Genomic DNA, 57,319 nt, shown 5'->3' with positions numbered 1-57,319 from the left:
CGTCACGCCCAATGATGATACTGGCTTTTTGCCCGCCATGATATCGTCGGCATTTTTCACACCCGAAGTCAGGTAGGCGTATTGGGAACCGGTCTTTGGGTCGGCTAACCGTTGCCAGGAGTAGACGAAGTCCTTGGCTGCTAGTTCAGAGCCGTCTGACCATTTCAGCCCAGACCGTAACTGGACGGTGTAGGTGAGACCGTCGCTTGAAACGCTGTAGGACTTGGCCAAATCAGGAACTGGTTCGCCCTTGGCATTCAGCCGCAGCAAGTTCGATTCGGTGTTACCCAAGATGGTGGTGGAGTACTGGTCCGAACTTTTGGAGATATCAAGCGTTTGGATATCGCTATCTAAAGAGTAATTCAGAACGGAGTCTTCCTTAGAGGCATTCGTCTTAAAATGATTAAAGGTTGCCAGTCCTCCACCGGCAACCACTACTAGGGCGGCTGCTACCGTCCATTTTTGCCATTGTTTCATGAATTAGTGTCCACCTATCCCCAAATTTTTTCGGCCGTGTCGACAACTAATTTAATCTTGGCCCATTGTTCATCTTCTGTTAGGTGGTTGCCTTCTTCAGTCGAAGCGAAACCGCATTGTGTACTCAAAGCCAAGTTTTCCAAAGGAACGTATTGGCTAGCTTCCTTGACCCGGTCAATCAAAACTTGAGGGTCTTCTAGCTCAGGCTTCTTTGAAGTTACCAAGCCCAAAACAACTTCCTTGCCGGCAGGAACCTTTGCCAATGGTGCAAAGTCGCCAGAACGGTCGTCATCGAATTCCAAGTAGAAGGATTCGACGTTTTCTTGAGCTAAGAGGGTATCGGCAACAGTATCATAGCCACCAGTTGCTGCCCAAGTTGAGGCATAGTTTCCGCGGCAAACGTGTGTGCTAACACGGAGGTCTTCTGGCAAGTTTTCCAATGACAGGTTATTGATCTTTAGGTATTCTGCCTGAAGTTCATCAACACCCTTTTGGTCGATGTTTTGTTCTGCCCAGAAATCAGTGTCGGAGAGCATACCCCAAGTACAGTCATCCAACTTAATATCGCGACAACCAGCTTCATAGAGGGCCAAGTAGAGGTCGTGATAGGCGGTGGTCAAATCAGTGATAAGGTCTTCGTGATTTGGGTAAAACTCATTCAAAACAGCAATGTTTTCCTCGCCGCGAACCAATTCAGCGTAGGCCTGGGCTGGAGAGGGGATGCTTTGACGGGGGATAACATCCAAATCCTTGGTGATTTCCTGCAAGTATAAGAAGGCCTTCAAATCAGGATGGTCTTTTGTAAAGCGAATCTTACCGTCGACTTGGGCTGATTCGGCGCGCGTTTCAACATCGTGGAAAAGGTAGCCGTGGGCGACATTTGTCTTTTTAATACCTTCAAAGCCCCAGAAGGTATCCAAGTGCCACCAGTGACGACGGAATTCACCATCTGACACGTAGTGGAGACCGGCCTTGACTTCCTTTTCGACGAGGTCCTTGATTTCTTCATCTTGAATTTTAGTCAAGTCAGCTTGGCTGATTTTGCCGTCGGCGAAGTCTTGTTGGGCTTGCTTTAAGCGGGCTGGTCGTAAGAACGAACCCACGATATCAAAATGAACGGGGGTCTTGGTCAATGTTGCTACTGCTGTTTCTGTCATGTCTCTTCTCCTTTTTCTATACACTAAAAAGCGCCCCCAGGTTTAGATTTTTCAATCTGAACCTAGAGGCGCATGTAAACGCTGTACCACTCTACTTCACTGGTCTTGTGACCAGCCTTAGTCGATACACCAATGGGGGCTATATCGCAACATGATAACGGTTGTTAACCGTAGCCGGCTTATCACAAAGTACTCGCCGCACTATGAACCGCTCCTGGACCATTTTCATCCGTAGCCAATCCACCGTGTCTCATCAAATCACGGTTTTCTGTAGAATCGCTTGCGGATTACTCATCCAATCACTGCAGTTGTTATCTTGGTTATGAGTATAGCATTAAAAAAATATGAGTCAACAGTGAATTTAAAATTTATTTTTTGTATAAGCCGAAAAGTTTATAATAGGCACCAAGACAAAAAGCCGCGAGAGCTCTTTTGTAATGGACTTTGTTGATCTCGTAAATGGGACTTTTTATTTTTAAGAAGGCTCTCAAATTACTGGAGAAAAAATGAAAAAAATTGCTGTAATTGTCGGAAGTAATCGAACAAAGAGTGTTAGTCGGCGCTTAGCTTATTGGTTAGCCCCACAGTTGAGCAACCAAGAGATGAAAGCTGAAGTAGTTGATCTAGCCACCGTTGCCTTGCCGTTTTTGGATGAACCTGAGCTGCCATCTGAGGGTCATTATCAAAATCAGTCCACGATTGATTGGTCGAACCAAATCAAAAGCTATGATGGGGTGGTATTTGTCGCGCCTCAATACAATTGGGGTTATCCTGCTGTTTTGAAGAACGCGATTGATACACTCTATGCTGAGTGGCGGGGGCTACCGGTTGCGACCGTCTTCTTTGGCGGCCATGGTGGCTTTCAGGGTGATTTGGCCTTTTCGCTGGTTTTGCAGGGCGTAAAGGTTAACCGCTTGCCCGTCAACCTCCGCTTGAACCTGGCAGTTGGCCAGGTCACAGAAGAAATGTCGGCAGCAGAAGTAGCAGAACTCTTGTCGCCATACCAGGACCAGGTTGCATTGCTGCAGTCGGCCTTTCAAAATGAGTTGCGTAACCATGAATAAACGCTTTTTTGGTGCCAAACAAGTGGCAATGGTAGGCCTAGACATCGGTATCACTGGGACCTGTGCCCATTACCATTCGGATGTTGATATTGCAGGCCTGCGCTGTAGCCGATGCGAGGAGTATTTTGCCTGCTACCAATGCCATGATGCATTAGAAGACCACCACTTTGTGCCGATGGCAAAAAATTCGGCTGAGCCAGCAGTCCTCTGCGGGCGTTGCGGTCAAGAATTAACTTATCAAGAATATAAGACGGGCGCTTGTCTGAACTGTTTGGCACCCTTTAACCCACGTTGCGAAATCCACGAAGACCGGTATTTCTGCTGAGTGGTTTTTTATTTTGCCTGCTCTTTTGCGGCCTGGACAGTCATGGCAGTCGTCCCTATAATAACTTTATAGAGAAAAAGATTAAAAAGAGATGAAAAGAGGAAGTGGGATGGACGATACCTTAACCGCTCGGGCCGGCTGGCGGGATGCCTTGCCGACCGTTTTTGGTTATATTGGGATTAGTATGGCCTTTGGCATCGTGGCTAAAGCGGCGGGGTTGAGTACCTGGTTGATCGTGCTGATTTCAGCAATTGATTATGGTGGTTCGGCCCAGTTTGTCTTGGTCACGATGGTCGGCTCTCATAGTTCGATAGTGGCGATTGCCTTTGCGGTTTTTCTGGTCAATGCTCGGATGATTTTGATGAGCATGACGCTAGCCCCCTATTTCAACCGGTATTCGCTTTGGCGGAATATTTGGCTGGGCACCTTTGTCACGGATGAAAGCTTTGCTTTAGGGATGAGTAAGGTCAATGTTAGTCAAAATCGGCTTAGTTTTCCTTGGTTTAACACGGTTAACTTGGTCTCGTATGCCAGTTGGTTGTTGGGTACTTTTTTGGGTGCAGTTGTGGGCGGGCTGGTAACGGATCCTAGCAAGTTTGGTTTAGACTTTGCCATTACGGCCATGTTTATTGGTCTATTAATAGCGCAAATTAGTTCGGATAAGACGATTAAATTGGCTTTACAAGTAGCCGTGGTTATCTTCGTATTGGTGTTGATTTACCTATTTTTGATTTTTGTACCAAAGAACTTTGTCGTCTTACTGGTAACGATTTGTGGCAGCTTATTTGGGATGGTGATGAAACGTGTCTTTGACTAATTATATTCTATTAACAATTATTGCTTGTGGGTTCGTGACCTGGGTATCGCGGATATTTCCCTTTGTCATGCTGAAAAAGTTTAATTTACCAGAAGGGGTTCTCGAATTTTTAAGCTTTGTTCCAATCACCATCATGGCTGGTCTTTGGTTTGAAAGCTTATTTGTGCAACATTTGGGGCACCTCCCTAGCATCAATTGGCCGAATCTATGGGCTTCCTTACCGACAGTAGCGACGGCTGTGGTCACGAAAAATCTCTTGCTCACGGTGGTGGTTGGTGTGGTTTCGTTTGCAGTCTTAAACTTAATCGGATTTTAAATTAAAATTTTCTCATAAAGCCCTTGACGGCCTTGTTTTGAATGATTATCATTGGCACAACAACAGAAAAGGGGAATTGTCGATGCGAAAAATTGGAATTATTGGAATGGGCCATGTTGGTTCAACGGTGGCGCATGGTTTGATTGCCGAAGGCGTAGCGGATGAGTATGTCTTCATTGATAAAAATGAGAAGAAAGTCCAAGCTGATGCTCTGGATTTTGAAGATGCCAAGACGAATTTGAACAACAGTTTTTCTGTGACTGTCAATGACTACCAAGCGTTGGGGGATGCGGACGTCATTATCTCAGCCATCGGTAAGATTGAATTGCAATACGATAACGTCGAACATGACCGCTTTATTGAATTGCCACACAACGTTGAGCAGGTAAAAGAAGTTTCGGCCAAGTTGAAGGCTACTGATTTTTCCGGGGTTTTGGTGGTGATTACTAATCCTTGTGATGCCATTGCCGCTGTCTATCATGCAGAAACTGGTTATCCGAAGGAAAAAGTGCTTGGAACGGGAACGCTTTTGGATACAGCGCGAATGCACCGGGCAGTTGGCTCAGCCTTCAATGTTGATCCACGTTCAGTTGCGGGTTATAACCTGGGTGAACACGGAAACTCACAGTTTACGGCTTGGTCAACGGTATCCTTGCAGGGACAACCAATTACCAAATTAGCGGCTGAACAAGGAATCGATTTGGCTGCTATCGAAAAGGATTCTGTGGTTGGTGGCTATACGGTGTTTGATGGTAAGGGCTACACTTCTTATGGGATTGCGACGGCTGCCATTCGTTTGGCCAAGACAGTGGTTCAGGATGCGAAGACGGAAATGCCAGTTTCTCATAAGCGTCCGGAATTTGCCTCTTATCTTTCTTATCCTGCCATTGTCGGTCGCGAGGGGGTTGTTGCCTACTCACAATTGGATTTGACGGAAGAAGAATTGGCTAAGTTGCAGAAATCAGCTGACTCGATTCAGACTCAATTTGAAAAGGTTGTTGCGCATTAGAACGGCGTTTACACTGATAATGGTTCTAAAAATTAAATAATTTTAATAAAATGCTTGACTAATTATTAGACGTTATGTATTATAAACGTATGGTAATTAATTGCTCCGTAGTTCAGTTGGTAGAACGCCGCACTGTTAATGCGAGGGTCGCTGGTTCGAGTCCAGCTGGGGCAGTCCTAGCCAAATCAGTGTTGGTTGTCACTTGACAACCAACGCTTTTTTATTTTATAAATTAGAATAAAAAAGATTGGTGAATTTATTTGTTCGGAATGGCTATCGTCAATTGATGAACAATAAATTAAAAATATCTCATAAAATCCTTGACTAATTGTTGGACGTTATGTATTATAAACGTATGGTAATTAATTGCTCCGTAGTTCAGTTGGTAGAACGCCGCACTGTTAATGCGAGGGTCGCTGGTTCGAGTCCAGCTGGGGCAGTAGTGGGTAAAGTAAAAAGACGGTGGTTGCATGAAAGCAACCGCCGTCTTTTTGCGTGCTGTTGAAACTGATTTTATAAAGAAGGTTGACCGGGCTGGGCCTTCTTGTACCAATACCAAGTTCCATAGAGGGCATTCAATAAGATAATGACCTGAAGGACAAACATGGAACTGGCATAGGCGTCGTGAATCAAAAAGATATTGCGGTACCAGACAATGACTTGTATCACGTCGGAAGCCAACCAGGCAATCCATTGAGAACGGAAACCGTATGTCATTAAGATTTGGCCGACGATATTCAATGGAAGGACGGCCGAATCCAGGTAAATTTGAAGGCCGTTAAAGTGCTTGGAAAAAGCGACGACCGTTATATAAGAAAGAATGGTGATTAAAGTTGTGATGAGAGCGGTATGCAGCGTTAATTTACGGGAAGGAAGCTCCTTCTCGGCACCGCCGCGATAGCGGGCCCAGGCCGCAATACCGATAAACTGCATGATAAATGCGAATCCCTGGGAGGTGAAGTCACCATAAGTTCTTGAAAACAGGGCAACAATCATCCATGTTGCCGCACCAATTAATCCCCAGAAGTAATTACTTTGCTTACCCTGGTCGACTAAGGCGAGGTTGATCAGTGAACTAACCCCCGTTGAGACGGTCAACCAGGCCATCCCATTAAAGCTGCCACCGATTAAAAAAGTGGCGACTTGGGCGACAATCATTAATAATAGGAGCGCCTTCGTCATTTTACTGAGGCTGACCAGATCTTGTATGATCCGTCTAGGCGACATTGTCTCCTTAAAAATCAGCCAGAAGCTCGTCTTGTTCTTTACATTCTCCATCATTGTTTTCTCCTTGTTGTTTTTTAGGTGCCGTGACGGAAGCAACGCACCGGTTTGTAATCGCTCTAGTATACTCCCGAAAAAAGCGAACGTATCAATTGATTTTGTGGAAACGTTCGCTTTAAATGAAAATTAAATCGCTTGAGGATGGGATGGAGAAGCCCTTTGCGTGCTATAATTGATATGTTTGAAGAAACCGTGATTTTTAAATTTAAGGGAGTATCACATCATGTATTTGTTCATTAACATCATCGGTCTTTTGGTGTTTATCGCCTTGGCCGTCTTGTTTTCAAAAAACCGTTCAGCCATTAATTGGAAGTCGGTTTCAATCATGGTTGTCACCAACTTGGTCTTAGCTTGGCTTTTGACAGGCTTTCCGTTGGGTCGGAGCCTTGTTAAGGGAGCCGCTTCTGGCTTTGACAGCTTGATTTCTGCTGCCAGTGCTGGAATTGACTTCGCTTTGAAGCCAACTGGAATGGCTTTGCCATCAAACTTCGTTGTTTCAGCGTTGTTGCCAATCCTCTTGGTTGTGCCATTGTTTGACATTTTGACTTATATCGGGGTCTTGCCATTTATTATTAAGTGGGTTGGTCGCGGTTTGTCAAAGCTTTCCGGTCAACCTAAGTTCGAATCATTTTTCTCAGTTGAAATGATGTTCTTGGGAAACACGGAAGCACTCGCGGTTTCTGGTATCCAATTGAACCAGATGAAGGCTTCACGTAACTTGACGTTGGCGATGATGTCAATGTCTTGTGTGACGGCATCAATCCTTGGTTCTTATATGCAAATGATGCCTGCAATGTATATCTTGACTGCTGTGCCAATCAACGTGATTAACGCTTTGATTGTGACATCAATCTTGAACCCAGTTGAAGTAACTGAGGAAGAAGATACCATTGCGACAATCGGTACTGCTGCTCCTGCAGCAGAAAACGCTGAATCTGGCTCACAAGAATTAGCACAAGAAGAAATCGAAAAGGCTGAAAAGCCAGCACGCGAACCATTCTTCTCATTCTTGGGCGACTCAATCTTGGGCGCCGGTAAGTTGATCTTGATTATCGCTGCCAACGTGATTGCCTTCGTTGCCTTGGCTGCACTTGTCGACAAGATTTTGGCTTGGGTCAACCCTTGGTTGTCATTGGAGCACATCTTGGGAATTGTGATGTTCCCATTTGCTTGGTTGATGGGCTTCGGCAACCAGACTGCCTTCGATTTGGCACAATTCATGGGAACGAAGTTGGTGACCAATGAATTCGTTGTCATGGGTAAGGTAACTGGTGAAATTGCTCATTACGCACCACACTATAAGGCAGTTTTGACGGTCTTCTTAACGTCATTTGCCAACTTGTCAACAATCGGTATGATTATCGGAGCCTTCAAGGGCTTGGTTAACAAGGAAAAGAACGAAGTGATCGCTAAGAACGTTGTTTACTTGTTGTTGTCTGGAATTTTGGTTTCATTATTCTCAGCAGCAATGGTTGGTCTCTTTGTTTGGTAAAAGTTTGTTTAGAAAGCACCCGAAAGGGTGCTTTTTCTTTTGCTGAAAATTGGCTCTTTTCACAAAAGCCTGCTAAAATAAAAGAGTGAAGCTAGTTTAGCTAGCCAGAAATTTTCAGACAAACAGTAGCTATTTGTTTGATGATTAGTAGCAATATCAAGTACAGAATAGCCAAGGACGGCCGAATCATTTCAGCTGTTATATTTCGATTTAATCCCAAAATGTTTAGATAAAAAGAGCGGATTTTACGGAAAATGGTTACTGGCAAAGGAAGGTTCTATTTATGTTATCTCGTTCTCAACGGCGGAAGACGGATGGCCGTAAGCGTCGATTTTATAAGCAATGGTGGTTTTGGTTAATTCTTGTTTTGATTGTCGGTGGGGTGGCCTTTTACATGATTGGGTCAGCTTCATCTAAGAAATCAAGTGATACACCAACACCGGATATTTCATACTCATCGTCTAAGAAGCATACTTACGACTTTGGTGATTCGTCATCATCTGATTCTGACGATACAGACGATACAACAACGTCTTCAAGTTCAACTAATAACACGGCGGCATCTAATTCAGCTGCATTAGCAGCAGCACAATCTTCTGCAGCTGCTGCACAGTCTGCTGCCGCTGCGTCGTCTTCAAAAGCTGCAAAAGATGCAGCTGATGCGAAAGCGCAATCTGATGCTATTGCTTATCTCCAACCGTTTCAAAATGCTGTAACGAGTGCTCAAGCGGCAGTTACTGCTGCACAAAATAAGGTTAATAGTGCAACGAATGATAATGATAAGCAAAGTGCACAGAGTGCGTTGAATCAGGCAAATGGTCAGCTACAGGCGGCTCAAGCGGCCCTCCAAGCAGCACAGAAGAAGGTTGCTTAATACGCAAGTTCTTGTATATAAAAGGTTATGAAGGATTAGTCATGGCATAAAATTAGCTTGACTATTTTCATGGTCCTTTGTACACTTAGGGAAGCTAATGAGGAGTACACAAGCGCAGCTGTGAGAGACCTAGTGGGTGGTGAAAACTAGGACTGTTAATGTGGAAGGTTGCTTTGGCGTTAAAAATGTTAATGAATGAGTGGCTATCAAAATTGTCGATAGCAATTTAGGTGGTACCACGTGTAAGCGTCCTAATCGAAAGATTAGGGCGCTTTTTATTTTGGACCACAGGCCACATTACTATTAAAGGAGATTTGCTATGCGTGAAGTTGAAATGTCAACCAAGTACGATCCAACAGCCGTTGAGGCTGGCCGTTACCAAGACTGGTTGGATAATGATTTGTTTGCACCAGAAGCAAATCAGGCCATTCAGGGTCAAGAACCAGAACCTTACTCAGTGGTGATTCCACCACCAAACGTTACCGGTAAGTTGCACCTTGGTCATGCCTGGGATACAACTTTGCAGGATATGTTAATCCGGCAAAAGCGGATGCAAGGCTTTGATACATTGTGGTTGCCAGGAATGGATCATGCTGGTATCGCTACTCAAGCTAAGGTTGAACAACGTCTGCGCGAACAAGGTGTTTCCCGCTATGATTTGGGTCGCGAAAAATTTGTCGAACAAGTGTGGGACTGGAAAAACGAATATGCTTCAACCATCAAGCAACAATGGGGCAAGATGGGCTTGTCGTTGGACTATAGCCGTGAACGCTTTACATTGGATGAAGGGCTAAACCAGGCGGTTAACAAGGTCTTTATCGATTTGTATAATAAGGGTCTGATTTACCGTGGTGAATATATTATTAACTGGGACCCACAGGCTCGAACGGCTTTGTCAGATATTGAAGTCATTTATCAAGATGATGAAGGTGCCTTCTACCACGTCAAGTATCCATTTACGGATGGTACAACGTTGAATGGTAAGGACTATATCGAAATTGCTACAACGCGTCCAGAAACGATGTTCGGAGACGTTGCCGTTGCTGTTCATCCATCAGACGAACGCTACAAGGACTTGATTGGCAAGACGGTTAAGGTACCGCTTGTTAACCGTGAGATTCCAATTATCGCTGATGAATATGTTGAAAAAGACTTTGGAACTGGAATGGTCAAGATTACGCCAGCCCACGATCCAAACGATTTCCAAGTCGGAAATCGTCATGATTTGGAACGCATCAACACGATGACGGAGGATGCTCATTTGAACGAAAACGCCGGCAAGTATGTTGGCCTTGATCGTTTCGAAGGCCGTAAAGCCATGGTCGCTGATTTGCAAGAACAAGGGTTCATGCTTGAAGTAGAACCACTGGTTCACTCAGTTGGCCACTCTGAACGGACAGGTGTTCAAATCGAATCACGTCTTTCAACACAGTGGTTCGTTAAAATGGAGCCATTGGCTAAGCAAATTTTGGCCATGCAGCAAAATGCTGACGAAAAGGTAAACTTTGTTCCTGGTCGATTTGAAGATACCTTTACCCGCTGGATGGAAAACATCCGCGACTGGGTAATTTCACGTCAACTCTGGTGGGGCCACCAAATTCCAGCCTGGTACAAGAACAAGGGAACGGACCGAGAAGAAATGTACGTTGGGACAGAGGCGCCTGGCGCTGATTGGGAACGTGACCCAGATGTTTTGGATACTTGGTTCTCTTCAGCCCTTTGGCCATTTTCAACGATGGGCTGGCCAAACGACTTGGACGGCGACTATGCCAAGTACTATCCAACGAATACCTTGGTAACTGGTTATGATATTATCTTCTTCTGGGTTGCCCGAATGATGTTCCAAGGAAAAGAGTTTACTGGTCAACGACCATTTAAGAACGTCTTGATTCACGGCTTGATTCGTGATGGTGAAGGTCGCAAGATGTCAAAGTCATTGGGTAACGGTGTTGACCCAATGGACGTGATTGAAAAGTATGGTGCCGATGCCTTACGTTGGTTCCTGGCAACGGGTTCAACACCTGGTCAAGACGTCCGCTTTACTTATGAAAAGATGGATGCGGCCTGGAACTTCATTAACAAGATTTGGAACGTTGCCCGCTATGTCATCATGAACCTCGATGATGACACGAAGGCTGAAGTGCCAGCTAAGGACCAACAAACGCTGGCCGATCAATGGATTTTGGACCGCTTGAATGCAACGGTTAAGGAAGTTTCTGAAAACTTCGAGAAGTTTGAATTCGGTGAAGCTGGTCGGGATTTGTACAACTTTATCTGGTCTGATTTGGCCGATTGGTACGTTGAAATGACTAAGGAATCATTGAATGGCGATGGGGATAAAACAGCTGTTCAGCAAACTTTGGCCTATGTTTTGGATCAAACGTTGCGCTTGCTCCAACCAATCATGCCGTTTGTTTCTGAAGCTATTTGGCAAGAAATGCCACAGCAAAAGGGCAAGGATGAACACCTCGGTATCCAAGCTTATCCTGTTTACCAAGAATCTTTGGCGAATGCTGAAGCAGCCGCTTCCTTCAAGTCTTTGCAAGATTTGATTGTTGCTGTTCGTAACATCCGCGCCGAAGCAAAGGCACCAATGTCAAAGCCAATCAACGTGATTATCAAGGTCACGGATCCAGCATTGAAGTCAATCTTTAATGAAAATGCGGACTATATTGATCGCTTTGTCAAGCCAGAATCTTTGACGATTGATACGGACGTGACTGTGCCGCAATTGGCCATGTCACAGGTCATCACTGGTGCGGAAGTTTATGTCCCGTTGGCTGGTTTGATTGATATTGAAGCGGAAATCAGTCGCCTCCAAGGTGAAGCTGACAAGTTCCAAAAGGAAGTTGCTCGTGCCAATGGTAAGCTTTCAAACGAAAAGTTTGTCAATTCGGCGCCTGAAAAGGTTGTTGCTGCCGAACGTGAGAAGCTTGCTGACTGGGAAGAAAAGCTTGCTTCAACTCAAAAGCGCATTGCTGATTTACAAGCGCAAGGGTAAAATAACTGAATAGTAATAAAAATCCTCACCTTTGGTGGGGTTTTTATGTTAGGTTAATATGAGCCGTGTAAATTAGTAAGACGATTTACACATATTGACGAAGTTCCAAGATGGATTGGTTTTATTTATATAGGTAATAATATGTTTGGAAGTAAAATAATCGCCAGTGGTCATTATGTGCCAGAAGATGTTGTCACGAACGATGACTTGGCGAAAGTGATTGATACTTCGGACGAATGGATTGTCAGTCACACCGGAATACAGGAACGGCATGTCTCTTTACAAGGGGAAAATACGTCTGATTTGGCAACGAAGGCGGCCCAGCAAGCGCTAAACGAAGCAGGTGTTTCGGCCGAAGAAGTTGATTTTATCATTGTAACCACTTTTACCCCGGATGGCCTGGCACCTTCAACGGCAGCTTTGGTGCAACGTAATTTAGGAGCCAAAAAGGCCTTTGGCTTTGATCTATCAACTGCTTGTGCCGGCTTTGTTTTTGGTTTGACGACAGCCGATAACTTTATGAAGACTGGGCAATACCGGTATGGCTTGGTGATTGCTGCTGAAGTGAACTCGAAGATGATGGATTTCCGTGATCGAACGAGTACCGTTTTCTTTGGTGATGGTGCTGGCGCTGTTTTGTTAGCCCCTAGCGAACAAGGCGAAGTCTTGGCCACTGATTTGCATACGATAGGTGATGCAGATGTTGTCCATTCCGGTCGAATCGAGCCATTAACATCTTTGAGCGCCGACAACTATCCAAAGATTGATGCCTTTTTTCAGGAAGGACGGATGGTTTATCAAGAAGTGACCACTTTGATTCCAAATCATATCCAACAATTCTTGGCAGGGCAAGACTTAACAATTGATGATGTGGACTATGTGATTTTGCACCAAGCCAACCTGAGGATGATTGAGAAGGTGGCTGATGCCTTGAATCAACCAATGGCAAAGTTCATCACGAACGTCGAAAAGTATGGTAATTCGTCCTCTGCGGGGATTGCGATGGCCTTTGACCAGTTGCGAGAAAGTACGGATTTAGCAGAGAAAAAGGTCTTGTTGACTGGTTTTGGAGCAGGTTTTACCTATGGCTCTTTGCTCTATAAGGGCTCTTTGTAATTCAAAAGAGTCAAATGTAATGTCTGTGTAACATTACAGAAAGGGGCCAGCAATAACCAGTGTCTAAAATGAATATATAGATTAAGCGTAAGTTAAGCACTTACTAATCAAACATAAGCAGAAAAAATGGAGATGTCTCTCATGAAGAATAATATTACCAAAACTATTTTAGCGACGGTGGCTGGTGCAGCTGCATTTGCAGGTGCCGGAGCAGTTGCTTCAGCCAACGATATTACTGTTAAGGCAGGGGATACCTTGTCACAAATCGCTGCCAACAACAACACGACTGTTGATGACTTGGCTTCAAAGAACAACATTCAAAACGTTAACTTGATTTTTGTTGGTGACATCATCAAGACTGATGGAACCGCTGCTGGGACAGCCGCAGCCGCAGCTGCTAACACAACTACGGCAACTGCTCAGACAGAAGCTGCAGGTACTGCCGCTGCCGCAGCTGCTACTGCTTCTTCAGCAACTACTCAAACACAAGCTACTACAAACACAAACACTCAAGCACAAGCTGCTACTACTTCATCTTCAGCTAACTACAGCACTTACTCAGCCGGTGCTAGCGGTTCAGTTCAAACAATCATCAACGCTATGAACGCTAAGCGTGCAGCTGCTGGTTTGGCACCTGTATCATACGATGCTTCATTGGCTGCTCGTGCACAATCACGTGCTGAAAACGCCGTTGCAAACGGTGGTTTGCCAACTGGTCACATGCAACAAGTTGCTGGACCTGAAGTTGTGGCAATCGACTGGGCTCCAAGCCAAGTTGTTGATGCATGGTACAACGAAACTGGTATGATTGCTGCACCAGCTCACCGTAACTGGTTGATGAACGCCAGCTTCACAAAGGTTGGATTTGGAATCGTTGACGGTACTATCGTTGGTATCGCTGGCTAATCTTAACCGATTAATCTTAATTTAAACTAAAACACTTACATTAGTATGTAGGTGTTTTTTTGTTTAAGAAAAAGTTAAATGTGGATAGTAAGTAGACAGATAGCTCCATATTTTATTGATTCAACTACATTTGTGGTAAGATAAGGAAACATGAGAGCGCAGCCAGGAAGCGCGCAAATACGGCGAAAAAAATGGAGTGTCGAAGTTCTTATGGCAGATCAAAATAATAATGAATTTTCACGGCAACGGCGGTTTGATGAAGTCCGTCAAACAAAGAAAAAGAAGAGTCGTGTGAAACGTTGGATTTTATATATCCTACTTGCCATCGTGGTTGGTGTAATCGGATGGGGTGCTTACCTCTATAGCGAATATAAAGGTTCCATTGATTCAATTCAAAAATCGGCTAAAATTTCAAAGACCCGAGATGTCTCAAGTTTGATTGCCCAGGGCAAGTCATTCTCAATTTTGATTTTGGGAACTGATACTGGAGAACTTGATCGTGATCGAACAGGTTTGAGTGATTCAATGATGGTAGCCACCGTCAACCCAACGGAAAATAAGGTCACGATGGTTTCAATTCCACGTGATATTATGACAGCAATTCCAGGTGATGAGGATACCTTCCCACAGAAGTTAAATGCTGCTTATAGTTTGGATGGCGTTGGTGCTTCCATGAAGGCTGTTCAAAACTACTTAAACGTGCCAATTGATACTTATGCGCTAGTTAATATGAAGGGCTTGGAAACCTTGGTTAAGAAGGTTGGCGGTGTTTCAGTTAAATCCCCACTTTCCTTCCAATATAGTCAAGCAACAGCTCATGATTATGGCCCTGATTTGTATCGTTTCCACAAGGGTTCTACTTCTTACGAGAAGTCAACCGATAACGGTGTGACTTGGTCAGCAAGTAAGACAGTGATGGACGGTGATGCCGCCTTGGCCTTTTCACGGATGCGCTATGATGATCCGCAGGGTGATTATGGTCGTCAACAGCGCCAACGCTTGGTATTGGAAGCAATGCTAAAGAAGGCAGTGAACGTCAAGACGTTGATTGATCCAAGTTTCGTTAAGGCAATTTCAAAGAATGCCCAGACTGATTTGTCCTTTAACGACATTGTTAAAATCGCCCAGAAGTACCGTGGCGCTGTGAAGAACCAAGTTTCTGACCATTTGCAAGGTCAGGGCGTGATGTACGAGGGTGTTTCTTACCAAATGGTGCCAACCTCTGAAAAGCAACGGGTAACCAATCTCTTAAGGTCTCAGCTTGGTTTGAAACATAAGGAAACTGGTTCCCAGTTTGCTAGTGATGTGCCATCCGATCAGTTACGTTCAGCAGCTTATGCTCTAGCACAAATTGGTGAAAAATTAGTTCAATAAATCTTTGAATCAAGAAGTCAGCTCGCGGTGATAAAAACGCCTCGGCTGGCTTTTTTCTTTCCGATTATTCGTGTTATACTGAGTAATAATCAAACGATTGGGGTCTGATATGCAAGATAGAAAAATTGCCATTATCGACTTGGGTAGCAATTCGACGCGGTTAGTCATTGAAAAATTACATTCAAATGAAACGTATACGGAGATTTTGCGTGTAAAAGAAGATACAAGACTTTCGCAAAACATGGGGCGAAATCTGATTTTACAAGAGGAACCGATGGCTCGGACCATTAAAGTCTTGCAAAAGTATCGACAAAAAATTGAAGACTACGAAGTTAGTGAGGTTTATGCCATCACAACGGCAGCCGTGCGTTCTGCCAAAAATCAAGCAGAATTCCTGGAGCGGGTCAAAGACGAAACAAAAATCAGCTTCCGAGTCTTGACCGGCCAAGAAGAGGCCCACTACGATTTTCTCGGCGTCAGAGAAGCATTGCCAGATGTGCTGAATGGTGTCATTCTAGACACTGGTGGTGCATCCGTCGAATTAATTCCTTTCAAAAATGGCCAGGCGTTAGCCGAGGTTTCGGTTCCTTTTGGTGCTGTTAACCTTTCGGAGCGCTATCACTTGGCTGACACGATTGATGCAGCCAACATTGAGCAGGCGAATGTGGATATTCAGGCTGCTTATCGCCAGTTGCACTTTATTGATGACTGCCAAAACCTACCGGTTATTCTTTTAGGGGGGGCAAATCGGTCGTTAGCAAAAATGGCCGAAGAAAAAGAATTGGTTTACCATCCGAAAGCCCTTCATGGCTTTATGATGCCAGCTAACCAGGTTGGCGAAATTTTTCATCAAATTGCTCAGATGTCACGAACTGAGCGGGAACACCTCGCCGGCTTAGAAAAAAACCGGGCCGATATTATCATATCGGGCCTGTTGCCGGTATTAAACCTGATTAGTGTTTTAAACGCCCCCCAGGTAATTTTTTCAGAATCTGGTGTCCGTGAAGGCCTAATCGAAAGCCTGTTTGAGGAAAAAGAGCAAATTAATGACTAAAAAATTTTACGAATTAACGCCAGAAGAACGACTCGACTTATTGAACTTGCCAGAAGAATTGATGGCGCGGTTCGTAAAAGACCAAGAGGTCGCACACCAGGATTTGGTGGAAAATTACTTGACTGATTTTGCCCTCCCAGAGGGAATGGTTCGGCATTTAGTCTTGGATAACCAGCCCTATCAAGTGCCAATGGTTACTGAGGAACCATCCGTCATCGCAGCGGCTAATAACGGTGCCCGTTTGTTTAAGATGGGTAGTGGCTTTAAGAGTGCTGGGACCAGCCAGGCAATTCTGGGTGGTCAAATTCTCTTTGAACACATTGATTTTGAGCAGCTACAGTCCTTTGTAACTGCCAACGAATATGAAATTTTCCAGGCAGCCGAAGAGGCCAAAACAAGCCTTTACCGTCGTGGTGGTGGTTTACGGAGCATTAACCTCCGCCATGTTAGTGGACATCGAGCAAGCCTTGATATTTTAGTGGATACGAGCCAGTCGATGGGGGCCAATGCCGTTAACACTATTTTGGAGAGTATTCGATTGATCTTTGAACCCTTTGATGACCAAATTTTAGGGGCGATTTTGACCAATGCAGGTCACCAAAGTGTTGTGAGCGTCACTGGTCGTGTGCCAGTGACAGCGTTAGGTGGCTTTGACGCTGCACAGCGGATCGTTGACCTAGCTGATTTTGCCAAAGTTGACCCTGACCGGGCAGTTACTGAAAATAAGGGCATCTTTAACGGCCTATCCGCCGTTGTTTTGGCCTTGGGAAACGATTGGCGCGCGGTTGAAGCTGCAGGCCATGCCTATGCCAGTCGGAATGGTCAATATCAGGCCTTAACCAACTGGCGGGTGAGCGATGACCATGAATTCCTGGAAGGGGAGTTTTCTCTACCACTGAACCTTGGTCGTGTTGGTGGCGCCATTGCCGGTCTTACTAAAGCACAAGATAATTTAGCCTTATTGGGCAATCCAACATTGGATGAAATGAAGAAAATTGTTTTGTCTGTCGGCCTTAGCTCCAACCTGGCTGCCTTAAAGGCGATTGCTGGCGAAGGTATTCAAGCCGGGCACATGCGGATGCAAGCTCGGTTACTGGCCATTTCAGTCGGTGCAAAGACAGATGAAATCATGCCGTTGGCTAAAAAATTAACCAAGGCACCAGCAATTAACGAAGAAAATGCAAAAAAGTTATTAGGAGAACTGCGTCACCATGAATCCGAAGTTAAATGAGCTCTTAGAGCAGGCAAATCAGGTCTATCCTGGTACCGTGATGACCCGCGTGGGGCAGAAGCAAGATGGGCTGCTCCGCATGGACCGTGCCGAACAGTCTGCTTTGGCAGACCGCCTGTTGATTGAGGTGCCCGACCAGACGGAAGCTGATTTTGTCCTGGGAAATGAACTCTTGCAGTTAGTTTTGACCCTGAACGGCATTACGCCACAGATTTATTTTGCTTTGACCTTTAATGATGAGGATTTGGACCAACAGCTAATTACGATTGCGACTCGCTTGCATCGGACTGTTTTGCATGCCATTACTTATCAAGAGTTGGCCAAGCAAGGTTTCTTGACTGCTGATACGGTAGCTGCCTTCTTGGCCGGCGTTAAAGATGAATTGTCAGTCGAAGCAGCCAATGTTGATGGTGAGGACCTCTTCCGCTTGCTAACGGTTTTGGACGCGCAAGTCTTTTTGGCAGCTGCTGATAAGGCTGGTTTGGCTGATTTGGCAGCGGACGTTTTCGCAACGCTAAAAGAGGATTATCCACGGGCTACTGCTCAGGCCGAGAAATTAGTCGCACCAATTTTGGCGGCTAATTTGAAGGATTCTCGGCAAATCCGCAAGCAAATGGTTCGCTTGTTTACTGGGCTGGATGAAAGCTTAACCGAATTAGAATTGCCAACGGTCAATGCTAACCAGTATGTGACTTTGACGCCCGTTTTGTCACAGCGCCAGTTGGATGGGCCGGTTGCCAACCTCTATGAAGTCTTCCATTCCGAAATGACTGATTTCCAAACGAAGGAAACGGCTTTTGTCGGTGTCGGTAAGCAAGACCACCAAAATACCTTTGTGGTGACGCCACCAAAGGATGAGGCCGATCGACCAAAGTTTTTCACCGAACTATACCAAACTTCTGTTAAAGAACTGTTAACAAAGTTGGCTTTGCCATATATTTTGCGTCAGTAACATTGTGATTGAAGGAGGGGGAGACAATGCTTGTTAGCCCAGCAATTCAAGAAAATTTTTATCAAGCAAAATCGATTGTTTTTATGACCGGAGCAGGGGTTTCGACCCTTTCGGGTATTCCGGATTATCGATCAAAAAATGGTGTTTATCAGGGACTCGACCTTGCGCCGGAGTATCTTTTGTCCGACCAGGCCTTTGCTGAAATCCCAGAAATTCAGTACAAATTTATGCAGGAAAATCTGTATTTTCCAGCTGCTAAGCCAAACATTATTCACGAAAAGATGGCTGCCTTTACCCAGACCGGTCGCGGTCGGATTATCACCCAAAATATCGATGATTTGGACGTTGCCGCCGGTGCCAAACAAGACCGCCTGATTCGTTTTCATGGCTCACTTTACGACTTGTATGTTCCTAAAGATGGCGCCAAGGCGACGTTAGCCGAATACCAGAAGAGTCTGTACCGGTCGTCTGACCACGCCAAAATCAGGCCAAATATTACCTTCTATGGGGAGCAACCAAGGCACGTTGAAGAAGCCATTTCCCGGGTACAGCAGGCTGATTTGGTCGTCGTTGTTGGAACGTCCTTTCGGGTCTATCCCTTTGCTGGACTTTTGGCTTACGCCAACCCAGCGGCAAGGTTAATGGCGGTTAATTTGACTGCCATCCCGGTGCCAAGTCAGGTTGAGCAAATTGTGGGGGATGCGGGTCAGTTCTTTGAAGAACTGACGGTCAAGTCAGCTTCCAAGTGAAAATCAACTGGTTATTTTAAACCTTTGTCTTCAAGACGAAGGTTTTTTATTTGTATTTTATATGAAAAAAGATTAATATATTTTCCAGGAGGAAGTTTTATGACGAATGATCAAGGAGACAACCGGCAAAATGCCGCTGTTCATGCACCAAGAACACCGAGTCAACAAGAAATACACGAACATCATCATGGGCACGCAGCGCCTCAGCAGCTGTCACAAAAGCCCTATATTATCGGGATTACCGTTAATCTGATTTTCGTTTTAAGTGAATTAGTTTTTGCAAAAATTGCCCACTCGACGTCCTTATTTGCCGATGCCTTTCACAACCTTTCGGATGTGTTAGCGCTTGTTATTGCCTGGTTAGCCGTCCTCGTTTTTGCAATTAAGGCGACTAAAAAGAAGACGTATGGCTGGCATAATGTATCGATTCTAGCTTCAATTTTTAATATGATTTTGCTGCTCTTTGCGGTTGGAACGATTTTTATTGAAGGGGTCCGCGACTTAATTGCCCCGGGACAAGTTCATACAAATGGGACAATTATCACCATCGTGGCGGCAATTGGAATTGTGGTGAACTTGTCAACAGCCCTTTTGTTTAAGGTTTCGGGTACGCCCGATGAACATGGCCACCAGCATGGCCAGGATTTAAATGCAAAAACGGCTTATCTGCACTTGTTATCGGATGCCGGCGTTTCCATTGGTGTCATCTTAGCAGGTTGGCTGATTGACCTAACGGGTTGGCAGCTGATTGATCCAATTGTATCGCTGATTATTGGGGTCATTATCTTGGCTTCTGCTTGGCCAGTCATGCGTGAAACGGTCAACCTGGCGATTAACGCTGTACCGGAGGCGGTTGATGAAGTTGCCATCAGCGAGTATTTGGTCAACCAAGAAGGGGTGTTGGCGATGCACGACTTGCATATTTGGCCACTTTCAACCACTGAAACGGCGTTGACGGTCCATTTATCCGTTGATGATAACGTTTTCGATGATGATCACGGTCAGGAGTTTTTAACTCGAATTGAAGATGATTTGAAGGCTGATTTTGCCATCCAACACGTCACGATTCAGTTAGAAGCAGCCGAACACAAAGAAAATTGTAATGTGATTTAAGGTGGTCGATCGGGCTAATTTGCCCGACGGCGCTTTGATTGAAGACAAAATTTAATAAAAGAGATAAAACGCCAAGATGCTTGCTATCATGGCGTTTTTCTTTTGAAATTTGAATGGCTATCAGGTTGAAAAATCAGTTTAGGCTTGACCTGAGCGCTCACCAGTGTATGATTAACGAGAACTTAGGAAGACCAATCGGGTTAACTAGCTTTCATAAGACTTCAAGTTTGTGCTTGGCGGACGTTATGAAAATTATTTAGCACTTGCATCCTTTTCGGCCAAAAACTTGTTGGCCTTTTTCGGCATTTATTAAGTATATATATTTACACTGGCGCGAAAAGAAAATGATGATTTTCAAGACAATTTAATTCGTTTGACACCTTCCTGAGGAATCTAACTTTCCAAAGGAGAATCATTATCATGATGGTACAACAAACCGCAGATAATCAGCCACATGGCGCATTGCTCATGCAAGGCGGCACTCAGAATAAAAGCCTGGAACAGGTGAACGGTACAATCGCCGTCCCGAAATCAGGTTCGTTCTGGCGCCGCCTCCTCGCATTTTCAGGGCCGGGCGCATTAATCGCTGTCGGCTATATGGACCCTGGCAATTGGGTGACATCCGTTCAGGGTGGGGCATCTTACCATTATCTCTTGATGTCAGTCGTGATGCTGTCTGCTGCCATTGGTATGCTGTTACAGTATCTGGCTGGTAAATTAGGGATTGTAACCCAAGAAGATTTAGCTCAGGCAACGGCTAAACGAACGAAGAAAGCGACACGGTATTTTCTCTGGTTTATCACGGAACTTGCCTTAATCGCGACAGATATCGCCGAAGTAGTTGGTGGGGCAATTGCCTTAAACCTGCTCTTTGGCTGGCCGCTCTTGCTGACCGTCATCATGACGGCCTTTGATGTCATCTTATTGCTAGGGCTGATGAAGTTCGGCTTTCGTAAAATTGAAGCGATTGTCATGACCCTGATTTTAACGATTTTATTTGTTTGCTTATATTTGGTTTTCTTATCAAAACCTGATTTGGCCGGCGTATTTGGTGGCTTAATGCCACAAAAAGAAGTCCTTTCAACGCAAGCAATCCATGGCTTGTCGAGCCCATTGTTCTTAACGGCCGGCATTATCGGCGCTACGGTAACACCGCACAACCTTTACTTGCATTCATCAATTGTTCAGACCCGTAAAGTTGATAAGAAAAATCCTGCCGAGGTTAAAGAGGCGATTAAGTGGATGGCGTGGGATTCCAATGGTCAGTTGACCTTAGCCTTTATCGTTAATGCTTTGCTCCTGATTGTTGGAGCGGCTCTCTTTTATGGCCATGCCAATGAATTGGCATCCTTCAAAGGCATGTACTTGGCCTTGCAAAATCAGCAAATGGCTGGTGCGATTGCCTCGCCCTTTCTCTCAACGCTGTTCGCGGTGGCGCTCCTGGCATCCGGACAAAATTCAACCATTACTGGCACCTTAGCCGGTGAAATCATCATGGAGGGTTTCTTACATTTTAAGATTCCGATGTGGTTGCGGCGCGTGATTACGCGTGGCGTTGCACTCATACCAGTGATTGCCATTGCTGTTTTGTATGGCGGTAACGAGCATGATTTGGATGCTTTGATTACCGGAACGCAAGTTTTTCTCTCCGTTGTTTTGCCATTTTCGATGGCACCGCTCCTGTATTTTACTTCCTCAAAGAAAATCATGGGGCAGTTTGTGAATAAAAAGAGCGTGACCGTCATTGGCTGGCTCTGCTTTATTGCTCTAACTGTGATTAATATTTGGCTGGTTTTGGAACAAATGGGTCAGTGGTTTGGTTAGGAAAAACGACAATGATTCTGATTTAATTTAGAATAATTCCTGTTTTTATTGTGAAAAATCAGGAGAAACCACAAAAAGATTAAGTGAATTTTAAATCATTTATGATTCTTTAAGGCTGATATAACAGCCTTTTGGCCAAAAATGTTGCAATAGGTTTGCAACATTACAAAAATATCACTTGACCTTAGAATTGTCAGGTGTAATATTTACTATAGACTTAGGAAGAAGTCATTGAGTTAAGTAGCTTTCATAAGCTTTCAACAACCAAGTTGAATGAAATCCTTTATGAAAATTATTTAGCACTTGAAAAAAACAACACATGGTAGACGGACCAGTCTGCCTAAATTTCAATGAGGTCAGGGTGGCAGACTGCCCTTTTTGCTTTGGTCATTTTTTTCGAGTGAGAATTTGATTGCTTCGTCCCTAAGGAGAATTCCGAAGGAGAGATATTATGGATAATCCCGTAAAGAAGAGCCATTCCCTTATCGAACACACGGGCGATAAGAGTTTGGAAGAAGTAAACGGCACAATTGAAGTGCCAAAGGGCGCCCCTTTCTGGCGGCGTTTGATGGCTTTCTCAGGACCTGGGGCCCTGGTTGCCGTTGGTTACATGGATCCAGGTAACTGGGTCACGTCAGTAGCCGGTGGTGCTTCTTACCACTACTTGTTGCTGTCAATTGTTTTGATTTCTTCACTGATTGCGATGCTTTTGCAATACATGGCTGGTAAGTTGGGTATTGTTAAGCAAGAAGATTTGGCTCAGGCTACTGGAAACCGGACAAACAAGTTTGGTCGCTACTCACTCTGGATCATGACGGAGTTAGCGTTGATTGCAACGGATATCGCCGAAGTTGTCGGTGGTGCCATCGCCTTGAACTTGCTCTTTGGTTGGCCACTGTTGGTCACGGTGTTCTTGACGGCCTTCGATGTTATCTTGCTGTTGATGCTGATGAAGTTTGGTTTCCGCAAGATCGAAGCGATTGTTATGACTTTGATTATGACCATCTTGGTTGTCTTCATCTACCTGACAATCTTGTCAAAGCCTGACTGGGCATCATTGTTCTATGGCTACGTGCCACAACCAAAGGTAATTTCACCTGAATCACTTAAGGGCTTGCAAAGTCCTTTGATCTTGACTGCTGGTATCATTGGTGCCACGGTTATGCCACACAACTTGTACTTGCACTCATCAATCTCACAAACTCGTAAGGTTGATCACGAAAACCCAGAAGAAGTTCATGACGCTGTGCGTTTGATGACTTGGGACTCAAACATCCAATTGACGTTGGCCTTTGTGGTTAACACTTTGCTTTTGGTTGTTGGTGCTGCTTTGTTCTTCGGACATGCTCAAGAATTGGATTCATTTAAGGCAATGTACAACGCCTTGGGTGACTCAAAGATTGCCGGCGCAATTGCATCACCAATCTTGTCAACGTTGTTTGCCCTTGCCTTGTTGGCTTCTGGACAGAACTCAACAATCACTGGTACTTTGACTGGTGAAATCATCATGGAAGGTTTCTTGCACTTGCGCGTGCCAATGTGGCTCCGTCGTGTGATTACCCGTGGAATCGCCTTGGTTCCAGTTTTGGCTATTACCATTATTTACGGTGGTAACGAAGCCCAATTAGATAACCTGATTACTGCCACACAGGTCTTCTTGTCAATTGCCTTGCCATTCTCAATGGCACCATTAATCTACTTTACTTCTTCAAAGAAGATTATGGGCGAATATGCTAACAGTAAGTGGATTACTTGGACTGGTTGGATTTGTTTTGCTGTCTTGACTGCCATCAACGTTTGGTTGGTTCTTGACCAATTCTTCCCACAATACTTCGGCTAAATCAGGAACGATAAACGAAGTCGTAACGATGTTCTAACATTCACTGGAGGCAAATAATGGCTGAATTAAAATTAGATGTAGAACCAAAGCAATTTAAGACAATTCTTGTTGGTGTTGATGAATCAGAACAAGGCTACCACGCCTTGTCAAACGCGATTCACCAAGCCCGTGAAGATGATTCGCAATTAATTATCGCGACAATTTTGGAAATGGGTGACTTGTCAGCAATTTCTGCTTTGCACCTGGATTTCATCAAGGAGCGACGCCAAGAATTGGAAAACAATCTGGCTAAGTACCGTGATTACGCACTTTCACAAGGTTTGAAGAATGTGAAGGTTGTCTTCGATGATGGTATCAAGGCTGGTGAAATCTTAAACGATGAAATTGCACCACAGGTTGGGGCTGATTTAATCGTTGTTGGGGCCCACTCACATGAAGGCTTCTTTGAATCAATCGGTTCACAGGCTGCTTACATTGCCCGTAACGCCAAGATTTCTGTTTTGATCGTTAAGGATTAATTATTTAAAAACTGGTAGCTAATGGCTATCAGTTTTTTTGTCTTCTATACATGAATAAATTTTCATGTTATACTAAAACATAATTTATGAAAAGTTATTCATATAAAAGGAGCGGCTAATGACAACGACATTGATAACAGGATTTTTTTCATATTTAGGAACAACATCTGACTATTTCGTAATTTTAGTTTTACTGTTTGCCACTTTTCGCCAGAAGTCGCAGGTGCGGCCAATCATTCTTGGCGCCTACCTCGGCAATGCTCTTTTAGTTGGAGCAGCTTTGCTGATTGGTGGGGCACTTAAGCAAATACCGGCCGAGTGGCTTTTGGGACTCATGGGTCTGGTGCCGGTTGCTATCGGTTTAAAAAATTATTTCTCAAATGAGGGAGAAGAGGAGGGTGAGACTTTTGTTACCAAGGTCCAAGAAACGCCCAATCAGCGGATTGTTTTGACGGTCGTTTTGATGACCATTGCTGGCTGTGGTGCCGATAACTTAGCGCTCTACATTCCTTATTTCTCGCTAGCTAATTGGGCAGCCTTACCAATCATCTTTTTGATGTTTACAGCGATTTTGACAATTTGCATTTTCTTAGCTTACCGATTAGCGAAGGTGCAGAAGGTTCAAGATCTTTTTGAACGCTATGGTGATTTAATGCAATTGCTAGTCTATGTGGCCCTGGGTATTTACATTTTATTTGATGCTGGAACAGTGACACATTTACTTTCCTTGTTATAATAGGGGTATGAAAAAAGATGTCCAACATGAATTGAGTATAATTTTCAAATTGCTGGGGTCGGAAAGGCGCTTGGCCATTTTAGCCCTATTGCGCGAAAAACCTTGTTCGGTTTCTGAAATTGTGGACCAGCTCTCGATGGAGCAGTCTGCCGTTTCCCATCAGCTACAAATGCTTCGAGAAGCGCAAGTCGTGACGGTAGAAAAAGTAGGGCGGTCCGTCTACTACCAGCTGAACGATTCCCATATCTTAACTTTGCTCAATAATGCCGAGCATCACGTGGACCACGTTTTGCGGCAAATGAGCCACGCTGAAGCGGTGGCTGAAGAGCAAGCCGAAGCCAAGAAAAATCATCAATAAAATTAATCAAAGAAAATGCATATTTTTGTTGACAGATTTGTCTGCCGTTGATATACTAATATAGTTGTGAAATACAGCAAATGCCCTTGTGGCGGAATTGGCAGACGCGCTGGACTCAAAATCCAGTGGTGGCAACACCGTGTGGGTTCGACTCCCACCGAGGGCATTCATGAGAGCAAACAGCTAACTTTGTTAGCTGTTTTTTCTTACCAAAATAATCAAATAAAAGGACCGCTACCATCTATCATCAGGGTAGCGGTCCTTTTGTTGTGACTTGAATATTAGTTAATTTATTTGCGCATCACCAGTCTGGTAGTTGATGGTAACACCAGGCTCGACATTAAAAATCCAGTAGTTCAGGTTCAAAGTCTTGCCGTTGTCTTCAACTGATTTGGCCATATAATGGACGCCCTGTGGCAGTCGGTCAGTGCCGTTATAAAGTGGTGTGACCTGGCCGCGAATGCTAATATTAGGGTTTGTTTTCAATGCATTGCGGATATCATCTTCGGGTACCAATTGCCCGGGATAGGCATTTTCGACGCGGGTTCCGGTCGTCATATTTTCGGTCACCATGGTGGCCATCCCGAAGAATTGGTAGCCAACAATATGGGACTTGTTCCAAAGAGCTTGCTTGCTACCGCCAAGGTTCACCTGTGGATTTTTATGATAACCGCCAACCCAGGCACTTCCTGTAAAGTGGTCGTTAATATACCAACCGGAAGGACGGACACTTTCGGGAATGCGGGCGGGCCGCTTAGTGACTGCATCCATGCTGGCTTTGGTAGCGACAAAGTTTGCTTGCCCAGACCGACCGAGCGAATCAAGGGCGGATAAGGCTAAACCATTGGTTGGCCGTAACTTGTTACCGCTTTGAGCTGGGAAGGTCTGTTGCAATTCCTGGCTGGTAAAGGTGGCCTGATTTTGGTTAATGTGGACGATATCACCGTCGAGCGTGCCATCCCATTTAATCTTTAAAAGATCTTGGTCGGAATTAGTTGTGGCGGCAGGCCGAGGAGCACTCTTTGACCTATTCAGGCTTTGGCTCGCGGTAGTTGTGTTTGTCTTTTGGTAACTTTGATTATGGCCGTTTTTACCTGGTAAGAACGACAAAGCCGCCACAACCAAAATTAAGGCTGTGACGGCCGAACCAAAGTGCTTGGGCCGGTTGGGCCGCTGCTTATAAGAACGTTTTTTTGTCATTAGAAAGTCATTGCTCCTAAGAATTGTTTGATTCGAGGATCATTTGAATTGAAGAAATCCTCTGTCTTGCCATCATAGCCAACGTGGCCATTGTCGATAAAGACGATTTTATCGGCCACTTGTTGAGCAAAGGCCATGTTGTGGGTGACGATAATCATGGAGGTTTCTTTTTGAGCTAATTCGCGCAGAACACGTAGAACTTGGGCTTCTAGCTCAGGGTCCAAGGCAGAGGTGGGCTCGTCTAAGAGAAGGTATTGGGGCTCCATTGCCAGCGCTCTTAAGATGGCTACTCGTTGTTGTTGCCCACCGGACAACTGGTAGGGATAGCGATTGGCTAACTCCTCCATATTGAACTGCTTGAGTAAGGCATGGGCCTTTTCCAAAGCTTGGTCTTGGCTGATTTTTTTAACCTTAGTGGGTCCTTCAGTTAAATTTTTGAGGACTGTTAAATGAGTAAAGAGGGCTTTTTCTTGAAAGACCATGCCGAAGTGCTTGCGGACATCGAGAACTTGCGCCTTGGTGAGGGTCTTATCCAGATTCAGGTCAAGTTCATCGACAATCAACCGGCCGCTCGTTGGTCGCTCAAGCAAATTGAGTGAGTGCAAGAGGGTTGATTTTCCAGAACCAGAAGGACCGACAATGGCCGTCGTCTCTTCAGCCGGGAAGGTGACGGAAATGTCATCGAGGGCATTCTTATCGGGGTACTTTTTGCTTAAATTTTCAACTTTAATCATTGGGCAAACCTCGATGTGTACTTTTCTAGGTAGTGTTGGCCAACCGAGAGAATCGACGTAAAGACGGCATAGACCATGGCTACGAGGATGTACATCGAGAGGACCTTATAGTTCGTTGCAGCAATTTGTTGGGAAAGGTAAAACATTTCCACAATTGTAATCACGGACGCCAGTGATGTGTCCTTTAATAGGGAAATCAGCGAGTTCGACAACGGCGGAATTGAAATGCGGGCCGCCTGTGGCAAGACAACGTAGAGGTAAACCTGCGTGGTTGTCATGCCAAGCGACTCAGCTGCCTGCTTTTGAACCTCGGAGACCGATGAGATAGCTGCTCGAATGGATTCGGAAGCATAAGCCCCGGTGTTCAGAGAAAAGACCGTGATGGCCGAAACCCAGGCTGATTGGAACAGGGCAATGTGGGCGTTTGGCAAGCCGTAGAAAACAATGAACAATTGTACCAACATTGGCGTTGACCGGAAAAACCAGACATAGGTGGCGGCAACACCCTTTAAAATTTTCAAAGCGGCATCAGCCCACTCGTTCTGCGGTGCCTTAGCAACGCGAATCAAAGCGGTCGTGATGGCAAAGATAATTCCAAAGAAGAAGGAAATGGCCGTCAACGGCAGGGTGTATTGAAAAGCCGCCACTAACAGTCTTGGCAAGTATTTGATTGCCAGATCGATAAAATCTGTCATGAAAGAGTTCCTCTTTACTTTTATTAATTAGTCGTGGCTCAAGTCCATACCAAAGTACTTCTTAGAAAGCTTTGTCAAGGTACCATCCTTCTTCAACTCAGAAATGGCCTTGTTCATGTCCTTTTGCAAAGCGGCGTTCTTCTTGTTCATCAAAACACCGGTTGGTACGGATTGGATATCCTTTGAGATATCAACTGTGGTCAAATCAGCGTCAGGATTAGCCTTCTTCCAAGCGGCAAAGGCACCTTGGTCATTCAAAGAACCATCGGCACGGTTTGTCGTAATCAAGTTCATGGCTTCAACGATACCGGCAACGGCCTTGATGTTGGCACCCTTTTGTTGGGCAACTTGACCGTAGTTTGATGTCAATGACTGGGCCATCGTCTTGCCCTTGATGTCAGCCAATGAGTTCAAATCAGTCTCACCGCTACGCTTAATCAAAACTGATTTTGAGTAAAGGTAAGGTTCTGACATTCGGTAGTTCTTTTCACGGTCGGGACGAATACCGATGTTGTTAATCACGGCGTCATAACGGTTTGAGCCAAGACCGGCAATCAAAGAGTCCCACTTTGTTTGAACGAAAGTGACCTTCATGTTCAATTTCTTACCGATGGCCTTGGCCATGTCGACTTCGTAGCCAACCAACTTACCAGAATCGTCGTGGTAAGAAAATGGTGCATAGGTTCCTTCCAAGCCAACAGTTAATGTTCCGGGCTTGATGGTCTCATCTTTTTTTGGTTGATTTAACTGGGCAAAACCAAAGATACCACCGATGACCACGATAATCCCGGCCAGTAAAATCAAAACTTTCTTATTCATCTTACTTCTTCTCCTCAATTAGGTAAAACAGTGCAAAATAAAACCGCCCCTAGTGTACACCAAGGGCGGTTTTTACGTCTGTAAATCAGATAGACCCACCCTAAAAAAGCGGTAAGTAACACTTTACCGCAGTCATGTTTGGGTTGTTAGTTAAGTTTTTAGCTAACATTAATCTTCTCCGATTTCTTTTTATCAGTGTAACGGGACAAGAAAACTTTGTCAACAGAATTGAACTGATTTTGCCAAAAAAGACAAAATTGGTTTACTTTCAAAATAGTCGGTTAAAAGCGATTGTTCGGCTTTTATTGCTGATTTTTCCAAAATGGTTTACTGGAAAGTCTGACTGAATGCTTGTTCGGCCACCTAGTCGGGCTAGCCGGCTTTTGCTATAATGAAAACATGGTATCGGTCATCATTTGACCAGAAAGGACTCATATGTCAGACAAGAAAACATTTTATATCACAACCCCAATTTACTATCCATCAGGAAAGCTACAATTGGGAAATACTTATACGACAGTTTTGGCGGATGCCACTGCTCGTTACCACCGTCTTTTGGATGAAGACGTCTTCTTTTTGACTGGAACCGATGAACACGGGGAAAAGATTCAAAAGAAGGCGAACGAAGCCGGTACAAGTGAAATCGAATATTTGGACAAGATGATTAAGGACATCAAGGACCTGTGGTCATTGATGGGTATTTCATATGATAAGTTTATTCGAACGACTGACGAAGGCCACGAAAAGGCTGTCCAGAAGATCTTCCAGCAATTATTGGACCAAGGCGACATCTACAAGGGCCAATACGAAGGTTGGTACTCTGTTTCCGATGAAGAGTATTTCACGGAATCACAATTGGCTGAAGTTTACCGTGATGAGAACGGTAAGATGATTGGTGGTAAGGCACCTTCTGGTCATGAAGTCGAAAAGATTCAAGAAGAATCATACTTCTTCAAGATGTCCAAGTATGCCGACTGGTTGGTTGATTACTACAAGTCACATCCTGATTTTGTCCAACCACATGCACGAATGAATGAAATGTTGCAAAACTTCATTTTACCGGGCTTGGAAGATTTGGCTGTGACACGAACTTCTTCGAACTGGGGTGTTCCTGTTCCAGGCGATGAACGCCACGTCATTTATGTTTGGATTGATGCCTTGGCTAACTATATTACTGCCTTGGGTTACGATTCAGCTGATGATTCACTTTTGAAGAAGTTTTGGCCGGCTAATGTGCAATTGGTTGGAAAGGAAATTGTTCGTTTCCATATTATTTACTGGCCAATCATGTTGCATGCGCTCGGTTTGGAATTGCCAAAGGAAATCATTGGTCACGGTTGGCTGGTGATGAAGGATGGCAAGATGTCGAAGTCAAAGGGGAACGTGATTTATCCTGAAGACTTAACGGCCCGTTATGGCTTGGACGCTGTTCGTTACTACCTGTTGCGCTCAATGCCATTTGGCAACGATGGGGTCTTCTCACCCGAAGACTTTGTGTCACGCGTGAACTTTGATTTGGCTAATGATTTGGGAAACCTTTTGAATCGAACGGTAGCCATGATTAATAAGTATGAAGATGGTGTGATTCCAGCCTTTACAACCGGCAAGACTGATTTTGATGAGGACTTGGACCTGGTTGTTGAAAAGCAGATTACAGAATACAATCAACACTTGAGTTCTGTTCATACAGCGGATGCGCTTGAAGCTGTTTGGGGTGTTGTTCGTCGTGCCAACAAGTATATTGATGAAACAGAGCCTTGGGTTTTGGCTAAGAAGTCAGGCGAAGACGAAGACGCGAAGGCAGCTTTGCAATCAGTTTTGGCTCACTTGGCTGGAGCACTTCGTGCAGTTGCAGCAATGTTGCAACCAGTCATGACGGATGCGCCACGACAAATGTTTGCTCAACTTGGATTAGACTACCCTGAAAAGGGTGTTTCACTGGTTGGACTTGCCATCGATCAAGTACCAGCAGGTACGAAGGTGGTTGCCAAGGGTGAACCAATCTTCCCTCGTTTGGATGTGGAAGAAGAAGTTGCCTACATTGCTTCATTGGTCTCAAAGGATACCAAGGGTAAGGGCCGGGCAGTCAAAGAAGCCGCTAAGCAGGGCGCAAAGGAGCAAGAAGTGAGCGAAGAAATCCAACATAAGGATTTGATTGAGTACGACGATTTTGATAAGGTCGAAATTTTGGCGGCTAAGATTACGGCTGCTGAATTTGTGGAAAAGTCAAAGAAGTTGATTAAGTTCACTTTGGATGATGGTTCTGACAAACCACGTCAAATTTTGTCGGGAATTCGTCAATGGTACCCAGAGCCCGAAGTCTTGTTAGGCAAGACAGTGGCAATCGTGGCCAATATGGCACCACGGAAGATGGCTGGCGAGTTATCAGAAGGAATGATTCTTTCTGCCGAAAAGAACGGCATTGTGACCGTTTCGGTTTTGCCAGAAGTCATTGAACCTGGTTCAGGAATTGAATAAAAATCAGTAAAAAAGGCGGTTGCGTGAGCAACCACCTTTTTTTGTTTGTTTGACGAAACGCTGGGTATGAAAAATGTTAGTAGTGTGGCATGGCGGAATCGCTGGCCACCTGGCAATAAAGTCTTACTTCAGTGGCCAAGCCCATGGGTCTTGGTGCCACTTGGCTAGGCGGGCATGGTCTTCATCACTAATCACCTTTTGGTGGGCCAATAACTTGATTAAGCCGGTATAAGTCAAAAGTGGGGCAAAGGCAAAGCCAGCCTCTTGGAAGTTCTTGTCAGCATCTGGGAAACCATACGAGAAGATGGAAACCACACCAGCTACGTTGAAGCCTTCGTTTTTGACAGCCTTCGCAGCACCAAGGACGGATCCGCCGGTTGAAATCAGGTCATCAATCAAGACCACTTGGTCATCTGCTTGGATAACACCTTCGACTTGGCGACCGGTACCATGGTCCTTTGGCTTGGAACGAACATAAACCATTGGCAAGTCTAATTCGGCAGCAACTAGGGCTGCTTGGGGGATGCCGGCCGTGGCAACACCGGCAATCACTGATACTTGAGGGTATTGCTCCTTAATCAGTTCGGCTAAGGCCTTGGTGATGGCGTGGCGTGTTGTTGGATAAGAAATCGTTTGGCGCAGGTCGGTATAGATTGGTGACTGGATGCCAGAGGCAAAGGTGAAGGTATCGTCAACCTTCAATTGGACGATTCTGTGATCGATTAAGTCTTGGAGAATTGCTTCAGTTGAAACTGTCATGGGTAAAACCTTTCATTCTTTCTTTTAATATCTTTTTGTTGGTAAAAATCAGCCTTGCCAAGCATTTTGATAGCGGTGCCAAGCAGCAACTGGGTCGCTCGCCTTGGTAATTGGCCGGCCAACGACGATGGCCTTGGCACCGTCCGCAGCTGCTTGGTCGGGACTAGCGACGCGAACTTGGTCACCCGTTTGGTCCTCTTGCATGCGAATGCCAGGGACAACGAAGAGAAAATCAGGACGCAAATGGGCGTTGAGTGTTGTCAACTCCAAGGCGGAGCAGATAACGCCGTCGCAGCCGGCCTGGTCCGCCATTTGGGCTAAGGCCAAGACTTGGTCCTGCATTGGCAGGGCCGCGTGTTGTTCGTTTTTCAGGACTTCATCGGAAATGGAAGTTAGCTCTGTGACTGCCAGGAGGGCAGGGGCATCGACGCCGGCCTTTGCCGCACCGATTTCCAAACCTTCTTTGGCAGCTTTCAACATGGCAGACCCACCCAGTGAATGAACGGTCACATAGTCGACACCGAGTTGGCCGATTTGAGCCATTGCTTGGCGGACGGTGTTGGGGATATCAAAGAGCTTGAGGTCTAAGAAAATGTCGCAACCGCGCTTTTTTAAATCAGTGATAATGGCTGGCCCAGCTTGGTAGAAGAGCTCCATCCCGACCTTGACGGTTAATTGGCTGGGGTCGGGAAAACGATCTAAAAAGGCAGTGACGGCGGCTAAGTCGTCAAAGTCCAAGGCAATCATTAGTGGTTTTTCCATGGTTACTCTCCTTCATGGGCAAGAAAAAAGACTATTCCCTAAAAAAGTTCAGAGAATAGTCTTATTGTGTTAAAAATTAAGCGTAAGCAAATCATCTGGCTTCTCTGAACCAATTAATGACTAATGAAAGTATAAACTATCTGCCGTCTTTCGACAAATTTATTTTAAAAAAGCCCCAAGGAATGTTTCCTTTGGGCTTTAAAATCAGTTCTGATTTTAAAGAAGGTCGCCGATAGCAGAATAACCAATCGTTGGGAAAATTGTGACCAAGCGACTGAGTTGTGCTGGTGTGTAGGCGAATTCAATGGCAGGCAAGAGAGCATTGATGATGTCCTCTGCGTGTTCTGAAATTTCGATTGCACCAACCAAGTGCTTTTCCTTGTCATAAATCAATGAAAGGTGGCCTTCCTTTTCGTAATCGACCATGCGGTACCAGTCATCCATGACATCCTTTTCAACGACATCATATTGATCAGGGTGAGCGGCAGCTTCATCGAGTGTTACGCCGGCTTGAGCCAAACGAGGGGTCGTGAAGACTGTGGTACCGATAGCTGGATAGTCGATGGCTTTGTCCTCTTGGCCCAAGAGGCGCTTGGCAACATACTGGGATTCGAATGTTGCTGTTGGGGTCAACTTTGGCTGATCCTTCTTCACTACGTCGCCGGTTGCATAAATATTCGGCACGGCTGTTTGGAGGTATTCGTTAACCGCAATCCCGGCCTTGTCGAATTCGATTCCCAAATCTTCCAGACCAAGGTCGGCCGTATTTGGTGTGCGACCGGTAGCATCCATGACGTAATCGGCTTCATAGGTACCGGTTGAAGTCTTAACGGCAAAGCCGGAAGTAACTTGTTCGACACTTTCAGTCTGACTATTCTTGACGAATGTAATGCCTTGTTTTTCAAGGGTTTGCACCAAAGCATTGCTATAGCGTTGGTTAAATTCAGGCAAAGCGCGGTCGGAACGAAGAATAACCGTGACGGCAACGCCCGCAGCGTTCATCATTGAAGCAGTTTCGAGGCCGATATAGCCCGCCCCAATAATGACCATCTTGTCGGGTGCTTGGTCTAGTGACAAGAAGTCCTTTGAATCGTGGAGGTACTCAGCACCGGGGATGTCCAAGCGATGGGAGTGCATACCAGTGGCAATCACGATGTTTTCGGCCGTAACGGTCTGATCACCGATTGTCACAGTGTGGGCGTCTGCTAAGCGACCAGCACCGAAGTAGAACTTGATGCCCAATTCTTCCATCCCGCCTTGGATGGCGTTTGGGAAGATGGCGATGATTTCCTTTTTACGGGCCATGTTCTTGGTCCAGTCAATGTCGCCACTACCTGAAACAATGCCGTTTGAAGCACGTAATTCACGTTGTAAGGAAACTGCGTTTTCCAGGATAACTTTGGCGTTGCAACCCCAATTTGGGCAGGTTCCGCCGACCTTTTCTTTTTCGACAAAGGCGACTTTTTTACCGGCCTGAGCCAGGAGTGGTGCACCATCAAAGGCCCCGTGGCCGGCCCCGAGGTACAAAACATCGTAATCGTATGCTGTCATTTTCTAGATTCCTCCTAAGTTGAAAGCTTAATACGATTATCTCACAGTTTCATTTGGAAATGAAATCTAAACTATACCAAATTGTCGTTTTGTCTACATGTTTAGTTCATTGATTAAACAAATTAAAAGCGTTTGTAAAGATAAATGGTAAAGAAAAAAAGCCCAATCAACGTTAACAGATGGCCCCCATAGTTTCGTTATCCTAATCTTGGGTTTTTCATCAGTTGGTCAAGGCTTTTTATTTTTGTTGCTTCTTGTCTTGCATCAATTAGTTTAAGGTCACGCGTTTTGACAAAGCGGGACGAACGACAAGGGCAATAATTAGACCAAAGGCACATTGGGCAATGTTACCGATGATTGAAGCAAAGCCGGTCGCCCAGCTGTGTGAAAGGAAGGCTGTGGCAAAGAAGTAGCCGACAACCATGACAAAGGAAGCCACGATAACGGCAATCGTTTGGCTCATCACTGATTTTTTAGCACCAATCAACCCGGCCAAGTAACCCTCTAAGCCGTGAATGACCAAAGAGAAGGGGGCCCAGGCGGCATAACCGGCTAAAAGATCTAAGAGCAAACCGGATAAACCACCAACAATCATGCCAGAACGCGCGCTACCCAATAGTGCCACTAAGAAAATACCGGCTTCCACTAGGTTGACGTAGCCACCTGGTGTTGGAATTCGCACCACATAAGAAAGGGCGAGGTTTAAAGCAGTAATCACGGCCAAAGTCGTGATGGTTTTGGTAGTAAAGTATTTATTCATAATCATCTCTCCATGTGTTTCATAATAATAGGAATATTATAGCAAGGATTTCAATGAATAAAAAAGACAGTTTTCTTTCAGTTATCCGACAAAATCAGGAAATGGTATGGTTAATTTTCCAAACAATTTCTAGTGAACACTTGCACTGGTTTCTAGCCTTTGTGTTATAATGTCCTTGTTGACATAAGTCAAAAAATTAATTGGAGGTCTACACACATGACTGTGAAGATTGGTATTAATGGATTCGGTCGGATTGGTCGTTTGGCATTCCGTCGTATCTTGGAACTTGGCGACTCAGCAGCTGATGTTGAAGTTGCAGCCATCAACGATTTGACTAGCCCATCAATGTTGGCATACTTGTTGAAGTATGACTCAACTCATGGAACTTTGGATGCTGAAGTTTCTGCTGATGAAACTGGTATCGTGGTTAACGGTAAGCACTACACTGTTTATGCAGAACGCGATGCAAAGAACATTCCTTGGGTTAAGAACGATGGTGTTGAATATGTATTGGAAGCTACTGGTTTCTATACTTCAGCCGAAAAGTCACAAGCCCACTTGGACGCAGGTGCTAAGAAGGTTTTGATCTCAGCTCCAGCTGGTGATGTACCAACTGTTGTTTATGGTGTAAACCAAGACATCTTGAAGGCTGACGACAAGATCGTTTCAGCTGGTTCATGTACTACACAGTCATTGGCTCCAATGGCTCGTGTATTGCAAGACCAATTCGGTGTTGAAGTGGCAACGATGACTACTATCCACGCCTTTACTTCAACTCAAATGATTTTGGATGGACCTAAGTCAAAGAAGTTCCGTTCAAACCGTACTGCTTCAGTAAACACTATCCCTCACTCAACTGGTGCTGCTAAGGCTATCGGCCTTGTTGTTCCAGAATTGAAGGGTAAGGTTGACGGTCACGCACAACGTGTTGCCGTTGTTGACGGTTCTGTTACTGAATTGACTTCAGTTTTGTCAAAGAAGGTTTCAGCAGACGAAATCAATGCAGCTATGAAGGCAGCCGCTTCTGACTCATTTGGCTACAACGAAGACGAAATCGTTTCATCAGACATCATTGGTGACACTCACGGTGCTACTTTCGATGCTACTCAAACGCAAATCGTCGAAGCCGGTGACAAGCAATTGGTTAAGACTGTTTCATGGTACGACAACGAATACGGTTTCACTTCAAACATGATCCGTACTTTGTTGCACTTTGCAAACGTATAATCATTTATATAAAGGAAGAACGCTTCGGCGTTCTTTTTTTTGTGCACATAATCTAACCTAAACAGATACAATAGAAACAAAAATGTACATAAAGAAATATATTTGATACAATGTTCTCGAGTTAACAAGGAGAAGTTTTAAAATGATGATTCATTAGTTGAAATGGAGGGCTATTTTCATGAAGTATAATAAAATGCAATTGACGAAAGTTAACGAACGTAAGGTTCTGAAAAAAGTCAAGAAGAATTGGGTAGTGCTTTCAATATCAGCTTTTGCCGTTGCTGGTGGCCTTACTTTTGCTAGTGAGGGGCTGACCACACCAGCTTTTGCTGATGGAAATGCATCCACTCAGACTAACAATCAGGTACAAACTTTTAATTATACTGATTTAGCCAAACAAGGAATTGTGAAGACCGATAGCATTACGTGGTCATACCAAGATGGTCAACAAATTCCAACCGGAACTTTTGATTCATTGCGTGGTAATGGTGGTACATCCTCGGTGACTTTTACAATTAATGCCAATACTACTCTCAAGCAAGGCGATACTATTAGCATTCCACTTGCGACTAATATTGATAATCAACCCGGCATGCAGACTTTTAATTTGTCGAATTTTAATAGTCAGGTCATCGAAAGTGCAACAAATACTGTCTTATCCACGAGCGTTTCTTATGATGCGGCCAGTCAAACCATCCAATTACCTTTAAATGGAGCTAGCTTTGACTCGAGTCGTGCGCATCAGATTACTTTGAACTTTAATACGGCTTCCGGACAGATTTTCCCAAAGTCTGCTGGTAATGGAACTGATTTATCCATTAGTGAAACGGTAGCGGACCAAACGCATACTTACTCTTGGGCCGCTCAGCCAACACAACCAGATTATAAAGAAAATAATACGCCGCAGCAGATGAAGGATAATGTTGCTGATGTCAATTCGAACGGTGTTTCAGCACGAACAACGATTACAAATACCGATGGCTTGGCCTTTACTGAACCGGTTATTTTAAATGATGGAAAAGATTATATTCAAACGATTGATATTAAGGCGACAGCCTCTTCCCAGGGAAAGGTGACACCGGTTTATATTGAAGATGGGGGCTATTTCTGGCCTCATTTGGCCTCCGCTAGTGGCTATGGACCCGCGACTGAGACAGCAGGTTGGACCGACCAAGCAGCTAATAATAGTGGCAGCACTTCAAATGCAGTTGGTGGTGCGCAGACTGCTTGGACATCAAAGGCAGACGGTGATCAACCCGCCGCTAACCAATATTCAGTAGTACGTGTATCAGATAATGAATTGAAAGTAATTATCAATTACGGTCCCTCACAGTACTACAAGTTAACAAAAGAACAGTTTGAGCACGTGATTAAGTCTCAGTACGCTAGTGTTTCTGATGATGTGATTGCACAAATGGAAAGTAAGTATGGGGATGGCCAGGGAAATTTTTATTTCCCATTTACTGTTTTAAGTAATTTTAAAGCGATTAATCCTAATAACGACAATCAACAGGTTCGCTACGATATTACTTTTTCTGATAACAAGGGTTTCTATGATAAGAAAACGCCTGTTTACACCAATGCAATTCTACACAATACTGCGAATGGTCAGACGATGGTCACAACTCGTTACGTGGATGAAAGTGGCAATCAATTAGCACCAAATGATGATACCCTTGGCTTTATGACTAAAGATAGCTTTTCGGCAGATAGCTTATCGATTGATGGCTATACTCTAGACGAGAGCAAGCTACCCGAAGGGGCTGTGAAGAATAGTGATGGTTCATACAGTGTCAATGGTACGTATAGCAAGGATGATGCGACGTATACTTATGTTTATAAGGCTAATACGACGAACACGAACCCTACTCCAGATCCATCAACTAGTACCACACCTTCTAATAACGGGGGTGGCTCGGAAAGTGCTAGTGAATCAGCAAGCGCCAGCGCTTCAACAAGTGCAAGTCAATCTGAATCAGCAAGTACCAGCGCATCAACCAGTACGAGCCAGTCTGAGTCAGCTAGTGCCAGTGCATCAACCAGTGCTAGCCAGTCTGCATCGGCTAGCGCAAGTACTTCAACCAGCACGAACCAATCTAAATCAGCAAGTGCAAGTACTTAAACCAGCACGAGTCAATCCGAATCACCAAGCGCAAGTGCTTCAACCAGCACGAGTCAATCCGAATCACCAAGCGCAAGTGCTTCAACCAGCACGAACCAGTCTGAATCAGCAAGCACCAGTGCCCCAACCAGTACGAGCCAGTCTGAATCAGCAAGCACCAGCGTATCAACCAGTACGAACCAGTCTGAATCAGCAAGTACCAGTGTCTCAACCAGCACGAGCCAGTCTGAATCAGTCAGTGCAAGTACCTCAAACAGTACGAGTTAACCTGAATCAGTGAGCGCAAGTATCTCAACCAGTACGAGTCAACCTGGATCAGCGAGTGCCAGTGTTCCAGTACAGACTAACTCAGTGGCACCGGTGGATAATCCGAGTGCGTTAGTCCAACCGGATCAAACAGTGACAGCTGTGACACCTTCATCTGTTTCACAAGCATCATCAGTTTTGCCACAAACAGGCAAGCATCACGAGAGTGACAAGGACGCTTTTGCTTTGGCGGCTTTGGGATTGTCTTCAGCGGTGTATTTGTTCGCACTAGGTAAGAACAAAAAGTGAGATGAGAATATTAAATCAAAAAGAGCACCTGTGCTTTGCGGGCGCTCTTTTTGACTGAATCATTATAAAATCAGCTGCCGGCAACCGACCTTGCTTGTCCTCTCGTGGTAGACTGGGTTATACGAACAAGAAGAACATGAGGGACAAGATGCAAGTTGCTATTTCGTCAGATAATCATTTGGATTTAAATAAGGTTGAAACAGAGTGGGCGTTGGAGCAACAAGCCGCCTACCTGCAAAAAAATCAGATTGCGGTTTATGTCATCGCCGGGGATTTGTTTAATCGCTTTGATAAGACATTAGACTTTGCCCGCGACCTGCAGCGACGGTTAGGGCCGGCCACGGTGATCCGCTTTTTGGCCGGCAATCATGAAATGGGGGCGGGGGTCAGTTACCAGGAGTTGGAAAGTCCGGTGGATGACCTTTATTTCCACCATAAAACGTTGGATATTGGTTCGGCCCGTTTGATTGGCAATAATGGCTGGTATGATTATAGCTTTGACCAAAACCAGCATAGCGTTGCGGAAATCACACGCTTTAAGCGTGAATTTTGGTATGATCGACGGATTGAACAACCGATGACCGATACAGAAAGGTTGGCAATTAACTTAAATCAGATGAAACAGGACATCAAGGAAGCAAAGAAGGTGGGGAAAACTCCAATCTTAATTAACCATTTTGCCCAGGAACAGGCCTTTATTGATCAAATGCCATTTCGCATGGAACGGCTGGATGTGCTGCGGTCCTTTTTAGGCAGTCAGGCCGTTAGTGATTTAGCGGTATCTAATCAGGTTCAGGCTGCCATTTCTGGTCACTTGCACCTTCATGTTCAAGCGTTGCCAATTCAGCGAACGACCTTTTACAATGCCTCGGTTGGCTATCGGACTCGTCGGGTCAAGGAATGGTTTAGTCATGACTTTATGACCGAGTGGGAAAATCGCCTGGTTGTTTTAGACGTGTGAAGGTTGTGAAAGGGCTGATTTTTCTAAGCTTTTCCATATCAATCTAAGCTATTAAATAACTGTCGCGGGGCAAGCTGATTTTTAATAATTAATATAGGTAGAAAGTGTTAAAATGAGTTGAGAAACGCTAATAGTTTGACTATCGAAGTATTAACTGTTAGACTGTTTTTATTGTGAATTGAAGTTAACTAGGGCCATTCTCGGCCATTAAGAAAGGAAACCCTAATGCCAGTACTGACTACGACTGAAATTATGGACCTCATTCCAAACCGTTACCCAATCATCTATATGGACTACGTTGAAGAAATGGTTCCTGATGAATCAATTGTTGCTGTTAAAAACGTGACGATTAACGAACAATTCTTCCAAGGACATTTTCCTGGTAACCCAGTGATGCCCGGTGTCTTGATTATTGAGTCATTGGCGCAAGCAGCGTCAATCTTGATTTTGTCATCACCACAATTTAAGGGCAAGACAGCCTACATGACAGGTATCAATGATGCCAAGTTCAAGAAGATGGTTGTTCCTGGTGATGTTTTGAAGTTACATGTTACATTTGGCAAAGTTCGAGAGAACATGGGGACCGTTATGGTCACGGCTAAGGTCAATGATAAGGTCGCAACCAGCGCGGAACTAATGTTCGTGGTGGCACCTGATGAGCAAAACTGAGCTGGCTAACCAGCAGGTCAACGTCAAGCAAATCAATCATGATTTGATGGAGATGCTTGCCAATGTTGTTTGGGTGGAAGAATACGAACTCAAACAGAGCCCTTTTTCGGCTTTGACGGTCAAAGAAGTGCATACGATTTATGCGATTTCCATGTACGAGGAAAAAACAGCCTCGCAGGTGGCAAAGGCTGTTCACCTGAGCCCAAGTGCGATGACTACGGCCATCGACCGCTTAGTTGATAAGGGGTATGTCGAACGCCGTCGTTCAAAGGAAGATAAGCGGGTGGTGAAATTAGGTTTAACCCATCAGGGGCGAATCTTATACCGGGCGCACCAAGCGCTTCATTTTAAGGTGACCAAAGCTTTGTTGGAAGACATGTCCAATGAAGAGGCGCTAGCGATGGAACGTGCGGTACATAACTTACAAGCTTATTTGAAGGCCTTAATTGATAGTTAGTCGAACGGGATTGTGAAAAATTATGGAAAACATTAAGATTGTTACTACGGCCATGCAAGTGCCAGAACGAGTGGTAACAAATGATGACTTGACGAAATTGATGGATACCAGTGATGAGTGGATTTATCCACGAACTGGTATTCACCAACGCCACGTTGTGACAACTGAGAATACATCAGATTTGGCAACAAGTGTTGCCAAAAAGTTATTAGAACAATCGGGTTGGGATCCCGCTGATTTGGACTTTATTATTGTGGGGACGATGTCACCCGATGCCCTTTCACCTCATACAGCTGCGATTGTGCAGGGAAATATCGAAGCACCGAACGCTTTTGCCTTTGATTTGAATGCGGCTTGTTCCGGCTTTGTTTACGGCATGTCGGTTGCCTCTTCTTTCCTTTCCTCTGGTCGTTATCAGAAGGGGATGTTTATTGGAGCGGAAGTGCTGTCAAAGCTGGTTGACTGGAAAGACCGGACGGTTTCTGTCTTGTTCGGCGATGGTGCTGGTGGCGTTTTGCTGGAGAAGACGGCCGACCCCGTTGGCTTGATTGCAGAAGAATTGCAGTCATTCGGTGACCGTGGTCAAGCAATCTTGACTGGCCGCTTTGCCAATAAGAATGTCTTTGCTGGTGAAATTTCACCACTTGATCCATACTTCCACCAGGACGGCCGAAGCGTTTATAGCTTTGCCACGCGTGAAGTGCCCAAGGTGATGCAGAAGGCGTTGGAAAAGGCTGGACTTGAGGCCGACGACGTCGACTTTTACCTGGCTCACCAGGCAAACAAGCGTATTGTGGAATCCATGGCAAAGAACTTTGGCCAACCAATGGACAAGTTCCCAACGAACATGGAAGAATATGGCAACACATCTGCCGGTTCAACGGCCATCTTGCTCGACGAATTGCGTCGCAGTGGTCAAATTAAGCCCGGCATGAAGATTGCCTTTGTCGGCTTTGGTGGCGGTCTTGCGATTGGCGTCCAAATTTGGCAACTTTAATTAAAAAATAAAAAATCAGAATTGCGGTGTAGTAGACTGCACCGTAAAAATCCAACGTATTGCAATACGAACATCTATATAGGAGAGCATGCTCATGACTAACGAAGAAATTTTTGACAAGGTTAAGGAAATTTTGATCGACCAATTCGATTTGGAAGATTCAGAAGTTTCATTGACTACTAACATGACTGATGATATCGATGCTGATTCATTGGACTTGTTCGAAGTTTTGAACCGTGTCGAAGACGACTTCGACATCAAGTTGGAAGAAACTGAAGAAGTTAAGACTGTTCAAGACTTGGTTAACAAGATCAAGGACCAACTTGACCAGAAGTAAGCATCAAGCGGTTTTTAACCGCATACATACAGGTAGATAAAATAAAGAGGCAGAGATTATGACATTTAAAATTGACAACCCCATTTTTGATAAATTAGGGATGAAGTACCCAATCGTTGAAGGTGGGATGACTTGGGCCGGTACAGGTGCCTTAGCTGCCGCTGTATCTGAAGCTGGTGGACTTGGTTTTATTGGAACTGGTTACTGGCACGGTGACGAAGTTCGTCGTGAAGTTCGTCGTGCCAAGGAATTAACGGATAAGCCTTTTGGTGTGAACGTGATGCTGATGTCTCGTCACATTCGCGAAGTCTTCGATGTCATTTTGGAAGAAGGCGTGAAGGTTGTTGCTACCGGTGCCGGTGATCCATCACCATTCTTGGAAGAATTGCATGCCGCAGGCGTAACGGTTATCCCTGTTGTGCCATCCGTTTCAATGGCGAAGATGATGCAACGTAAGGGTGTTGACGCCGTGGTTGCTGAAGGAATGGAATCAGGTGGCCACATCGGTCAAATGACAACGATGGCTTTGGTGCCACAAGTTGTTGATGCCGTTGATATTCCAGTTATTGCCGCTGGTGGAATCGGTGATGGCCGCGGTGTTGCCGCTGCCTTTGCCTTGGGTGCCTCAGGGGTCCAAATGGGAACTCGTTTCTTGACGGCTACCGAATCTGAAGTTCACCCAAACTACAAGGCCAAGGTCTTGAAGGCCCGTGATATTGATACGATTATCACTGGTAACATTGTTGGTTCACGTGTCCGTGTCTTGAAGAACAAGATGGCCAAGGAATACGTGAAGCGCGAAGTAGAAGAAATCGGTAAGCCAGAACCTGATTACGAAACAGTTGAAAAGCTTGAATCAGGAACTTTGCGTGCCGCCGTTGTCGATGGTGACAAGAACGGTGGCGCCTTCATGGCTGGTCAAATTTCAGGAATGGTCAATGATGAAAAGCCTGTTGCTGAAATCTTGGCCGGAATTTGGGCACAAGCAACGGACATTATGGGCATTGAAAACAAGGCAAAATAAGCGAGGTTTCTAATGAAAATAGGACTGCTATTCAACGGTCAGGGATCACAGCAAGCGGGCATGGGGACTGACCTCTATGAAAACTTGCCAGGCTACAAGGCTTATATCGACAAGGCTTCTGCCATCTTGGGTTACGATTTAAACGAGTTAGACCAAGACGAAGAAAAAATTCGGCAAACACAGTACGCACAACCAGCCATCGTGGCGATGGATGCGGCATTAGCTGCTTCATTAAAGGATGCTGGCTTAACGGATGTGGTTGCTGGTTTGGGTCTTTCCTTGGGTGAATATCCAGCCTTGGTGGCCAATGGCATTTTGACCTTTGAGCAGGCAATCGCCTTGGTTAAAGATCGTGGTCAATACATGCAAGAGGTTGGCGACAAGAACCCCGGCAAGATGGTTGCGGTTTTGGATGATAACCAAGATATGATTGTTGAGGTTGTTGAAGGTTTGCAAAAGCAGGGCCTACAAGTTTACCCAGCTAATTTTAATACCTTTTCACAACTGGTTATCGGCGGTGTCAAAGCCGATGTTGACCAGACTGTTGAGACATTAACGGAAGCCGGCGTGAAAAAGCAGGTCGAGTTGCCAGTTGTTGGTGCCTTCCACACGCCATTGCTAAATGAAGCCTCTGAAAAGATGGCCACGCGCTTGGCAGAAGAAGAGTTTGGTGTAGGGGCTTACCCTGTTTATTCCAACACGACGAAGCAAGCCTTTACAGCTGAAACAGTCAAGGATACCTTGACGAAGCAGATTGTTTCACCAACCTACTTTGCACAATGCTTGCAGGAGATGGTGGATGCCGGAGTTGATACTTTGGTTGAAATTGGACCTGCCGCTACCCTCGTCAAATTTGCGAAGAAAATTGCGCCAAAGGATGTTACCAAGTACACGGTGACGGACTTTGTTTCCTATCAAAAAGTCGTTGATGCGATCAACGCAGAGAAAGGATAAGAATCCATGGACTTTACTAATCAAACCGTTTTGGTAACTGGGTCATCACGAGGAATCGGCCTAGCCGTTGCTCACGCTTTTGATAATGCGGGCGCCCGTGTTATCTTGCATGGTCGTTCTGCTATTAAAGAAGAAGTCATCAACTCCTTCAAGCAAAAGCCAATGACGTTGCAGTTTGACGTTGCTGATGCCGAAACAGTTGAAGCAACTTTCAAAGACTTGTACAAGCAAGAAGGCTTTGAAGGCATTGATATCTTGGTGAACAACGCCGGGATTACCAAGGACCAGTTAGTGATGGGGATGAGCCCAGCTGATTTTGCCCAGGTTGTGAACACAAACTTGAATGGAACGTTCAACGTGACACAACCCGTCTTCAAGAAGATGATTCGACAAAAGCATGGTGTGATTTTGAACATGGCTTCTGTTGTTGGTCAAATGGGCAATGTTGGTCAAGCCAATTATGCCGCCTCAAAGGCTGGTATCATCGGTTTGACAAAGTCTTTGGCTAAGGAAGGGGCGAAGCGCAATATCCGCGTAAACGCCATCGCCCCTGGGATGATCGTTTCAGATATGACGGATGCCTTGTCAGACAAGGCGCGTGAAGCCATCTTGAATGAGATTCCTTTGTCACGGTTTGGTTCAATCGATGATGTGGCCGATGTTGCGCTATTCTTAGCCGGCAACGACTACATGACTGGACAAACGATTACCGTTGACGGTGGCCTTTATATTTAATAAGCATCGTTCATTTTAAGTTACTTAGATTAGAAAGGAAGCGGCAATGACACGAGTCGTAATTACTGGGATGGGGGCTGTTACCCCATTAGGAAACGATACAAAGACCTTCTTGGATGGCCTTTTTGATGAAAAATTAGGAATTAAGCCAATCACGAAGTTTGATGCAACTGAAACTGGTATTTCAGTTGCCGGACAAGTTGACGGTTTTGATCCAGCTTTGCGCGTTGGAAAGCGTGATGCACGTAAGTTGGACTTGTTCTCACAGTATGCTATCGATGCTTCTTACCAAGCCTTGGACCAAGCAGGTTTGTTGCCTGATGAAGGTTCAGAAGCAAAGTCAAAGGTTGCTAATTCAGAACGTTTTGGTGTTATCTTGGGAAATGGAATTGGTGGTTTGACAACTATCCAAGAACAAGTGATTAAGATGCACGAAAAGGGACCACAACGCGTTTCACCATTGTTCGTCCCTGAATCAATTCCGAACATGGTTTCAGGAAACGTTTCATTGCGCTTTGGTGCTCGTGGCGTGAACTTCACAGTCGTAACGGCTTGTGCCTCAGCTACGAACGCCATTGGTGAAGCCTTCTGGCGTATCCAATCGGGTCGTGAAGACGTGATGTTGACTGGTGGTTCAGAAGCGACTGTCAACGAAATTGGAATTGCTGGTTTCGCCGCTTTGACTGCTTTGTCAAAGGAAGAAGACCCTGCACAAGCTTCAAAGCCATTTGACAAGAACCGTCACGGTTTTGTCTTGGGTGAAGGTTCAGGAATCCTTGTATTGGAGTCCTTGGAACATGCTGAAGCTCGTGGTGCCAACATCTTGGCCGAAGTGGTTGGTTATGGTGCATCATCAGATGCTTACCACATGACTTCTCCTGCCCCTGACGGTGAAGGAGCTGCTCGGGCAATGAAGGCAGCCTTGAAGGATGCTGATATCAAGCCAGAAGACGTTACTTATTTGAACGCCCACGGTACTGCTACCGGTGCAAACGATTCAGGTGAAGCCGAAGCTGTTGCTTCTGTCTTTGGTCCGAACTCTGTATTGGTTTCATCAACGAAGGGAATGACTGGTCACCTTTTGGGTGCCGCTGGTGCCATCGAAGCCGTTGCTTCTGTTGGTGCTATCGACCGTGGTCAATTGCCAGTTAACGTTGGCTTTGATGAACCTGATGAGCACACAAAGTTGGTGAACTTGGTTAACGAAACGAACAAGAATACGGCTCCTGAATATGTTTTGTCTGCTAACTATGGTTTTGGTGGTCATAACGCAGCTGTTGTCTTCAAGAAGTGGTAAGAGGGAAGTTCAATAATGAATTTAAATGTCAAAGAAATTCGTGAATTGATGGCAGACTTGGAAAAGTCTACCCTGCGGGATGTTTACATCCAAGATGGTCAATTTTCATTGCACTTGTCTAAGAACGAACAGGTTCAAGGCAGTAACACACCAGCGCCAGTAGCGCCAAGTGCACCCGCAGCACAACCTGTTGTGAACCAAGCGCCAGCAGCTCAGGCCGCTGCACCTGAAGTAGCTGCACCAGCAGCCGCTGGAAAAGAAATCAAGGCACCAATGGTCGGAACGGTTTATCTCCAACCAAAGCCAGGTGAACCAAACTTTAAGAATGTTGGCGACCACGTCGAAAAGGGCGAAACGGTTGCTATCATTGAAGCCATGAAGTTGATGACTGAAATCAAGTCAGACGTTTCTGGTACCATTGCTGAAGTTTTGGTTGATAACGAAGAAGTGATTGATTTTGATATGCCACTTTACCGTGTCACAACTGATTAATAGATTAGACGGCTATTTCAGCCGATCGTCTTATCCAAGCATTGCTTGGATGTACATAGACAGCTAAAAGGAGAAGAGCTATGACCCAATTGAACACAAAGGAAATTCAAGAAATTCTTCCACATCGTTACCCAATGTTGATGTTGGACACGGTTGAGGAATTAGTACCTGGTGAGCGCTGTGTGGCCATCAAGAACATTTCCATTAACGAAGAAATCTTCCAAGGACACTTCCCTGGTAACCCAACTTTCCCAGGTGCTTTGACCGTTGAAGCATTGGCCCAAGCTGGTGCTGTTGCTTTGCTTTCAATGCCCGAGTTCAAGGGTAAGACAGCTTACTTTGGCGGCATTAAGAAGGCTCGCTACCGTCAAATGGTTCGTCCTGGTGACCAATTGCGCTTAGAAGTCGTTTTGGATCGCTTGCGTGGCCCTGTTGGTTCAGGAAAAGGAATTGCCTGGGTGAATGGTAAGAAGGCTACAACCGCTGAATTGACATTTATTGTTGGAGATTAAGATGTTTAAAAAAGTATTGGTAGCCAATCGTGGCGAAATCGCCGTGCGGATTATCCGGACGTTGAAGGAAATGGGCATCCAAACGGTTGCGATTTATTCAACGGCTGACAAGGATTCTTTGCACGTTCAAGTAGCAGACGAGGCCATCTGTGTTGGTGGGCCAAAGCCTGCTGATTCTTACCTAAACATGAAAAATGTTGTGACAGCAGCCCTATTAACGGGTGCTGAAGCAATTCACCCAGGCTATGGGTTCTTATCAGAAAACGCTCTATTTGCCGAAATGGTCGGGGATGTCAACATTAAGTGGATTGGCCCTCGTCCTGAAACAATCGATTTGATGGGAAACAAGGAACATGCTCGAGCAGAAATGACGAAGGCAGGCGTTCCGGTAATCCCTGGTTCTGATGGCTATATTCATAACGTTGACGAAGCCATTGAGGTTTCAAAAAAGACGGGATTCCCATTGTTGCTGAAGGCAGCTGCCGGTGGTGGTGGTAAGGGAATGCGCTTTGTTTACTCAGAAGGTGAACTAGCAGAAAACTTTATCAACGCCCAAAGCGAAGCTCAGTTGTCATATGGTGATGACCATATGTACATCGAAAAAGTCATGACGAATGTCCGCCATATCGAAATGCAAGTGATTCGCGACCAATTTGGTAATGTGATTTGCTTGCCAGAACGAAACTGTTCTTTGCAGCGCCGGAACCAAAAGGTGATGGAAGAATCACCAGCCGCTTCCGTGACACCAACAATGCGTGAAGAGCTGATGGACATTGTCACGAAGGCTGTGAACGCGATTGATTATGAAAATACTGGAACGATTGAATTCCTTCAAGACCAAGAAGGTAAGTTCTACTTCATGGAAATGAACACTCGAATTCAGGTTGAGCACCCAGTCACTGAAATGGTGACCGGCTTGGATTTGGTGCGCTTGCAGGTCGAAGTGGCTGCCGGTGAAGAACTGAAGTTAAAGCAAGCTGATGTTCAAATCAGTGGTCACGCCGTTGAAATGCGGTTGACGGCTGAAAAGCCAGAAGCTAATTTTGCCCCTAGTGCTGGAAAAGTTGACTTTGTCTTCTTACCAACTGGTGGACCAGGGGTTCGAATCGATTCAGCCCTTTACAATGGCGACACCATCCAGCCGTTCTATGATTCGATGATCGCGAAGCTGATTGCCCATGATGAAACGCGCGGGGAAGCCTTAGCGAAGTTGGAACGAATGGTGGATGAAACTTCCTTAGTGGGTGTTTCCACATCACAGACTTTCCAAAAGGCCTTGTTGCTGGATGAAAATGTCTTGACAGATAACTTTGGAACGAAGTATCTTGAAGATACATTTATGCCAAAGTGGGAAGAAAAACTGGCTGAACAGGCTGGTGAATAAATTTCTTGACGAAAGCCGCCTTTGAGCGGCTTTCACTTGCTTAAGAAACTTTAGACCCAAACAGTGATGAGGGGGAGAGGGCAGAGCCCAAAATAATATGGATTTATTTAATTCAAAAAAACCTGAACAAAATAAGATTAAGGTGACCGATGCCATTAAGGATAGGATTCCTGACGGCCTCTTTCTGGCTTGCCCATATTGTGGCGAACAAATTTATAACAAGGAGCTGGGGCCATACCGCGTATGTCCAAAGTGTAATTACGGTTTCCGTTTGCAGGCACACGAACGGGTGGCCTTGTTGACTGAAGACTTCGTCGAGATGAACGCTGACTTGACGATTGATCATTCTGATTTTCCTGGTTATGAGGAAAAATTAGCCCGGGCTAAGAAGCAAACTGAGATGAACGAGTCCGTTTTGACTGGAACGGCTACGATTGAAGGCGAAAAGGTTGCCTTGGGCATCATGGACGCTTACTTTATGATGGCCTCGTTGGGCTCAATGACCGGCGAAAAGATTACCCGTCTCTTCGAGTATGCCACAGAAAACCGCTTGCCAGTCGTGATGTTTACGGCTTCTGGTGGGGCGCGAATGCAAGAAGGAATCAATTCCTTGATGCAGATGGCTAAGGTATCAGCTGCTGTTGCCGCCCATCAGGAAGCAGGTCTGTTGTACTTAGTTGTGCTGACCGACCCAACGACCGGTGGTGTGACTGCTTCCTTTGCGATGCAGGGTGATGTCACGTTAGCCGAACCACACGCTTTGGTTGGTTTTGCCGGTGCTCGTGTGATTGAATCAACGATTCATGAAAAGTTACCAAAGGACTTCCAACGAGTGGAAACGCTCTTGGAAAACGGCTTTGTTGACAAGATTGTTCCTCGCCAAGACATGGCTGACATGATTGCCAATATTGTGTCATTACACCAACAGGAGGCTGAATAATGTTCGAATTTATCAAAACATTGTTTAAAAAAGAAATTGATCCAGCTGAAGTGGTGAAGAAATCCCGCGAAGACCGCTTTATGGCGCGCGAATTAGTCAATGGCATCTTTGATGATTTCATTGAATTACATGGCGACCGCCTTTATGGTGATGATAAATCAGTTATCGGTGGTTTGGCACGATTAAACGGCCAGCCTGTTACTGTTATCGCCATTGATAAGGGAACGGACATCAACGATAAGTTGTCCAAGCGAAATGGTTCGCCACAGCCTTGGGGCTACCGGAAGGCGCAACGGTTGATGGAACAAGCAGCAAAGTTCCACCGTCCAATCGTGACCTTCGTCAACACACCGGGTGCCTTTCCTGGCAAGGACGCTGAAGCCTTGGGTCAAGGGGAAGCAATTGCTCAGTCAATTCTGAAGTCAATGAAGTTGCCGGTCCCAATCATCTCTATTATCTATGGTGAAGGTGGTTCCGGTGGTGCCTTGGCTTTGGCCACAGCTGACCAAGTGTGGATGTTTGAAAACGCCACATACTCAATTTTGTCACCCGAAGGCTTTGCTTCGATTTTGTGGAAAGATGCCAAGCGAGCAAATGAAGCTGCTGGCATTATGGGCTTGACGGCTGCTGATTTGATGAAGGAAAATGTGATTGACCAGGTGATTCCAGAAGGTCATAATCATGGCAAGATTTTTAATGGCATGAAGGAAAAGTTATCAGATGAAATCCGGGAATTGCAGACATTGTCTGACGACGAGTTGATTCAACAACGACATAAGCGTTTTCGGGCTTTCTAAATAAAAAATAAAACGCCTGTAATGGGAAATTTGTCGCGAGAAAGAGAAGCGATGTTTAATTTCTGGTTACGGCGTTTTTTTATGTAAACTAACCAGCCTGGTACTATCAGTAATGGGCTTTTTTACTGGGATGGTTCTGATTTGAATCAATATTAGCTTAACCGATTACAACATTAGTTAATGAAAGTATAAATAATTATAAGGACAATTTTTGTCCTAAATCGCAAATTAGAATACATCTTTATTAAAAGTAATCAAAAAGAAATGTAATTGAAATAGAGAAATAAAAATGTTAGTATTTTCCCGAAAGGGAGAATGAGCTATGAACAAAAAGCAAACATACAAATTATATAAGGCTAAGAAATTATGGGTAACAGCTTTAGCGGGTGTTAGTATGGTGGCTGTAGAAGGTGCTCACCAGCAGGCTCAAGCCGATGATGTTTCTAGTTCTCAAACAACAGAAAAAACAACAAATACAAATGAGTCAGCAAGTCAACAAAGTCAGACTGCCAGTTCACAGATAACAAATAATCAGAGTACAGGTAGCCAAAGCTTGGTAGCGCAGGGACTAAATCCTCAGAGTACTGCTGCTCAAGGATTAAATCCGGCAAGCACGACTAGTCAAAGTGCGGCGTCACAAAGTACGGGTACGCAACAAAGTTCAACCAGTGCTGGAGAACAAGGTGCACAGCAAACGGCAACGTTACAGGGGACAACTACTGCTCAAAATCAGAGCCAAGCTGCAAGTAATACAAGTAGTTCGACAGCCAATAATAATCAGTCATAAAGCACCAGTACTGGAAGTGGCACGCAATCGCAAAGCACTAGCACTAGTAGCGCTACTCAGTCACAAAGCCAGAAAACTGGAAGCGCTACTGATTCAAGTACTGCTGGTTCCAGCACTACCGATGCAACTAGTGGCAGCAATCAAGGTAGCCAGAGTCAAGCTACAGAACAAACACTGGATTTGCGCGAAGCAACGGATTCTGCAACGAGTAATGCTGCCTTATTGGGTGCTAATTTAACCCAAGGCACAACTCAACCAGTAACAAATGATAATCTTTCAGTGACAGTTACCAAGGATAATTTTTTGCAGTGGTTTAAATTAGGCGGCGATACAACTTATGATGCCAGCAGAAATACTGCTACTTTAACACCAGATATAGGTGGTGTTGAAGGAAACATCACGCTGAAAACTAAGATTAATGCCAATGACGCTTTCGTGTTGCACGGAACAATTAACCTTGGAAGCAAATTACAGGATGCTCAAGGTGCCGATGGCATTGGAATTGCCTTCCATCATGGAACTGTTGGGGAAATCGGTTCATTAGGTGGTGGTATTAGCGTATTGGGCCTACCAACCTCATCCGGTTATGTTTTTGATACCTGGCCGATTGATGGTGGTGATCACCACGATAGTAACGTAGATTCTTATGTTTCTGGTTTTCATAGCGATGTGGATCAAAAGGGGCAAGATAGTAATATTCGTTACGATGGCGGTTTTTTGGACTTGGATCCTACTAAATATCCAGTAGCTGGTAAAGCAATGCCATTTACAGTGACCTATGATGGGAATGGACACATGAGACTGGATTACCTGGGCCATACATTTTCCATTCCAGTTACTGATTTCCAGGATCCATTAGCCTTATCGATTGGGGCATCGACCGGATTAGATAGCAACTTGCAAACTGTTTCGGTTGATTCATTTACTTTTGACCCAGCACAGAATAATACCGTTTCTCGTACCATTAACTACGTGGATAAGAGTGGCAATAAGATTGCCTCATCAACCGTTCAGTCGGCCATTTATCGCCGTCAAGGAACATTGGTCAATGGCCAACCTACTTGTACGGATTGGCAGCTGGCCAGTGGAGCTAATAGTAATAACTTTGCTGCAGTAACGGCACCAACCATTGCTGGCTATAGCATTGAAGGCATTCAACCAACTTATTTTGACTCAACGACGGTTAATAATGATTCTGGTCAACTTTCCTACAACGTTGTTTATGATAAAGTTCTTGGTCAAGCAACGTTGAACGTCCAAGACAGCACGATTGTTGCTGGTCCTACGGCGCAATGGTCCGCTAGCCAAAACTTTTTGAGTGCCGTGGATCAAAATGGATCAGCTGTTGATTTGAGTAAAGTTCAGGTTAGTGGTTCGGTGAAGACTACAGACCCAGGAACCTATCCAATTACTTATACTTATATTTATACTGATACGAGTGGCAAAGCTGTTACAAAGACGGCCAATGTGACCGTGGTGCCAAGTTAGAGTAGTTTGAAGGCCAAGGACAGTACGATTTTAGTCAACTCGAAGTGGAATACGAGTGACAATGTTGTCAGTGCTACTGATGAAAACGGCAACGTACTTGATTTGAGTAAGGTTCAAGTTTCGGGCAGCGTCAATCCGCAAAAAGCTGGTACTTACCAAGTCACATATAGCTATACTGATCAGCAAGAGCACTATCATAGTACTCCTGCCACGATCACTGTGTTGGCTAGCCAAGGTAGTATCAATGCCGCTGATAGTACGATTGTTGCCGGCCCAAACACGAAGTGGACACCAGCAGACAACTTCTCTGGTGCTACTGATGCAAACGGTCAACTAATTGATTTGTCAAAGATCACCGTGACGGGTCATGTGGACACGACGAAGCCTGGTACTTATCCTGTTACTTATTCTTACACGGATGAAACTGGTAACCACTATTCAAAGACTGTGACAGTCACAGTTAATTCAAGTAAGGGCAGTTTAACTGCTAAAGATAGTACCTTGATTGCTGGTCCTGATACAAAGTGGACACCAGCGGATAATTTCTCGGGTGCAACGGATGAAAATGGCCAACCAGTGGATTTGAGTAAGGTAACGGTTGATGGCACAGTTGATACAACTAAGCCAGGTTCATACCCGATTACTTACATTTATACTGATGGCTAAGGAAATACTCATTCTCAGAAGGTAACAGTAACGGTCAATCCAAGCAAGGGTAGTTTAACGGCTAAAGATAGTACCTTGATTGCTGGTCCTGATACAAAGTGGACACCAGCAGACAACTTCTCGGGTGCAACGGATGAAAATGGCTAGCCGGTGGATTTGAGCAAGGTAACGGTCGATGGTAAAGTTGACCCAACTACGCCAGGCACTTACCCTGTCACTTATTCCTACACCGATGCCCAAGGTAATAAACGGTCTCAAACAGCGACAATTACTGTTGTAGCAAGTAAGGATAGTATCACTATTAAGGGTGGTGATTTGATTGCTGGACCAAGTACAAAATGGACCCCAGCAGATAGTTTCTCTGGTGCTACTGATGCAAACGGTCAACCAATTGATTTGACAAAGATTACCGTGACAGGTCATGTAGATACAACGAAGCCAGGCACCTATCCTGTAACTTATTCTTATACGGATGGTAGCGGTAATATTTACACTCAGACCGTGACAGTAACTGTGACAAGTGGTAATGACACGACATCAAATACAAATCAGGGTCCGAAAACGACGCCAAGTAGTAGTGGTCAGTCAACGACTCAGGATTCAGGAACGACGCCAAGCAACAGTGGTCAGTCAACGACTCAGAAATCAGAAACAAGTTCGACGATTGACTCACCTAGTCAGGTCAACACATCTGACAGTTTGGTAAACGCAACAACAAAAGCAACTAGTGTATTACCACAAACTGGTAATCATCAAGAAAAGTCGACGGGTCAAAAAGCGCTTGAAATTGGATTAATTTCGGCTACCTTTGGACTGATTTTATTGAAGAAGCGTAATAAGAAAAACGGAATTGACTGATACTCGATAAAGTTTTTGCTATAATGGAAGCTGAGGAATTTTCCTCGGCTTTTTGTTTTGGGCTCGTCTTGGAATTCGACAGGCTGTTACGAGCATTAGCTGCATTCCGCCATCCGGGCGTAAAGCGGGCAGACATTTAACTGCAAAAAACAATAACTCTTACGCTGTCGCTGCCTAAAAACCAGTGATTCGTAGCCAAGATTGTTAGGCTGACATGGTGGTCTTGGTTTAATAAATGGTCAGATCGGCTTAATGGTGATGCCTGCACGGTTAAGTTTAAATCAATTAGGTTCCCAGTCAGAGTCAAGTTCTGGACAATGACTGCTTTGGCTGTGGTATTAATCATTGCCCTATGAATGTAGAAGCTAGTGTGGCGGGCGGTTTGGACAGGGGTTCGACTCCCCTCGAGTCCATTGATAACATCAGGAGACGTTAAGAGGCGTCAAAAATCCCAGTCTTAAGCTATTTTTATTTTTTGAACGTCACTGACAATCAACAAAAGTAGCGGAAAAAGTAGCGGATAAATTAGAGGATAAAAAACACTTGCACCCTAGCAATGTGACGGCTTTTATAGCCGTTTTTATTTTGGCCAAAATATGTCAGAATACGCAAAAAGTAGCGGATAAAATCGGATAAACGGACAGAAAACGCCAGAAGCACCGAAACAGTACCGCAGGTAATGAACAACAACACGGATTAAAACTGTAGCGGAAAAGTAGCGGATATTTTTGTATTGTCCAGTAGTGGACAACTAACAACCGTGTTTGCAGGCACGCTTGAAAGTACGCTGGGGCACTGATTTAGTGCGTCAGGTCTTCCTGTATAATTGTCTTAAAAACATTTGTGGGGGATGACATGAAAAGGTGGGAAGTTTTAAGAGAATATTTTAAATATAATAGCGGCTGGACATTAGAGAAGATTGAACAAAGAAAGCGGGCAGGGTTTACATCGAAACTTGAAAAGGAAATGTGCTTATACTTTGAAGACGTACATAGGACGCTTGATCCGTTCATTGCCACGCTTCCGCCTGACTTTGTACAAATGCATTATGAACACTATAAACAAGGCAAGCAGTTCAGCGAGTACAAGAATATCGTAGGCACAGCGTCCAAGATAGAAAGAACGAACGCCAAAATTAACAGGTTAGTAAGGTCAGTTAAGCAGTCCGAACTGATAGAACAGTATTAGAATCAGACCACTTATAACACATTAAATAAATACGCCATATAAAGCCCGTGGAGGTTTTTTTGTTTGTTCTAGTATGAGATTAGACATTAAGAGTTAGAAAGTCTGTATTAGGGGCAAAATATAGCCCGTGTGAAGTGGTCTAATGAGTAGGTGTTTTATTTGTTAAGATTAGTAAAATGCTATTGCTTTGATATTTTGAAAACTATACGATTTAACTAGTTAATAACAATGAGGAGCGCACTCATGGTCGATAGAGTACCAGATATAAGATTTAAAGGATTTACTGATGCTTGGGAAGAGCGTAAGTTAGGAGATGTTGGGGATACTTTTACTGGCTTAACTGGAAAAACCAAAGAAAATTTTGGTCATGGATCAGCAAAGTTTGTAACCTATGTGAATGTTTTTCAAAATCCTATAGCAACCCTAGATCAGCTTGATGCAATTGAAATCGATGAGAAACAGAACCAAGTTCAAAAGGGCGATGTATTTTTTACAACTTCTTCAGAAACACCCGAAGAAGTTGGTATGTCATCTGTTTGGACACACGATACTAAAAATGTATATTTAAATAGCTTTACATTTGGATATCGTCCTCGAGTATCTTTTGATTTAAATTATATGGCATCCATGCTAAGATCACCTTCAATTCGAAAGAAAATAACCTTCCTAGCACAAAGGATATCACGATATAACATATCGAAAACAAAGATGTTCGAAATAGAGATACCTACGCCAAATCTTTCAGAACAACAAAAAATCGGCTCATTCTTCCAACAATTAGACAACACTATCACTCTTTATCAGCGTAAGCTAGATTTACTTAAGGAACAGAAAAAAGGCTTCTTGCAAAAAATGTTTGTATAATAGCCACTAAAGTCCGAAAGGGCTTTTTTATTTGATTATATAAATAAGCTATATAAGATGATTTAAGCGTTTTTATTTTGTAATGGTGTATTTTGTAGGAATGAAGATATAAAAGGTTGGATACCCCCGCCCCCGTCTGTTTGACGAAGAGAGCGCTCACATATCGTCATCTTGTGTGAAAGTTCAATTTTTGAAATTTTTAGGTAGGGGGGGGGACATCCCCTAAAAGCCTAGTAAACAGGCATTTGATAAAAATATTTAGCTGTTTTTGTCGGGTTTTTAGGGTGGATTTATGGGGTACTTTTTAAAAATACAAATGGCTACACAGCAACGCTTGGCGGTTCATAACCACCCCAGAAAAAACTTTTGAAAATTGGCGTATGATCCAAGGAAACGATATGTGTGTGCTCTCTTAAATGATCAAGATGGGGGGGGCAGTGATATGCCGAGAATGTGCGGGGTTGTATTATGCTGGTCAAGATAACAAGGCCAGACGTAACATGTTCGATAAAATCATGGCGTTACATGATAAACAGTTAAATCTTATTAATAAATTAGACCCCGTTCTATATAACAGTTACATGGGATTAGGCCATTTATTAGCCTGTGACCTAGCCTATAGAATGTATATAACACCAAAACGAACAAAGGGGATGCACTGGG

General features: G+C 44.7%; 56 protein-coding genes, 3 tRNA genes, 1 other RNA gene and 1 pseudogene (1 of these 61 running past the window's edge). 49 read left to right on the top strand and 12 right to left on the bottom strand.

Translation table 11 applies throughout. The features are described 5' to 3' along the window. Both AOQ32_RS04795 and AOQ32_RS04790 read right to left on the bottom strand, forming a co-directional pair. Positions 1–477, bottom strand: partial view of a peptide ABC transporter substrate-binding protein gene (locus tag AOQ32_RS04795; RefSeq protein ID WP_059393837.1) — the 5' portion only. The gene continues 1,164 nt to the left of window position 1, outside the view; only the first 477 of its 1,641 coding nucleotides appear in the window; it begins with the start codon at positions 475–477; the stop codon falls past the left edge of the window. A gap of 14 nt (positions 478–491) precedes the next feature. Continuing rightward, positions 492–1,634: a 5-methyltetrahydropteroyltriglutamate--homocysteine S-methyltransferase gene (locus tag AOQ32_RS04790; RefSeq protein ID WP_059393836.1), complete on the bottom strand. Its 1,143-nt coding sequence runs from the start codon at positions 1,632–1,634 to the stop codon at positions 492–494. 506 nt (positions 1,635–2,140) lie between these two features. Between AOQ32_RS04790 and AOQ32_RS04785 the strand changes: the two genes are divergently transcribed. The 7 genes from AOQ32_RS04785 to AOQ32_RS04755 all read left to right on the top strand — a co-directional run bounded on the left by AOQ32_RS04785 (position 2,141) and on the right by AOQ32_RS04755 (position 5,605). After that, positions 2,141–2,698: an NADPH-dependent FMN reductase gene (locus tag AOQ32_RS04785; protein ID WP_059393835.1), complete on the top strand. Its 558-nt coding sequence runs from the start codon at positions 2,141–2,143 to the stop codon at positions 2,696–2,698. Further along, entirely contained in the window at positions 2,676–3,023 is a 348-nt protein-coding gene (locus AOQ32_RS04780; protein WP_338066427.1) for a CHY zinc finger protein, read from the top strand. Before AOQ32_RS04785 ends, AOQ32_RS04780 begins: the two co-directional genes overlap by 23 nt. Positions 3,024–3,132: 109 nt before the next feature. After that, positions 3,133–3,840 carry an AzlC family ABC transporter permease gene (locus AOQ32_RS04775; protein WP_059393834.1) on the top strand — a complete coding sequence of 236 codons (708 nt, stop codon included), beginning with the start codon at positions 3,133–3,135 and terminating at the stop codon, positions 3,838–3,840. Further along, a complete protein-coding gene (locus AOQ32_RS04770; protein ID WP_059393833.1) occupies positions 3,827–4,156 on the top strand; it encodes an AzlD domain-containing protein in 330 nt (109 codons plus the stop codon). The genes AOQ32_RS04775 and AOQ32_RS04770 overlap by 14 nt, the downstream gene beginning before the upstream one ends. Before the next feature lie 82 nt (positions 4,157–4,238). Further along, positions 4,239–5,165 (top strand): L-lactate dehydrogenase, encoded by a 927-nt coding sequence (locus AOQ32_RS04765; protein WP_059393832.1) that lies wholly within the window; start codon positions 4,239–4,241, stop codon positions 5,163–5,165. A 101-nt stretch (positions 5,166–5,266) separates the two neighbouring features. Then, positions 5,267–5,339 (top strand) — tRNA-Asn (locus AOQ32_RS04760). A gap of 193 nt (positions 5,340–5,532) precedes the next feature. After that, a tRNA-Asn gene (locus AOQ32_RS04755) sits at positions 5,533–5,605 on the top strand. Positions 5,606–5,678: 73 nt separating this feature from the next. Here the strand turns inward: AOQ32_RS04755 and pnuC are convergent. Beyond that, a complete protein-coding gene (gene pnuC, locus AOQ32_RS04750) occupies positions 5,679–6,446 on the bottom strand; it encodes a nicotinamide riboside transporter PnuC (RefSeq protein ID WP_059393831.1) in 768 nt (255 codons plus the stop codon). Positions 6,447–6,672: 226 nt separating this feature from the next. On the opposite strand from pnuC, the gene AOQ32_RS04745 reads away from it, so the two are divergent. The 17 genes from AOQ32_RS04745 to AOQ32_RS04665 all read left to right on the top strand — a co-directional run bounded on the left by AOQ32_RS04745 (position 6,673) and on the right by AOQ32_RS04665 (position 25,753). Beyond that, positions 6,673–7,941, top strand: a complete 1,269-nt coding sequence (locus AOQ32_RS04745) for a NupC/NupG family nucleoside CNT transporter (protein ID WP_059393830.1) — start codon at positions 6,673–6,675, stop codon at positions 7,939–7,941. A 283-nt stretch (positions 7,942–8,224) separates the two neighbouring features. After that, positions 8,225–8,815 carry a hypothetical protein gene (locus AOQ32_RS04740; protein WP_059393829.1) on the top strand — a complete coding sequence of 197 codons (591 nt, stop codon included), beginning with the start codon at positions 8,225–8,227 and terminating at the stop codon, positions 8,813–8,815. Between the two features lie 319 nt (positions 8,816–9,134). Next, positions 9,135–11,816 carry a valine--tRNA ligase gene (locus tag AOQ32_RS04735; RefSeq protein WP_059393828.1) on the top strand — a complete coding sequence of 894 codons (2,682 nt, stop codon included), beginning with the start codon at positions 9,135–9,137 and terminating at the stop codon, positions 11,814–11,816. A 141-nt stretch (positions 11,817–11,957) separates the two neighbouring features. Then, positions 11,958–12,932 (top strand): beta-ketoacyl-ACP synthase III, encoded by a 975-nt coding sequence (locus AOQ32_RS04730; protein WP_059393827.1) that lies wholly within the window; start codon positions 11,958–11,960, stop codon positions 12,930–12,932. A gap of 141 nt (positions 12,933–13,073) precedes the next feature. After that, entirely contained in the window at positions 13,074–13,838 is a 765-nt protein-coding gene (locus AOQ32_RS04725) for a CAP domain-containing protein (protein ID WP_059393826.1), read from the top strand. Between the two features lie 210 nt (positions 13,839–14,048). Beyond that, positions 14,049–15,212, top strand: a complete 1,164-nt coding sequence (locus AOQ32_RS04720; protein WP_059393825.1) for an LCP family glycopolymer transferase — start codon at positions 14,049–14,051, stop codon at positions 15,210–15,212. A gap of 109 nt (positions 15,213–15,321) precedes the next feature. Continuing rightward, positions 15,322–16,266: a Ppx/GppA phosphatase family protein gene (locus AOQ32_RS04715; RefSeq protein ID WP_059393824.1), complete on the top strand. Its 945-nt coding sequence runs from the start codon at positions 15,322–15,324 to the stop codon at positions 16,264–16,266. After that, complete coding sequence (locus AOQ32_RS04710; protein ID WP_059393823.1) at positions 16,259–17,497, top strand: hypothetical protein; 1,239 nt, start codon at positions 16,259–16,261, stop codon at positions 17,495–17,497. The genes AOQ32_RS04715 and AOQ32_RS04710 overlap by 8 nt, the downstream gene beginning before the upstream one ends. Further along, positions 17,478–18,449, top strand: coding sequence for a hypothetical protein (locus AOQ32_RS04705; RefSeq protein WP_059393822.1), 972 nt, complete (start codon positions 17,478–17,480; stop codon positions 18,447–18,449). Before AOQ32_RS04710 ends, AOQ32_RS04705 begins: the two co-directional genes overlap by 20 nt. Before the next feature lie 26 nt (positions 18,450–18,475). Beyond that, positions 18,476–19,198 carry an NAD-dependent protein deacylase gene (locus tag AOQ32_RS04700; RefSeq protein ID WP_059393821.1) on the top strand — a complete coding sequence of 241 codons (723 nt, stop codon included), beginning with the start codon at positions 18,476–18,478 and terminating at the stop codon, positions 19,196–19,198. 99 nt (positions 19,199–19,297) lie between these two features. Beyond that, positions 19,298–20,311, top strand: coding sequence for a cation diffusion facilitator family transporter (locus AOQ32_RS04695; RefSeq protein ID WP_083994415.1), 1,014 nt, complete (start codon positions 19,298–19,300; stop codon positions 20,309–20,311). 423 nt (positions 20,312–20,734) lie between these two features. Next, positions 20,735–22,135 carry an Nramp family divalent metal transporter gene (locus AOQ32_RS04690; RefSeq protein WP_059393861.1) on the top strand — a complete coding sequence of 467 codons (1,401 nt, stop codon included), beginning with the start codon at positions 20,735–20,737 and terminating at the stop codon, positions 22,133–22,135. 451 nt (positions 22,136–22,586) lie between these two features. After that, complete coding sequence (locus tag AOQ32_RS04685; protein WP_059393820.1) at positions 22,587–23,975, top strand: Nramp family divalent metal transporter; 1,389 nt, start codon at positions 22,587–22,589, stop codon at positions 23,973–23,975. Positions 23,976–24,031: 56 nt separating this feature from the next. Further along, positions 24,032–24,493, top strand: a complete 462-nt coding sequence (locus AOQ32_RS04680; RefSeq protein ID WP_059393819.1) for a universal stress protein — start codon at positions 24,032–24,034, stop codon at positions 24,491–24,493. A gap of 118 nt (positions 24,494–24,611) precedes the next feature. Beyond that, entirely contained in the window at positions 24,612–25,229 is a 618-nt protein-coding gene (locus tag AOQ32_RS04675; protein WP_059393818.1) for a cadmium resistance transporter, read from the top strand. A gap of 7 nt (positions 25,230–25,236) precedes the next feature. Beyond that, the gene (locus AOQ32_RS04670) at positions 25,237–25,587 is read left to right on the top strand and encodes an ArsR/SmtB family transcription factor (protein WP_059393817.1); all 351 of its coding nucleotides are present in this window, start codon (positions 25,237–25,239) and stop codon (positions 25,585–25,587) included. Positions 25,588–25,669: 82 nt separating this feature from the next. Continuing rightward, a tRNA-Leu gene (locus tag AOQ32_RS04665) sits at positions 25,670–25,753 on the top strand. A gap of 119 nt (positions 25,754–25,872) precedes the next feature. Here AOQ32_RS04665 and AOQ32_RS04660 read toward each other — a convergent pair. Genes AOQ32_RS04660 through AOQ32_RS04645 form a run of 4 tightly spaced genes read right to left on the bottom strand, consistent with a single transcriptional unit; the run spans position 25,873 to position 29,035 of the window. Beyond that, on the bottom strand, positions 25,873–26,787 hold the full coding sequence (locus AOQ32_RS04660) for a DNA/RNA non-specific endonuclease (RefSeq protein ID WP_059393816.1): 915 nt from the start codon (positions 26,785–26,787) through the stop codon (positions 25,873–25,875). Further along, on the bottom strand, positions 26,787–27,521 hold the full coding sequence (locus tag AOQ32_RS04655) for an amino acid ABC transporter ATP-binding protein (RefSeq protein WP_059393815.1): 735 nt from the start codon (positions 27,519–27,521) through the stop codon (positions 26,787–26,789). The genes AOQ32_RS04660 and AOQ32_RS04655 overlap by 1 nt, the downstream gene beginning before the upstream one ends. Next, on the bottom strand, positions 27,518–28,216 hold the full coding sequence (locus AOQ32_RS04650) for an amino acid ABC transporter permease (protein ID WP_059393814.1): 699 nt from the start codon (positions 28,214–28,216) through the stop codon (positions 27,518–27,520). The genes AOQ32_RS04655 and AOQ32_RS04650 overlap by 4 nt, the downstream gene beginning before the upstream one ends. Before the next feature lie 27 nt (positions 28,217–28,243). Beyond that, complete coding sequence (locus AOQ32_RS04645; protein ID WP_059393813.1) at positions 28,244–29,035, bottom strand: transporter substrate-binding domain-containing protein; 792 nt, start codon at positions 29,033–29,035, stop codon at positions 28,244–28,246. Positions 29,036–29,470: 435 nt separating this feature from the next. On the opposite strand from AOQ32_RS04645, the gene metG reads away from it, so the two are divergent. Further along, complete coding sequence (metG, locus tag AOQ32_RS04635) at positions 29,471–31,513, top strand: methionine--tRNA ligase (RefSeq protein ID WP_059393811.1); 2,043 nt, start codon at positions 29,471–29,473, stop codon at positions 31,511–31,513. A gap of 123 nt (positions 31,514–31,636) precedes the next feature. Here metG and pyrE read toward each other — a convergent pair whose 3' ends face one another. From pyrE to AOQ32_RS04615, 4 genes are all read right to left on the bottom strand, one after another. Then, entirely contained in the window at positions 31,637–32,272 is a 636-nt protein-coding gene (gene pyrE, locus AOQ32_RS04630) for an orotate phosphoribosyltransferase (RefSeq protein WP_059393810.1), read from the bottom strand. A 48-nt stretch (positions 32,273–32,320) separates the two neighbouring features. After that, positions 32,321–33,034, bottom strand: a complete 714-nt coding sequence (gene pyrF, locus AOQ32_RS04625; RefSeq protein WP_059393809.1) for an orotidine-5'-phosphate decarboxylase — start codon at positions 33,032–33,034, stop codon at positions 32,321–32,323. A 216-nt stretch (positions 33,035–33,250) separates the two neighbouring features. Further along, the gene (locus AOQ32_RS04620) at positions 33,251–34,585 is read right to left on the bottom strand and encodes a dihydrolipoyl dehydrogenase family protein (RefSeq protein ID WP_059393808.1); all 1,335 of its coding nucleotides are present in this window, start codon (positions 34,583–34,585) and stop codon (positions 33,251–33,253) included. Between the two features lie 268 nt (positions 34,586–34,853). Beyond that, positions 34,854–35,345, bottom strand: a complete 492-nt coding sequence (locus tag AOQ32_RS04615) for an ECF transporter S component (RefSeq protein WP_059393807.1) — start codon at positions 35,343–35,345, stop codon at positions 34,854–34,856. A gap of 216 nt (positions 35,346–35,561) precedes the next feature. Between AOQ32_RS04615 and gap the strand changes: the two genes are divergently transcribed. Then, positions 35,562–36,572, top strand: a complete 1,011-nt coding sequence (gene gap, locus AOQ32_RS04610) for a type I glyceraldehyde-3-phosphate dehydrogenase (RefSeq protein ID WP_059393806.1) — start codon at positions 35,562–35,564, stop codon at positions 36,570–36,572. Between the two features lie 178 nt (positions 36,573–36,750). Beyond that, positions 36,751–38,694 (top strand): MucBP domain-containing protein, encoded by a 1,944-nt coding sequence (locus AOQ32_RS04605; protein WP_059393805.1) that lies wholly within the window; start codon positions 36,751–36,753, stop codon positions 38,692–38,694. A gap of 53 nt (positions 38,695–38,747) precedes the next feature. Here AOQ32_RS04605 and AOQ32_RS08985 read toward each other — a convergent pair whose 3' ends face one another. Continuing rightward, complete coding sequence (locus AOQ32_RS08985; protein ID WP_242976719.1) at positions 38,748–38,912, bottom strand: hypothetical protein; 165 nt, start codon at positions 38,910–38,912, stop codon at positions 38,748–38,750. Positions 38,913–38,970: 58 nt separating this feature from the next. On the opposite strand from AOQ32_RS08985, the gene AOQ32_RS04595 reads away from it, so the two are divergent. The 22 genes and pseudogenes from AOQ32_RS04595 to AOQ32_RS08915 form a co-directional block, all read left to right on the top strand. Beyond that, positions 38,971–39,249 (top strand): hypothetical protein, encoded by a 279-nt coding sequence (locus AOQ32_RS04595; RefSeq protein ID WP_148666521.1) that lies wholly within the window; start codon positions 38,971–38,973, stop codon positions 39,247–39,249. Positions 39,250–39,397: 148 nt separating this feature from the next. Then, positions 39,398–40,210, top strand: coding sequence for a metallophosphoesterase (locus tag AOQ32_RS04590; protein WP_059393803.1), 813 nt, complete (start codon positions 39,398–39,400; stop codon positions 40,208–40,210). A 225-nt stretch (positions 40,211–40,435) separates the two neighbouring features. Continuing rightward, positions 40,436–40,879, top strand: coding sequence for a 3-hydroxyacyl-ACP dehydratase FabZ (fabZ, locus tag AOQ32_RS04585; protein ID WP_047974602.1), 444 nt, complete (start codon positions 40,436–40,438; stop codon positions 40,877–40,879). Next, positions 40,866–41,336 (top strand): MarR family winged helix-turn-helix transcriptional regulator, encoded by a 471-nt coding sequence (locus tag AOQ32_RS04580; protein ID WP_059393802.1) that lies wholly within the window; start codon positions 40,866–40,868, stop codon positions 41,334–41,336. The genes fabZ (AOQ32_RS04585) and AOQ32_RS04580 overlap by 14 nt, the downstream gene beginning before the upstream one ends. A gap of 22 nt (positions 41,337–41,358) precedes the next feature. Beyond that, positions 41,359–42,333 carry a beta-ketoacyl-ACP synthase III gene (locus tag AOQ32_RS04575; protein ID WP_059393801.1) on the top strand — a complete coding sequence of 325 codons (975 nt, stop codon included), beginning with the start codon at positions 41,359–41,361 and terminating at the stop codon, positions 42,331–42,333. 94 nt (positions 42,334–42,427) lie between these two features. Further along, positions 42,428–42,670 (top strand): acyl carrier protein, encoded by a 243-nt coding sequence (locus AOQ32_RS04570; RefSeq protein WP_059393800.1) that lies wholly within the window; start codon positions 42,428–42,430, stop codon positions 42,668–42,670. Positions 42,671–42,728: 58 nt separating this feature from the next. Continuing rightward, positions 42,729–43,694: a DUF561 domain-containing protein gene (locus AOQ32_RS04565; protein ID WP_059393799.1), complete on the top strand. Its 966-nt coding sequence runs from the start codon at positions 42,729–42,731 to the stop codon at positions 43,692–43,694. 12 nt (positions 43,695–43,706) lie between these two features. After that, the gene (locus AOQ32_RS04560; RefSeq protein WP_059393798.1) at positions 43,707–44,648 is read left to right on the top strand and encodes an ACP S-malonyltransferase; all 942 of its coding nucleotides are present in this window, start codon (positions 43,707–43,709) and stop codon (positions 44,646–44,648) included. Positions 44,649–44,654: 6 nt separating this feature from the next. Next, positions 44,655–45,383 (top strand): beta-ketoacyl-ACP reductase, encoded by a 729-nt coding sequence (locus AOQ32_RS04555; RefSeq protein ID WP_059393797.1) that lies wholly within the window; start codon positions 44,655–44,657, stop codon positions 45,381–45,383. A 46-nt stretch (positions 45,384–45,429) separates the two neighbouring features. Next, entirely contained in the window at positions 45,430–46,680 is a 1,251-nt protein-coding gene (fabF, locus tag AOQ32_RS04550) for a beta-ketoacyl-ACP synthase II (protein ID WP_047974609.1), read from the top strand. Positions 46,681–46,695: 15 nt separating this feature from the next. Further along, complete coding sequence (gene accB / locus AOQ32_RS04545) at positions 46,696–47,172, top strand: acetyl-CoA carboxylase biotin carboxyl carrier protein (protein ID WP_059393796.1); 477 nt, start codon at positions 46,696–46,698, stop codon at positions 47,170–47,172. 80 nt (positions 47,173–47,252) lie between these two features. Next, positions 47,253–47,684: a 3-hydroxyacyl-ACP dehydratase FabZ gene (fabZ, locus tag AOQ32_RS04540; RefSeq protein ID WP_047974611.1), complete on the top strand. Its 432-nt coding sequence runs from the start codon at positions 47,253–47,255 to the stop codon at positions 47,682–47,684. Between the two features lies 1 nt (position 47,685). Continuing rightward, positions 47,686–49,068 carry an acetyl-CoA carboxylase biotin carboxylase subunit gene (locus tag AOQ32_RS04535; protein WP_059393795.1) on the top strand — a complete coding sequence of 461 codons (1,383 nt, stop codon included), beginning with the start codon at positions 47,686–47,688 and terminating at the stop codon, positions 49,066–49,068. Positions 49,069–49,165: 97 nt separating this feature from the next. Beyond that, a complete protein-coding gene (accD, locus tag AOQ32_RS04530; protein ID WP_059393794.1) occupies positions 49,166–50,008 on the top strand; it encodes an acetyl-CoA carboxylase, carboxyltransferase subunit beta in 843 nt (280 codons plus the stop codon). Then, positions 50,008–50,805: a carboxyltransferase subunit alpha gene (gene accA, locus AOQ32_RS04525; protein ID WP_059393793.1), complete on the top strand. Its 798-nt coding sequence runs from the start codon at positions 50,008–50,010 to the stop codon at positions 50,803–50,805. The genes accD and accA overlap by 1 nt, the downstream gene beginning before the upstream one ends. A 322-nt stretch (positions 50,806–51,127) precedes the next feature. Then, entirely contained in the window at positions 51,128–51,592 is a 465-nt protein-coding gene (locus tag AOQ32_RS04520) for a KxYKxGKxW signal peptide domain-containing protein (RefSeq protein WP_059393792.1), read from the top strand. Positions 51,593–51,772: 180 nt separating this feature from the next. Further along, entirely contained in the window at positions 51,773–53,080 is a 1,308-nt protein-coding gene (locus tag AOQ32_RS04515; protein ID WP_059393791.1) for a lectin-like domain-containing protein, read from the top strand. A 6-nt stretch (positions 53,081–53,086) separates the two neighbouring features. Continuing rightward, a complete protein-coding gene (locus AOQ32_RS04510) occupies positions 53,087–53,746 on the top strand; it encodes a bacterial Ig-like domain-containing protein (protein WP_059393790.1) in 660 nt (219 codons plus the stop codon). A 150-nt stretch (positions 53,747–53,896) separates the two neighbouring features. Then, complete coding sequence (locus tag AOQ32_RS04505) at positions 53,897–54,604, top strand: immunoglobulin-like domain-containing protein (protein WP_059393789.1); 708 nt, start codon at positions 53,897–53,899, stop codon at positions 54,602–54,604. 59 nt (positions 54,605–54,663) lie between these two features. Continuing rightward, positions 54,664–55,020, top strand: a transfer-messenger RNA (tmRNA) gene (gene ssrA / locus AOQ32_RS04500). A gap of 1,015 nt (positions 55,021–56,035) precedes the next feature. Beyond that, positions 56,036–56,656, top strand: a complete 621-nt coding sequence (locus AOQ32_RS04490) for a restriction endonuclease subunit S (RefSeq protein WP_059393787.1) — start codon at positions 56,036–56,038, stop codon at positions 56,654–56,656. 416 nt (positions 56,657–57,072) lie between these two features. Next, positions 57,073–57,319 (top strand): annotated as a pseudogene (locus AOQ32_RS08915) (hypothetical protein); the annotation flags it as partial.

Source organism: Fructobacillus tropaeoli, from assembly GCF_001047135.2.
Classification (GTDB): domain Bacteria; phylum Bacillota; class Bacilli; order Lactobacillales; family Lactobacillaceae; genus Fructobacillus; species Fructobacillus tropaeoli.
The sequence above is the reverse complement of the archived record's forward strand: the minus strand, read 5'-3'. Positions and strand labels throughout refer to the sequence as shown.

What these genes read in the sequence shown, in the direction of transcription:
- AOQ32_RS04520 (WP_059393792.1), top strand. Translation starts at nt 51,128, where the DNA reads ATGAACAAAAAGCAAACATACAAATTATATAAGGCTAAGAAATTATGG.
- AOQ32_RS04620 (WP_059393808.1), bottom strand. Translation starts at nt 34,585, where the DNA reads ATGACAGCATACGATTACGATGTTTTGTACCTCGGGGCCGGCCACGGG.
- AOQ32_RS04685 (WP_059393820.1), top strand. Translation starts at nt 22,587, where the DNA reads ATGGATAATCCCGTAAAGAAGAGCCATTCCCTTATCGAACACACGGGC.
- fabF (WP_047974609.1), top strand. Translation starts at nt 45,430, where the DNA reads ATGACACGAGTCGTAATTACTGGGATGGGGGCTGTTACCCCATTAGGA.
- pyrE (WP_059393810.1), bottom strand. Translation starts at nt 32,272, where the DNA reads ATGACAGTTTCAACTGAAGCAATTCTCCAAGACTTAATCGATCACAGA.
- AOQ32_RS04735 (WP_059393828.1), top strand. Translation starts at nt 9,135, where the DNA reads ATGCGTGAAGTTGAAATGTCAACCAAGTACGATCCAACAGCCGTTGAG.
- AOQ32_RS04720 (WP_059393825.1), top strand. Translation starts at nt 14,049, where the DNA reads ATGGCAGATCAAAATAATAATGAATTTTCACGGCAACGGCGGTTTGAT.
- AOQ32_RS04765 (WP_059393832.1), top strand. Translation starts at nt 4,239, where the DNA reads ATGCGAAAAATTGGAATTATTGGAATGGGCCATGTTGGTTCAACGGTG.
- metG (WP_059393811.1), top strand. Translation starts at nt 29,471, where the DNA reads ATGTCAGACAAGAAAACATTTTATATCACAACCCCAATTTACTATCCA.
- AOQ32_RS04740 (WP_059393829.1), top strand. Translation starts at nt 8,225, where the DNA reads ATGTTATCTCGTTCTCAACGGCGGAAGACGGATGGCCGTAAGCGTCGA.
- accB (WP_059393796.1), top strand. Translation starts at nt 46,696, where the DNA reads ATGAATTTAAATGTCAAAGAAATTCGTGAATTGATGGCAGACTTGGAA.
- AOQ32_RS04700 (WP_059393821.1), top strand. Translation starts at nt 18,476, where the DNA reads ATGCTTGTTAGCCCAGCAATTCAAGAAAATTTTTATCAAGCAAAATCG.
- AOQ32_RS04615 (WP_059393807.1), bottom strand. Translation starts at nt 35,345, where the DNA reads ATGAATAAATACTTTACTACCAAAACCATCACGACTTTGGCCGTGATT.
- AOQ32_RS04790 (WP_059393836.1), bottom strand. Translation starts at nt 1,634, where the DNA reads ATGACAGAAACAGCAGTAGCAACATTGACCAAGACCCCCGTTCATTTT.
- AOQ32_RS04575 (WP_059393801.1), top strand. Translation starts at nt 41,359, where the DNA reads ATGGAAAACATTAAGATTGTTACTACGGCCATGCAAGTGCCAGAACGA.
- AOQ32_RS04670 (WP_059393817.1), top strand. Translation starts at nt 25,237, where the DNA reads ATGAAAAAAGATGTCCAACATGAATTGAGTATAATTTTCAAATTGCTG.
- AOQ32_RS04745 (WP_059393830.1), top strand. Translation starts at nt 6,673, where the DNA reads ATGTATTTGTTCATTAACATCATCGGTCTTTTGGTGTTTATCGCCTTG.
- AOQ32_RS04675 (WP_059393818.1), top strand. Translation starts at nt 24,612, where the DNA reads ATGACAACGACATTGATAACAGGATTTTTTTCATATTTAGGAACAACA.
- fabZ (WP_047974611.1), top strand. Translation starts at nt 47,253, where the DNA reads ATGACCCAATTGAACACAAAGGAAATTCAAGAAATTCTTCCACATCGT.
- AOQ32_RS04645 (WP_059393813.1), bottom strand. Translation starts at nt 29,035, where the DNA reads ATGAATAAGAAAGTTTTGATTTTACTGGCCGGGATTATCGTGGTCATC.
- AOQ32_RS04780 (WP_338066427.1), top strand. Translation starts at nt 2,676, where the DNA reads ATGAGTTGCGTAACCATGAATAAACGCTTTTTTGGTGCCAAACAAGTG.
- accA (WP_059393793.1), top strand. Translation starts at nt 50,008, where the DNA reads ATGTTCGAATTTATCAAAACATTGTTTAAAAAAGAAATTGATCCAGCT.
- AOQ32_RS04725 (WP_059393826.1), top strand. Translation starts at nt 13,074, where the DNA reads ATGAAGAATAATATTACCAAAACTATTTTAGCGACGGTGGCTGGTGCA.
- AOQ32_RS04555 (WP_059393797.1), top strand. Translation starts at nt 44,655, where the DNA reads ATGGACTTTACTAATCAAACCGTTTTGGTAACTGGGTCATCACGAGGA.
- AOQ32_RS04590 (WP_059393803.1), top strand. Translation starts at nt 39,398, where the DNA reads ATGCAAGTTGCTATTTCGTCAGATAATCATTTGGATTTAAATAAGGTT.
- AOQ32_RS04535 (WP_059393795.1), top strand. Translation starts at nt 47,686, where the DNA reads ATGTTTAAAAAAGTATTGGTAGCCAATCGTGGCGAAATCGCCGTGCGG.
- AOQ32_RS04655 (WP_059393815.1), bottom strand. Translation starts at nt 27,521, where the DNA reads ATGATTAAAGTTGAAAATTTAAGCAAAAAGTACCCCGATAAGAATGCC.
- pyrF (WP_059393809.1), bottom strand. Translation starts at nt 33,034, where the DNA reads ATGGAAAAACCACTAATGATTGCCTTGGACTTTGACGACTTAGCCGCC.
- AOQ32_RS04775 (WP_059393834.1), top strand. Translation starts at nt 3,133, where the DNA reads ATGGACGATACCTTAACCGCTCGGGCCGGCTGGCGGGATGCCTTGCCG.
- AOQ32_RS04660 (WP_059393816.1), bottom strand. Translation starts at nt 26,787, where the DNA reads ATGACAAAAAAACGTTCTTATAAGCAGCGGCCCAACCGGCCCAAGCAC.
- AOQ32_RS04730 (WP_059393827.1), top strand. Translation starts at nt 11,958, where the DNA reads ATGTTTGGAAGTAAAATAATCGCCAGTGGTCATTATGTGCCAGAAGAT.
- AOQ32_RS04565 (WP_059393799.1), top strand. Translation starts at nt 42,729, where the DNA reads ATGACATTTAAAATTGACAACCCCATTTTTGATAAATTAGGGATGAAG.
- AOQ32_RS04710 (WP_059393823.1), top strand. Translation starts at nt 16,259, where the DNA reads ATGACTAAAAAATTTTACGAATTAACGCCAGAAGAACGACTCGACTTA.
- pnuC (WP_059393831.1), bottom strand. Translation starts at nt 6,446, where the DNA reads ATGATGGAGAATGTAAAGAACAAGACGAGCTTCTGGCTGATTTTTAAG.
- AOQ32_RS04705 (WP_059393822.1), top strand. Translation starts at nt 17,478, where the DNA reads ATGAATCCGAAGTTAAATGAGCTCTTAGAGCAGGCAAATCAGGTCTAT.
- AOQ32_RS04715 (WP_059393824.1), top strand. Translation starts at nt 15,322, where the DNA reads ATGCAAGATAGAAAAATTGCCATTATCGACTTGGGTAGCAATTCGACG.
- AOQ32_RS04605 (WP_059393805.1), top strand. Translation starts at nt 36,751, where the DNA reads ATGAAGTATAATAAAATGCAATTGACGAAAGTTAACGAACGTAAGGTT.
- AOQ32_RS04785 (WP_059393835.1), top strand. Translation starts at nt 2,141, where the DNA reads ATGAAAAAAATTGCTGTAATTGTCGGAAGTAATCGAACAAAGAGTGTT.
- AOQ32_RS04695 (WP_083994415.1), top strand. Translation starts at nt 19,298, where the DNA reads ATGACGAATGATCAAGGAGACAACCGGCAAAATGCCGCTGTTCATGCA.
- AOQ32_RS04680 (WP_059393819.1), top strand. Translation starts at nt 24,032, where the DNA reads ATGGCTGAATTAAAATTAGATGTAGAACCAAAGCAATTTAAGACAATT.
- AOQ32_RS04650 (WP_059393814.1), bottom strand. Translation starts at nt 28,216, where the DNA reads ATGACAGATTTTATCGATCTGGCAATCAAATACTTGCCAAGACTGTTA.
- accD (WP_059393794.1), top strand. Translation starts at nt 49,166, where the DNA reads ATGGATTTATTTAATTCAAAAAAACCTGAACAAAATAAGATTAAGGTG.
- AOQ32_RS04560 (WP_059393798.1), top strand. Translation starts at nt 43,707, where the DNA reads ATGAAAATAGGACTGCTATTCAACGGTCAGGGATCACAGCAAGCGGGC.
- AOQ32_RS04570 (WP_059393800.1), top strand. Translation starts at nt 42,428, where the DNA reads ATGACTAACGAAGAAATTTTTGACAAGGTTAAGGAAATTTTGATCGAC.
- AOQ32_RS04690 (WP_059393861.1), top strand. Translation starts at nt 20,735, where the DNA reads ATGGTACAACAAACCGCAGATAATCAGCCACATGGCGCATTGCTCATG.
- gap (WP_059393806.1), top strand. Translation starts at nt 35,562, where the DNA reads ATGACTGTGAAGATTGGTATTAATGGATTCGGTCGGATTGGTCGTTTG.
- fabZ (WP_047974602.1), top strand. Translation starts at nt 40,436, where the DNA reads ATGCCAGTACTGACTACGACTGAAATTATGGACCTCATTCCAAACCGT.
- AOQ32_RS04490 (WP_059393787.1), top strand. Translation starts at nt 56,036, where the DNA reads ATGGTCGATAGAGTACCAGATATAAGATTTAAAGGATTTACTGATGCT.
- AOQ32_RS04580 (WP_059393802.1), top strand. Translation starts at nt 40,866, where the DNA reads ATGAGCAAAACTGAGCTGGCTAACCAGCAGGTCAACGTCAAGCAAATC.